Consider the following 57,219-nt stretch of genomic DNA (forward strand, 5'->3'; position numbering starts at 1 on the left):
TTGGCGCTTAACCCTGCAAAGGCGCTGCCGTTGTTGTTTGCGGCAGACGAAACGGCGTAAAGCACTTCGCTAAAGCCGTGAATGCCCGGGTTAAAGATGCCGCTGCGCCCGGCGTCGGTCATCAGCGCCAGCGCGGTACCGAGCAGCACAAGGGCGGGGGTGACCAGGATCGCCAGCGCGGTTAATTTCATTTCGCGGACGTCGATTTTTTTGCCGAGATATTCCGGCGTGCGGCCGATCATCAGCCCGGCGATAAACACGGCGAGCAGGACGAACAACAGCATGCCGTACAGCCCCGAACCGACCCCACCGAAAACTACCTCGCCAATCTGCATCAGCCACATCGGGATCATGCCGCCGAGCGCGGTGAAAGAGTCATGCATGGCGTTCACCGCCCCGCAGGAGGCCGCCGTGGTGACCACCGCATAGAGGCTGCTGGCAAGAATGCCGAAGCGGCTCTCTTTGCCTTCCAGGTTGATATTGCTGTTAGCCCCCAGCTGCATGAAGTGGCTGTTGCCGTTCCATTCGGCCCACATCACCAGTGCTACGCAGACCACGAAGATTAACGACATGGCCCACAGCAGCGTACGGCCCTGGCGGCGATCGTTAACTACATCGCCAAAGGCGAAGCAGAGCGCGGTGGGGATCAGGAAGATCGTCAGCATCTGTACAAAATTGGTTAACGCCGTTGGGTTTTCAAACGGATGCGATGAATTGGCGTTGAAGAAGCCGCCCCCATTGGTGCCCAGCATCTTGATTGCTTCCTGCGACGCCACCGGCCCCATTGGCAGGAGTTCCCTGGCCCCTTCAAGCGAGGTGAAAGGGGTATAAGGCAGCAGGTTTTGCAGAGTGCCTTGCTGAATAAAGAACAGGGCAATAATCAGCGCAACAGGCACCAGGATCCAAAGGGTGATGCGTGTGACATCAACCCAGGCGTTGCCGAGAGTGCTGACATTCTGACGGGCAAACGCGCGCGTCAGGGCGAAGATCACCGCGATACCGCTGGCCGCAGAAAGAAAGTTCTGCACGGTTAACCCGGCCATCTGGCTGAAGTAGCTGAGCGTGGTTTCACCGGCGTAAGACTGCCAGTTGGTGTTGGTGACAAAGCTGACCGCCGTGTTCAGTGCCAGATGCCAGGATAACCCCGGTAAATGCTGCGGGTTCAACGGCAGACTGCCCTGGAGTATTAGCAGCGTAAAGAGGGCAATAAGCCCCACGATATTCAGAAGCAGTATCGCCATCAGGTATTGGCGCCAGTTCATTTCCCGGTCGCTGATACCTGAAATGCGCCAGAGCACATTTTCAATATTTCGCGTGCCCGGCAATGGCACGTTGTTTATCAGCCGCGCCAGCGCTGTTCCCAGCGGCCTGGCGAACACAAACAGTACCAGTAAAAAGCTGGCAATAAGCAAAAACGCCTGAGCAGCCATCAGAATGCCTCCGCATTAATCAGGGCATAAATCAGATAACCCAATAACAGGAACACCAGCACGATGCCGGCAATCAGACCTGCACTCACACTCCACCTCCGGGTGACTTTTGTTGTTGTACAAACGGTAGGATTTGTGGCGCAAAGATTTCGCAAAAATCAGAAGGGCAGGTGTAAAAAAAGTATAAAAAAGCGAAAAGCCACAATTTAACTATTGGTAAGTAAATCGTTAACTTTTTTGTAACTTAATTACAGGCATGAATGTAAATATTCACGAAATGGATGAAAATAAGTGGTCGGATGAGTAGTAAAATTACAAACAAAGCGGTATTATTTTAACCAGGTCACAGATTTCACATTTTCCGGAGACGGTTTCCGGCCAACTACAGGGGAGAAAAATATGGATCTTTATAAAGAGTTTCCGGCTCATATCATTTTCATGCGTCGCACTTTCGCCGTTGTGGCTGGCGTGCTGGCCCTGCCGGTGATGTTGTTCTGGAAAGATCGCGCACGTTTCTACAGTTACCTGCATCGCGTCTGGGCGAAAACCAGCGAGAAGCCGGTGTGGATGGATCAGGCCGAGAAAGCAACCTGCGATTTCTACTGATACGGTGTGACATCGTAGCCATAAAAAAACCGCCTACAGCAAAGTGGCGGTTTTTTTGTCCCTCGGGATTCGCGGTCCGTTGGGTAATCTTGCAGCCCCTACCCGGGATTTTTATCATACCCTTCTTTAAAAAGTTCGCAATCCACTTCACCTTTATAAATTCCTAATTTTACTGAAATAACTTACTTTTGGCGTTGGTGTTAATTATGATGCCACGTCCCTTTCCGCCATCTCGCAAATGGGCATCGGTCCTGGGAAAGGTGTATCCATAGCCGTAAAGCAGCCCACCTACCCGGGCTTGTGTCCACCGATTTATCACCGGTGGTGATAGGTGGAGCGGTTAGCAGCAGGGACCGCATAGTGAAACGCTATTTATGCATTGCGTTCACTGTCGCCAGCGCACTCGTTGTAAAGAGTGATAAACCGGATGTGTTTATTGCCTTTACCCCGATAGTGCAGGACAAGTAGCGTTAAGGCCGCCTCGGGCGGCCTTTTTTATTTCATCCCGTCTACACTTCATGGCAAAGTAGTTCAATGCATGCCTTTTTCCTTTTACGGCATGCCCTTACGGACATAATGGACAATTGCCAGGAGTTTTATGCCCACCCATCTGGTTTGGTTTCGCGCGGATTTACGCATTCACGACAACTTCGCTCTCGCGGCGGCCTGCCGCGCTAAAGACGCGAATGTGCTGGCCCTGTTTATCGCCACGCCTGAACAGTGGCGGCAGCATGACATGGCGCCCCGGCAAGCGGCACTGCTCAGCGCGTATCTGAATGACCTGCAACATTCACTGGCCGAAAAAGGCATTCCGCTGATCTATAAAGAGGCCCATGATTTTGCCGCTCAGCGTCAGACGGTGCAGGCAATCTGCCAGCAGTACGCAGTAACGCATCTTTATTACAACTATCAGTATGAATTCAACGAGCAGCAGCGGGATCGTCAGCTGGAGAAATCCCTCGCGGGCGTGGTCTGTGAAGGCTTTGATGACAGCGTGATGCTCGCGCCTGGCAGCGTAATGACCGGCAGTCACGAGATGTATAAAGTTTTCACGCCGTTTAAAAATGCCTTTATCAAACGCCTGAAAGAGGGACTACCTGAGTGCGTTACCGCCCCGTCCGTGAGAGGGGAAACGATAACGGATCTGCCGGCGATCAGGCTGAATTATCCCCAGCAGTCGTTCGATGAAACAGTGTTCCCCGCCAGCGAGAAAGCGGCTATCGCCCGGTTGCGTCAGTTCTGCGCGCAGGGGGCGGTTGAGTACGAGGCGCGTCGGGATTTTCCAGCGATTGAAGGCACCAGCCGCTTGTCGGCCTGTCTAGCGCTGGGCGCGCTCTCTCCGCGCCAGTGTTTACATCGCCTGCTGGCGGAACAGCCTCAGGCGTTAGACGGGGGGGCGGGCGCAGTGTGGCTGAACGAACTGATCTGGCGTGAGTTCTATCGCCATCTGATGACGTATCATCCTGATTTGTGTAAACATCGGCCCTTTATTCGTTGGACCGAACAGGTACAGTGGCAGTCGAATGAGAATCTGCTTAAGGCATGGCAGCATGGGCTTACCGGCTTTCCGATTGTTGATGCGGCTATGCGGCAGCTCAATGAAACCGGGTGGATGCATAACCGTCTGCGTATGATTACCGCCAGCTTCCTGGTGAAGGATCTGCTTATCGACTGGCGAACCGGAGAGCGTTATTTTATCTCTCAGCTGATCGATGGCGATCTGGCGGCGAATAACGGCGGCTGGCAGTGGGCGGCCTCCACCGGAACGGATGCGGCTCCCTATTTTCGGATCTTCAATCCGACCACGCAGGGACAACGATTTGACGCCGACGGCGAGTTTATCCGCCGCTGGCTGCCTGAGCTTAAGGATGTCCCGGCCAAAGCCATTCATGAACCCTGGGTATGGGCGGATAAACAGCGTGTTACCCTGAACTATCCCCGTCCCATTGTCGACCATAAACAGGCGCGCGTCGCCACGCTGGCGGCGTACGAAGCCGCCCGAAAAGTTTGAGAGAATGATGATGAAAAACAGTGAACTGGAACGCCTGATTAACGAAAAACTCAACACGGCTTCGTTTAGCGACTACGGCCCGAATGGCTTGCAGGTGGAGGGGCGCGAGACGGTGCAAAAAATCATCACCGGCGTGACGGCAAGCCAGGCGCTGCTGGATGAGGCGGTGCGTCAGGAAGCCGATGCGGTGATTGTCCACCACGGTTATTTCTGGAAAAACGAATCACCGATTATTCGCGGCATGAAGCGCAACCGACTCAAAACGCTGCTGGCGAATGACATCAACCTGTACGGCTATCACCTGCCGCTCGATGCGCATCCTGAGCTGGGGAACAACGTTCAGCTTGCGCAACTGCTGGGGATTACCGTGATGGGTGAAATTGAACCCCTGGTGCCGTGGGGCGAACTGTCGATGCCAGTTCCGGGTCTGGAGCTGGCTTCGTGGATCGAAGCGCGCCTGGGGCGTCGTCCGCTGTGGTGCGGCGACACCGGGCCGGATACCGTGAAGCGCGTGGCATGGTGCACCGGCGGCGGCCAGGGCTTTATTGACAGCGCGGCGCGTTTTGGTGTCGACGCCTTCATTACCGGCGAAGTCTCCGAGCAGACTATCCACTCAGCCCGTGAACAAGGCCTGCATTTTTACGCGGCGGGCCATCACGCCACCGAGCGTGGCGGCATCCGCGCCCTCAGCGAGTGGCTGACGGAAAATACCGATCTGGATGTGACGTTTATTGATATCCCTAATCCGGCCTGATGAGAGGTAGTTAAGTGCAGCGAGCGCGTTGTTATCTTCTGGGTGAAACCGCAGTGGTTCTGGAACTTGAGCCTCCGGTGACGCTTGCTACGCAAAAGCGTATCTGGCGTCTGGCTCAGCGACTGCCCGAGCTACCCGGCGTGGTTGAAGCTATTCCGGGTATGAATAATATCACCGTGGTGCTGCGTGATCCGCACACGGGGGCGCTGGATGCCATTGAGCGTCTGCAACGCTGGTGGGAGGAGAGCGAGGCGCTGGAGCCGGAATCGCGGACGATTGAGATCCCGGTTGTCTATGGCGGCAAGGGAGGCCCCGACCTTGGCGTGGTGGCCGAGCACTGTGGATTAACGGAGAAGCAGGTTGTGGAACTGCATAGCTCAGTCGACTATGTTGTCTGGTTTTTGGGATTTCAGCCGGGTTTCCCCTATCTGGGCGGGTTATCGCCCCAGCTGCATACGCCGCGCCGGGCTGAGCCGCGCCTGAGCGTACCGGCGGGCAGCGTGGCGATTGGTGGCGAGCAAACTGGAATTTATCCGCTCGCTTCACCGGGAGGCTGGCAGCTGATTGGGCACACGTCCACGCCGTTATTTGAACCAAGCCAGGACGCGCCCATACTCCTGCGGCCGGGGGATACGCTGCGCTTTATCCCACAGAAGGAGGGAGTATGTTAACGCTTATTCGCGCAGGGCTTTACACCTCGGTACAGGATGCCGGGCGTTTTGGGCTGCGTCAGTCGGGCGTGAGCTACTGCGGTGCGCTCGATCGCCCTTCGCTGGAGATTGCCAACCTGCTGGTAGGTAACGCAGGCAGCACGGCGGCGTTAGAAATTACGCTGGGTCAGTGCGTGATTGAGTTTGGTCAGGAAACCTGGTTTGCCTTAACCGGCGCGGGCTGTGACGCGACGCTGGACGGCAAAGCGGTGTGGACCGGCTGGCGCCTGCGGGCGAAGGCCGGGCAGCGTCTGACGCTCAAGCGTCCTCTGCACGGCGTGCGTAGCTATCTTGCGGTAGCGGGGGGGATCGACGTGCCGGAGGTGCTGGGCTCATCCAGCACCGACCAGAAAGCGGGAATGGGCGGCCATGAAGGACGGCTGCTGCGTGACGGCGATCGTCTGCGGATAAAGACCTCAACGCGCCATTTCACCACCACGCAGGGCGTGAAACAGCTGCTGTGGAGGAACGTGATCCGCGCCTTACCAGGACCGGAATACCAGGAGTTTGATGAAGCCGCGAAAGAGTCTTTCTGGCGCTCGCCGTGGAAGATCAGCCCGCATAGTAACCGCATGGGTTACCGGCTTCAGGGACAGCCGCTGACCCGCACAACTGACCGGGAGCTGCTTTCCCATGGTCTGTTGCCGGGGGTCATTCAGGTGCCAGGCAACGGACAGCCCATTGTACTGATGAACGATGCGCAAACCACGGGAGGATATCCGCGTATTGCCTGCATTATCGAAGCCGATCGCTACCATCTGGCGCAAATTCCTCTCGGTCAGCCAATTCATTTTGTGCAGTGTTCGCTGGAGGAGGCACTGAAAGCCCGGCAGGATCAGCAGCGTTATCTCGAACAGCTGGCGTGGAGGCTCGATGGTAAAGATTGATTTAAACGCCGATCTGGGGGAGGGCAGCAACGCCGATGCGGCGCTGATGACGCTGGTCTCCTCGGTGAATATCGCCTGCGGGTTTCATGCCGGCGATGCGCAGACCATGCTGGCGAGCGTGCGCAATGCCATGAAAAACGGCGTGGCGATTGGCGCTCACCCCAGCTTTCCCGACCGGGAAAACTTTGGTCGCACAGCGATGGATCTGCCGCCTGAGACGGTTTACGCGCAAATGCTCTACCAGATCGGCGCGCTGGAGGCGATAGTGCGCGCTGAGAATGGCGTGTTGCGCCACGTCAAGCCGCACGGCATGCTCTATAACCAGGCGGCGAAAGATCCGGTGTTGGCGGATGCCATTGCCCGTGCGGTGCGGGACTGTAATCCGCAACTGATTCTGGTAGGCCTGGCGGGCAGCGAGCTTATTCGTGCCGGAGAACGGCTGGGGCTGACTACGCGGCAGGAAATGTTTGCCGATCGGGGATACCTGCCGGACGGTAGCCTTGTTCCGCGTACGCAGGCCGGTGCGCTGATCACCGACGAAGGTAAAGCACTGGCGCAGACGCTGGAGATGGTGCGCTTCGGGCGAGTAACCTCAACGGAGGGGACAACGGCAAACGTTCAGGCTGATACGGTGTGCTTACACGGTGACGGCGAGCATGCGCTCCAGTTTGCGCGACGCCTGCGGGCGGCGTTCTCGGAAGAGGGCATTGTTGTCAGCGCAGAATAATCATGAAAGGACAATAACATGCCAGAAGGTCCGGAGATCCGCCGCGCGGCGGATAGCCTGGAGGCGGCGATAAAGGGCAAACCTCTGACACACGTCTGGTTGGCCTTTCCTCAACTCAAACCGTTTGAAGCGCAGCTGGTGGGACAGACGGTGACCCACATTGAAACGCGCGGCAAAGCGTTACTCACCCACTTTTCCCATAACCTGACGTTATATAGCCATAATCAGCTTTACGGTGTCTGGCGGGTGGTGGAGGCGGACGAGCAGCCGCAAACGACCCGCGTGCTGCGAGTGCGGCTACAAACGGCGGATAAGGCGATCCTGCTCTACAGCGCCTCTGATATCGAAATGTTAACGCCGGAGCAGTTGCTCACGCACCCGTTCTTACAGCGGGTTGGGCCGGACGTGCTGGATATGCGCCTGACGGCGAGCGATGTGAAGGCCCGGCTGCTATCGCCCACATTTCGCAACCGGCAGTTTTCCGGCCTGTTCCTTGACCAGGCCTTTCTCGCCGGGCTTGGCAACTACCTGCGGGTGGAGATCCTCTGGGAAGTCGGGCTGGCACCGCAGCACAAAGCGTCGCAGCTAAGCGATGAAAAGCTGGAGGCGCTGTCCCACGCGCTGCTGGACATCCCGCGGCTGTCGTACAACACGCGTGGCATCGTAGATGAAAACAAGCACCACGGGGCGCTGTTCCGGTTCAAGGTGTTTCATCGGGCGGGGAAGAAGTGCGAGCGGTGCGGCGGGATTATCGACAGGATTATGCTCTCTTCGAGACCCTTTTACTGGTGTCCACATTGTCAAAAATAAAAAAGCCGGGTGGCGGCTACGCCTTACCCGGCCTACGTTTCGCATTTGTAGGCCCGGTAAGCGGTAGCGCCACCGGGCTTAACTTTTAGCGCTTCAGGTCAGACTTAAAATCACGCTGCTCGTAGCCGGTATACAGCTGACGAGGACGGGCGATTTTCATGCCTTCGCTGTGCATTTCGTTCCAGTGCGCAATCCAGCCCACGGTACGCGCCATGGCGAAGATCACGGTGAACATGGAAGACGGAATGCCCATCGCTTTCAGAATAATGCCAGAGTAGAAATCGACGTTCGGGTAGAGTTTCTTCTCGATGAAGTACGGGTCGTTCAGCGCGATGTGTTCCAGCTCCATCGCCACTTCCAGCAGATCATCTTTGGTGCCCAGCTCTTTCAGCACTTCGTGGCAGGTCTCACGCATGACGGTCGCGCGAGGGTCGTAGTTTTTGTAAACACGATGACCGAAGCCCATCAGACGGAAGGAGTCATTCTTGTCTTTCGCGCGGCGAACGAACTCAGGAATATGCTCAACGGAGCTGATCTCTTCCAACATCTTCAGTGCTGCTTCGTTCGCGCCGCCGTGCGCCGGTCCCCACAGGGAGGCGATACCCGCAGCGATACAGGCGAACGGGTTCGCGCCGGAAGAGCCTGCGGTACGGACGGTAGAGGTCGAGGCGTTCTGTTCGTGGTCAGCGTGCAGGATCAGAATACGGTCCATCGCGCGTTCCAGCACCGGGTTCACTTCATACTCTTCGCACGGCGTGGAGAACATCATGCGCAGGAAGTTACCCGCGTAGGAGAGGTCGTTGCGTGGATACACAAACGGCTGACCGATAGAGTATTTGTAACACATCGCCGCCATGGTAGGCATTTTGGAGAGCAGACGGAACGCCGCGATATCACGGTGACGTGGGTTATTCACGTCCAGAGAATCGTGGTAGAACGCCGCCAGCGCACCGGTAATACCGCACATAACCGCCATCGGATGAGAGTCACGACGGAACGCATGGAACAGACGGGTAATCTGCTCATGGATCATGGTGTGACGGGTCACGGTGGTTTTAAATTCATCGTATTGAGCCTGCGTCGGTTTTTCGCCGTTCAGCAGGATGTAGCACACTTCCAGATAGTTGGATTCGGTGGCTAACTGATCGATGGGGAAGCCGCGATGGAGCAGGATACCTTCGTCACCGTCAATGTAGGTGATTTTGGATTCGCAAGATGCGGTGGAGGTGAATCCAGGGTCAAAGGTGAATACCCCTTTGGAACCCAGCGTACGGATATCAATAACATCCTGACCGAGCGTGCCTTTTAGCACATCCAGTTCAATAGCATCATCACCATTTAGGGTGAGTTTTGCCTTTGTATCAGCCATTTACGGTCTCCTTAGCGCCTTATGCTTAAGACTGCGCTTTACCGGATTTGCTTTCAGCTGTTAATCATCGTTACCAGATTGTTATTTGGCTTACCGCTCAGCTCACGAGGAGAAACCAGGGTACAGAGCTATGGCGCCTTGCAGGTAAACGAATGAAATATCAGTGAAACAACAGCAAATCAGCGTTTTTGCAGTCCGAATTATTCAAACCTGTATATCACTAATAACTGTCCTGATAACTTCGGTCAATACCATCACACTGTTACATAACTATTTGTCAGGTGAAAGAGAGACCTCATAACTTTTGCGCATTATATGCCTTTTCTGATGACGTTTGTAACAATATTGTTTAACATTTGTCAAATCAGATGATTAAAATTTAAAAAGATGTTGTTATCGTGACCCCGATCACTGTTCCAGAGAAAACCCAACAAACTGTATGTAGGTTAATTGTAATGATTTTGTGAACGGCCTATACTGCCGCCAGGTCTCCGGAACACCCTGCAATCCCGAGCCACCCAGCGTTGTAACGTGTCGTTTTAGCATTTGGAAGCAATGTTTTGCATGACGCGCAGTTATAGAAAAGGAACGCTGTCTGACCCGCATCGCAGTCCGGAGGAAGGAAACAATAAGAACAGCATGTGGGCGTTATTCATGATAAGAAATGTGAAAAAACAAAGACCTGTCAATCTGGATCTCAAAACGATCCGATTCCCTGTAACAGCAATAGCGTCCATTCTGCACCGTGTTTCTGGTGTGATTACGTTTGTGGCGGTCGGTATCTTGCTGTGGTTACTGGGAACCAGCCTCTCATCCCCTGAAGGATTCCTCCAGGCCTCAGCCATCATGAACAGCTTCTTCGTGAAATTTATCATGTGGGGCATTCTGACCGCGCTGGCCTATCACGTGGTTGGTGGCGTTCGCCATATGCTGATGGACTTTGGCTACCTGGAAGAGACGTTCGAGGCCGGTAAACGTACCGCTAACATTTCATTTGTGATCACTGTCGTGCTTTCACTTCTCGCAGGAGTTCTCGTATGGTAAGCAACGCCTCCGCATTAGGACGCAACGGCGTACATGACTTCATCCTGGTCCGTGCTACCGCCATCGTTCTCACCCTTTACATCATCTATATGATCGGTTTCTTCGCGACCAGCGGGACGCTGACGTGGGAAATCTGGAGTGGTTTCTTCGGATCGGCCTTCACCAAAGTGTTCACCCTGCTGGCCCTGTTCTCCATCCTTATTCATGCCTGGATTGGCATGTGGCAGGTGTTGACCGATTACGTTAAACCGCTGGCGATTCGCCTTCCGCTGCAACTGATTATTGTTGTTGCTCTGCTGGTTTACGTCATTTATGGATTTGTTGTGGTGTGGGGTGTGTAATGAAACTGCCAGTCAGAGAATTTGATGCTGTTGTGATTGGTGCGGGTGGCGCAGGTATGCGCGCCGCACTGCAAATTTCCCAGAGCGGCCAGACCTGTGCGCTGCTCTCTAAAGTATTCCCGACCCGTTCCCACACAGTGTCTGCGCAGGGCGGTATCACCGTTGCGCTGGGTAATTCCCATGAAGATAACTGGGAATGGCACATGTACGATACGGTAAAAGGTTCCGATTACATCGGTGACCAGGATGCCATCGAATATATGTGTAAAACCGGCCCGGAAGCGATTCTGGAGCTGGACCACATGGGTCTGCCGTTCTCCCGTCTGGAAAATGGCACCATCTATCAGCGTCCGTTTGGCGGCCAGTCGAAAAACTTCGGCGGCGAGCAGGCGGCACGTACCGCAGCGGCGGCTGACCGTACCGGCCACGCGCTGCTGCACACGTTATATCAGCAGAACCTGAAAAACCACACCACCATCTTCTCCGAGTGGTATGCGCTGGATCTGGTGAAAAACGCCGATGGCGCCGTGGTGGGTTGTACCGCCCTGTGCATCGAAACTGGTGAAGTGGTCTACTTCAAAGCCCGCGCTACGGTGCTGGCGACCGGCGGTGCAGGCCGTATTTACCAGTCCACCACCAACGCCCACATCAACACCGGTGATGGTGTCGGTATGGCTATCCGCGCGGGCGTGCCGGTCCAGGACATGGAGATGTGGCAGTTCCACCCAACCGGTATCGCCGGGGCGGGCGTACTGGTGACAGAAGGCTGCCGTGGTGAAGGTGGCTACCTGCTGAACAAACATGGCGAGCGCTTCATGGAGCGTTATGCGCCAAACGCGAAAGACCTGGCGGGCCGTGACGTGGTGGCGCGTTCCATCATGATCGAAATTCGTGAAGGCCGCGGCTGTGACGGCCCTTGGGGTCCACACGCGAAGCTGAAACTCGACCATCTGGGTAAAGAAGTGCTGGAATCCCGTCTGCCGGGCATTCTGGAGCTGTCCCGCACCTTCGCGCACGTCGACCCGGTGAAAGAGCCAATTCCGGTTATCCCAACCTGTCACTACATGATGGGCGGTATTCCGACCAAAGTGACCGGTCAGGCGCTGACCGTGAACGAGCAGGGCGAAGACGTGGTCATTCCTGGCCTGTTCGCGGTGGGCGAAATTGCCTGCGTATCCGTACACGGCGCAAACCGTCTGGGCGGCAACTCCCTGCTGGACCTGGTGGTGTTTGGTCGTGCAGTGGGTCTGCATCTGCAGGAATCCATTGCCGAGCAGGGCGCGCTGCGTGACGCGACCGACGACGAAATTGATGCCTCTCTTGAGCGTCTCAACCGCTGGAACGGCAACCGTAACGGCGAAGATCCGGTGGAAATCCGTAAAGCGCTGCAGGAATGCATGCAGCACAACTTCTCGGTATTCCGTGAAGGCGACGCGATGGCCAAAGGTCTTGAGCAGCTGAAAGCGATCCGCGAGCGTCTGAAAAATGCCCGTCTGGACGACACCTCCAGCGAGTTCAACACCCAGCGCGTTGAGTGCCTTGAGCTGGATAACCTGATGGAAACCGCGTTCGCGACCGCGATGTCGGCAAACTTCCGTACCGAAAGCCGTGGCGCGCATAGCCGCTTCGACTTCCCGGAACGTGATGACGAAAACTGGCTGTGCCATTCCCTGTATCTGCCAGAGTCGGAAACCATGACGCGTCGTAGCGTCAACATGGAACCGAAACTGCGTCCGGCGTTCCCGCCGAAGATTCGTACTTACTAATGCGGAGACAGGATAATGAAACTCGAATTCTCAGTTTATCGTTATAACCCGGATGTAGACGATGCTCCGCGTATGCAGGATTACACCCTCGAAGCGGAAGAAGGTCGCGACATGATGCTGCTGGATGCCTTAATCCAGCTGAAAGAGAAAGATCCTACGCTGTCGTTCCGCCGCTCCTGCCGTGAAGGGGTGTGTGGTTCTGACGGTGTGAACATGAACGGCAAAAATGGCCTGGCCTGCATCACGCCAATTTCTGCGCTAAACCGCCCTGGCCAGAAAATTGTTATCCGTCCTCTGCCTGGCCTGCCGGTCGTGCGTGATTTGGTGGTGGACATGGGGCAATTCTATGCACAATATGAGAAGATTAAGCCTTACTTATTGAATAATGGGCAAAATCCACCCGCTCGCGAGCACTTACAGTCTCCTGAGCAGCGTGAAAAACTCGATGGGTTGTACGAGTGTATTCTCTGTGCATGCTGTTCAACGTCATGCCCGTCGTTCTGGTGGAATCCGGATAAATTTATCGGCCCTGCGGGTCTGCTGGCTGCCTATCGCTTCCTGATCGACAGCCGCGATACCGAAACCGAGAATCGTCTGGAAGGGCTAAGTGACGCTTTCAGCGTATTCCGCTGCCATAGCATCATGAACTGCGTCAGTGTGTGTCCTAAGGGGCTGAACCCAACGCGCGCCATCGGCCATATTAAGTCGATGTTGTTGCAGCGCAGTGCGTAAGTAGTGAGAGGGGAGCGCTGTTCCCCTCACCCTAACCCTCTCCCAAAGGGAGAGGGGACAGATTGCAGAAACCTTTAAAAACTGCCCTGAAGTTTAGACAGTTTCTAAAGGTTCCTTCGCGGGCCAAATGAAAAGAGCTCGCAGGTGAACCCCGGCACGTACACGTGGTGTGCGTGGTAGTTTCTACGGCGAAAGTAAGCATAAAAATGCTTAAGGGATCACGATGCAGAACGGCGCAATGAAAGCCTGGCTGGACTCTTCTTACCTCTCTGGTTCAAACCAGAGCTGGATAGAACAGCTCTATGAAGACTTCTTAACCGATCCTGACTCAGTGGACGCAAACTGGCGTTCCATGTTCCAGCAGTTGCCTGGTACAGGGGTCAAACCGGATCAATTCCATTCAAAAACACGTGATTATTTCCGTCGTCTGGCGAAGGATGCCTCACGTTACTCTTCTGCGATTTCCGACCCTGACACCAATGCGAAGCAGGTAAAAGTCCTGCAACTTATCAACGCTTATCGCTTCCGTGGTCACCAGCATGCGAATCTCGATCCGCTGGGACTGTGGCAGCAGGAACGTGTAGCGGATCTCGATCCGGCTTATCACGATCTGACCGAGGCCGATTTCCAGGAAAGCTTTAACGTAGGTTCTTTTGCCATCGGCAAAGACACGATGAAGCTGGGCGATCTGATTGACGCGCTCAAGCAAACCTACTGCGGCTCCATCGGCGCGGAATATATGCACATTACCTCCACCGAAGAGAAACGCTGGATCCAGCAGCGTATCGAATCCGTGGCAGGCCACGCGAATTTCTCAGCAGAAGAGAAAAAACGTTTCCTCAGCGAACTGACCGCAGCGGAAGGCCTTGAGCGCTATCTGGGCGCGAAATTCCCTGGCGCAAAACGCTTCTCACTGGAGGGCGGCGATGCGTTAGTCCCGATGCTGAAAGAGCTGATTCGTCATGCCGGTAAGAGCGGTACGCGCGAAGTGGTGCTGGGCATGGCGCACCGTGGACGCCTTAACGTGCTGGTTAACGTGCTGGGTAAAAAGCCGCAGGATCTGTTCGACGAATTTGCGGGTAAACATAAAGAGCACCTCGGCACCGGTGACGTGAAGTACCACATGGGCTTCTCGTCTGATATCGAAACCGAGGGCGGTCAGGTTCACCTGGCGCTGGCATTTAACCCGTCGCACCTGGAAATCGTTAGCCCGGTGGTTATCGGTTCCGTGCGTGCGCGTCTGGATCGTCTGGACGAGCCGAGCAGCAATAAAGTGCTGCCAATCACCATTCACGGTGATGCGGCGGTCACAGGGCAGGGCGTGGTTCAGGAAACCCTGAACATGTCGAAAGCGCGTGGTTATGAAGTGGGCGGTACCGTTCGCATCGTAATCAACAACCAGGTGGGCTTCACCACCTCTAACCCGCTGGATGCGCGTTCCACCCCGTACTGCACCGACATCGGTAAAATGGTTCAGGCGCCAATTTTCCACGTTAACGCGGATGACCCTGAAGCCGTTGCTTTCGTTACCCGTCTGGCGCTGGACTTCCGTAACACCTTCAAGCGCGACGTATTCATTGACCTCTTCTGCTACCGCCGTCACGGCCACAACGAAGCGGATGAGCCAAGTGCAACCCAGCCGCTGATGTACCAGAAAATCAAAAAACATCCGACGCCGCGTAAAATCTATGCTGACAAGCTGGAAAGCGAAAAAGTGGCGACGCTGGAAGATGCGACCGAGATGGTCAACCTCTACCGCGACGCGCTGGACGCGGGTGAATGCGTAGTGAAAGAGCTGCGCCCAATGAACATGCACTCCTTTACCTGGTCGCCGTACCTCAACCACGAGTGGGACGAGAGCTACCCGAACAAGGTTGAGATGAAGCGTTTGCAGGAGCTGGCTAAACGCATCAGCACCGTGCCGGAAGCGATCGAGATGCAGTCCCGCGTGGCCAAGATCTATGGCGACCGCCAGGCAATGGCGGCGGGTGAGAAGCTGTTCGACTGGGGCGGGGCGGAAACGCTGGCCTATGCGACGCTGGTTGACGAAGGTATTCCGGTTCGTCTGTCCGGTGAAGATGCGGGTCGTGGCACCTTCTTCCACCGTCATGCGGTTGTACACAACCAGTCTAATGGTTCAACGTATACTCCGCTTCAGCACGTGCATAACGGTCAGGGTCAGTTCAAGGTCTGGGACTCCGTGCTGTCAGAAGAAGCGGTTCTGGCCTTCGAGTACGGCTATGCCACCGCAGAACCCCGCACCCTGACTATCTGGGAAGCGCAGTTCGGTGACTTCGCCAACGGTGCGCAGGTGGTTATCGACCAGTTCATCTCCTCCGGCGAACAGAAATGGGGCCGTATGTGCGGTCTGGTGATGCTGCTGCCGCACGGCTATGAAGGACAAGGGCCGGAGCACTCCTCCGCGCGTCTGGAGCGTTATCTGCAACTCTGCGCCGAGCAGAACATGCAGGTTTGCGTGCCGTCCACTCCGGCTCAGGTTTACCACATGCTGCGTCGTCAGGCGCTGCGCGGTATGCGCCGTCCGCTGGTAGTCATGTCGCCAAAATCCCTGCTGCGCCATCCACTGGCGGTCTCCAGCCTGGAAGAGCTGGCAAACGGCACCTTCCTGCCGGCCATCGGTGAAATTGACGAGCTGGATCCGCAGGCCGTTAAGCGTGTCGTAATGTGTTCTGGTAAGGTTTATTACGACCTGCTGGAACAGCGCCGTAAGAACGATCAGAAAGATGTCGCCATCGTGCGTATCGAGCAGCTTTATCCGTTCCCGCATCAGGCGATGCAGGAAGTGCTGAAACAGTACGCTCACGTTCATGATTTTGTCTGGTGCCAGGAAGAGCCGCTCAACCAGGGCGCATGGTATTGCAGCCAGCATCATTTCCGTGAAGTGATTCCATTTGGGTCTGCCCTGCGTTATGCAGGTCGCCCGGCCTCCGCCTCTCCGGCGGTAGGGTATATGTCCGTTCACCAGAAGCAGCAACAAGATCTGGTCAATGACGCGCTGAACGTCGATTAATTAAAGGATACATAATGAGTAGCGTAGATATTCTTGTTCCCGACCTGCCTGAGTCCGTAGCAGATGCAACCGTCGCCACCTGGCACAAAAAACCAGGCGACGCGGTAACCCGTGACGAAGTGCTGGTAGAAATCGAAACTGACAAAGTGGTACTGGAAGTACCGGCTTCAGCGGATGGCATTCTGGATGCAGTCCTGGAAGATGAAGGTACGACCGTCACTTCTCGCCAGATCCTGGGTCGCCTGCGTGAAGGTAACAGCACGGGCAAAGAGTCCAGCGCCAAATCTGAAGAAAAAGCGTCTACCCCGGCCCAGCGCCAGCAGGCGTCTCTGTCCGATCAGACCAACGACGCGCTCAGCCCGGCGATCCGTCGCCTGCTGGCTGAGCACAGCCTCGATCCGGCAGCCATCAAAGGCACCGGCGTGGGTGGCCGTCTGACGCGTGAAGACATCGACAAGCATCTGGCAAAAGCGCCTTCTGAGGCGAAAGCGGAAGCGAAAGCCCCTGCGGCAGCACCAGCGGCACAGCCCGCTCTGGGCGCACGTAGCGAAAAACGCGTGCCAATGACCCGCCTGCGTAAGCGCGTGGCCGAGCGTCTGCTGGAAGCGAAAAATTCCACCGCGATGCTGACTACCTTCAACGAAGTCAACATGAAACCAATCATGGACCTGCGCAAGCAGTACGGTGACGCGTTTGAAAAACGTCACGGTATCCGTCTGGGCTTCATGTCCTTCTACGTGAAAGCGGTAGTTGAAGCGCTGAAACGCTACCCGGAAGTGAACGCGTCTATCGATGGCGATGACGTGGTTTACCACAACTACTTCGATGTCAGCATGGCGGTTTCTACTCCACGCGGCCTGGTGACCCCGGTTCTGCGTGACGTAGATACCCTGGGTATGGCTGACATTGAGAAGAAAATCAAAGAGCTGGCCGTGAAAGGCCGCGACGGCAAGCTGACCGTTGAGGACCTGACCGGCGGTAACTTCACCATTACCAACGGCGGCGTGTTCGGCTCGCTGATGTCTACCCCGATCATCAACCCGCCGCAGAGCGCGATCCTGGGTATGCACGCCATTAAAGATCGTCCAATGGCGGTAGACGGTAAAGTGGAGATCCTTCCGATGATGTACCTGGCGCTCTCTTACGATCACCGCCTGATCGACGGCCGCGAGTCCGTAGGCTTCCTGGTTGCCATTAAAGAGCTGCTGGAAGATCCAACGCGTCTGCTGCTGGACGTCTAGTTTTTGCAGTCTTGCCCGGCGGCGCGTTGCTTGCCGGGCCTACAAAAGCACTACCTAACGATTACCTGAAGGATGGATAGAACACATGAACTTACATGAATATCAGGCCAAACAGCTGTTTGCCCGGTATGGCTTACCGGCTCCGGTGGGTTATGCCTGTACTACCCCGCGTGAAGCAGAAGAAGCCGCGTCTAAAATCGGTGCCGGCCCGTGGGTAGTTAAATGTCAGGTTCACGCTGGTGGCCGTGGTAAAGCGGGCGGTGTGAAGGTTGTTAATAGCAAAGAAGAGATCCGTGCGTTTGCTGAACATTGGCTCGGCAAGCGTCTGGTAACCTACCAGACAGATGCGAACGGCCAGCCGGTTAACCAGATCCTGGTTGAAGCGGCGACCGACATCGCGAAAGAACTGTACCTCGGCGCAGTCGTAGACCGTAGCTCCCGTCGCGTGGTGTTCATGGCGTCTACCGAAGGCGGTGTGGAAATCGAAAAAGTGGCGGAAGAGACCCCGCACCTGATCCACAAAGTGGCTATCGATCCGCTGGCGGGCCCAATGCCTTACCAGGGTCGTGAGCTGGCGTTCAAACTGGGTCTGGAAGGCAAGCTGGTTCAGCAGTTCACCAAGATCTTCATGGGTCTGGCGACCATCTTCCTGGAGCGCGATCTGGCGCTGATCGAGATCAACCCGCTGGTGATCACCACCCAGGGCGACCTGATCTGCCTCGACGGCAAGCTGGGCGCTGACGGCAACGCGCTGTTCCGCCAGTCCGATCTGCGCGAAATGCGTGACCAGTCTCAGGAAGATCCGCGTGAAGCGCAGGCTGCACAGTGGGAACTGAACTACGTGGCGCTGGATGGCAACATCGGCTGCATGGTTAACGGTGCGGGCCTGGCAATGGGCACCATGGACATCGTTAAGCTGCACGGCGGTGAGCCAGCGAACTTCCTCGACGTGGGCGGTGGCGCAACCAAAGAGCGCGTAACCGAAGCGTTCAAAATCATTCTCTCTGACAGCAACGTGAAAGCGGTTCTGGTGAACATCTTCGGCGGTATCGTACGTTGCGACCTGATCGCCGACGGTATCATCGGCGCGGTAGAAGAAGTGGGCGTTAACGTTCCGGTTGTTGTACGTCTGGAAGGGAACAACGCTGAACTCGGCGCGAAAAAACTGGCTGACAGCGGCCTGAATATTATTGCAGCGAAAAGTCTGACGGATGCAGCTCAGCAGGTTGTTGCCGCAGTGGAGGGGAAATAATGTCCGTTTTAATTAATAAAGATACCAAGGTTATCTGCCAGGGCTTCACCGGTAGCCAGGGGACTTTCCACTCCGAACAGGCAATTGCCTACGGTACGCAGATGGTAGGCGGCGTAACGCCAGGTAAAGGCGGCACCACGCACCTGGGCCTGCCGGTGTTCAACACCGTGCGTGAAGCGGTAGAAGCGACGGGCGCAACCGCGACCGTGATCTACGTTCCGGCGCCGTTCTGCAAAGACTCTATTCTGGAAGCGATCGACGCAGGCATTAAGCTGATCATCACCATCACCGAAGGTATCCCGACGCTGGATATGCTGACCGTGAAGGTGAAGCTGGACGAAGCAGGCGTGCGCATGATCGGCCCGAACTGCCCAGGCGTTATCACCCCGGGCGAATGCAAAATCGGCATCATGCCGGGCCACATTCATCGCCCAGGCAAAGTGGGCATTGTGTCCCGTTCCGGTACCCTGACCTATGAAGCGGTTAAGCAGACCACCGACTACGGTTTCGGCCAGTCCACCTGCGTGGGCATCGGCGGTGACCCGATCCCGGGCTCTAACTTCATCGACATCCTGAAGCTGTTCCAGGAAGATCCACAGACCGAAGCGATCGTGATGATCGGTGAGATCGGTGGTAGCGCGGAAGAAGAAGCGGCTGCTTACATCAAAGATCATGTGACCAAGCCGGTGGTGGGTTACATCGCGGGTGTGACCGCGCCGAAAGGCAAACGTATGGGTCACGCGGGCGCGATTATCGCAGGCGGTAAAGGTACGGCTGATGAGAAATTCGCAGCACTGGAAGCCGCAGGCGTGAAAACCGTTCGCAGCCTGGCGGATATCGGTGAAGCACTGAAATCCATCATTAAGTAAGTCCTCTCTGCTCCCCGTATGGGGCGCGTTGAAGTATAAAAAAATGTCCGTTTCGACATGGTTGGCCGCTGTAAAGCGGCCTTTTTTTATTGTCTGCGTTTAGCCACCAGAGTGAATTTATAGTCGTCGGAGTTAAACACGTTGCGACTGTATTCAAATATCCGGCCGTCTTTCAGAAAGCCACGGGAGACTTTTTCCAGAATCGGTTTTGCCGGATCGAGCGCCAGGGCGGCAATCGCCTCGTCCGATGGCATGACTGGCACCAGCTCCTGCTCGCTGCGATCGATAACCATCTTTTTGATCTGCTCAATGTAATGGTATTTCGACTGTTCCATCACTTCCCAGGTGAGGTCGGGGAACATCGCCAGCGGCATCCATGTCTCTTCCAGATTCACCGGCTTTTCCCTGATGAAGCGTACGCGCTTGACGTGCCAGACCTTATCATCCGGATTGAGCGCAAGTTTTGCCGCGAGCCGCTCATCGGCTTTCACCACTTCGAAGACGCTGACGTCGCTGTGCGTATCGACGTTGCGATCCGCTAACTTTTCGTAAAAGCCGGTGAGCTGATAAATATCGTAATTCACCCGCTCCTCTTTTACATACGAGCCGCTGCCCTGAATACTTTCGATGATCTGCTCGTCGGCGAGCAGCTTCAACGCCTGCCGCACGGTGACACGGCTGACGCTAAACGCCTCCTGAAGGCTGGATTCTGTCGGCAGCGCATCGCCAGGTTTTAACTCACCGGCATTAATTTTCTCGCGGAACGCATCGGCGATCTGCCGGTACATCGGTTTATTGCCCATTGGGTCACGCCTATTTAATACCTTTTCAGGGAATTATGCCTTCAGTGTTGGATTTGTAAATAATACAAATAAGATACAAATTTTGATGTTAGTGAAAATGATCACATAAATGTCTTATTGGCTCTGCCACAATCCTCCCCAGACAAAAACTTTGGATAGGTGAGGATCTTTATGAACCTGACGACTCTGACCGACCCCCGTGCTGTCTGCGTGCAGGCGCAGTTTACCAGCCGTGATGAGGCAATCCGCCAGCTTGCGACGCGGCTGGTGGCGTTGGGCAAAATAGCCGACGCCGATACGTTTCTGGCAGAGGTTTTCCATCGCGAATCGCTTGGCCCGACGGCGCTGGGCGAGGGACTGGCCGTACCCCATGGTAAATCAGCGGCAGTAAAGGAAGCGGCTTTTGCCGTGGCCACACTGCGCGAGCCGCTGGCCTGGGAAGGCGTGGACGGACCGGAGGAGGTCGAGCTGATTTTTCTGCTCGCCATTCCTCCCGCACAAGCGGGGTCAACGCATATTCAGGTCCTGACGGAACTGACGTCTCGCCTGGCGGATGACGATCTCAGGGCGCGCGTGATGACGGCGACCAGCGCGGAAGCGGTGCTTGCAGCGCTGGAAACGGCGCCTGAGGCGCAAGAAACCGCCGTCGCAGAGAATGCCCCGACGATCGTCTGCGTTACCGCCTGTCCGGCCGGGATCGCCCATACATACATGGCAGCGGAATATCTCGAAAAAGCGGGACGTAAGCTCGGCGTCAATGTAGTGGTCGAAAAGCAGGGGGCAAACGGTATTGAGGGGCGCATCACCGCGCAGCAGTTGCAGGAGGCAAAAGCGTGTATCTTCGCGGCGGAAGTGGCGATTAAAGAGCGCGAGCGTTTTCAGGGGATCCCTGCCATTTCCGTGCCCGTCGCGGAACCCTTGCGCCATGCGGAAGCGCTCATTGAGCGTGCGCTGGCGCTACAGCCTGTATCCGATGCGCGTCCTGCGCACGTCGACACGGACGCGAAAAAGTGCGTTAAAACCGAACTCAAGCAGGCGCTGCTCAGCGGTATCTCCTTTGCGGTGCCGCTGATTGTCGCTGGCGGCACGGTGCTGGCCGTGTCGGTACTGCTGGCGCAAATCCTGGGCTTGCAGCATCTGTTCGATCAGGAAAATTCGTGGCTGTGGATGTACCGCAAACTGGGCGGCGGGATGCTCGGTATTCTGATGGTGCCTGTTCTGGCGGCCTACACCGCTTACTCGCTGGCGGATAAACCTGCGCTAACGCCAGGCTTTGCGGCGGGTCTTGCCGCCAATATGATCGGCTCCGGCTTTCTGGGGGCCATCGTCGGCGGGCTGATTGCGGGCTACCTGATGCGCTGGGTGAAAAACCACATCCGGCTGAGTAGCCGCTACAACGGCTTTCTGACCTTTTATCTTTATCCGGTGATTGGCGTGCTGGGCGCAGGCAGCCTGATGCTGTTTGTGATCGGCGAACCGGTGGCCTGGATCAATAACGCCCTCACCGCCTGGCTTAACGGTCTGTCCGGCGCGAACGCGCTGCTGCTGGGGGCGATCCTGGGCTTTATGTGCTCGTTCGATCTGGGCGGTCCGGTCAACAAAGCCTCTTACGCGTTCTGTCTGGGGGCGATGGCCAATGGCGTATACGGGCCTTATGCGATTTTTGCCTCCGTCAAAATGGTATCGGCCTTTACCGTGACGGCATCAACGATGCTGGCTCCGAACCTGTTCAAACAGTTCGAAATTGAAACCGGCAAGTCCACCTGGCTGCTGGGGCTGGCGGGCATCACCGAAGGAGCAATTCCGATGGCTATCGAGGATCCGTTGCGGGTCATCGGCTCATTTGTTCTGGGGTCAATGGCGACCGGAGCGATTGTCGGGGCGATGGGGATTGGGCTATCCACCCCGGGCGCGGGCATTTTCTCTCTCTTCTTACTGCATGATGCCGGGCTGGGCGGCGTGCTGGCCGCTGCCGGCTGGTTTGGCGCCGCGCTGATTGGCGCCGCAATCTCTACGCTCATTTTACTCCTCTGGCGACGCCAGGCCGTGAAGAGCGGCACCTACGTGACTGAAGACATAACATCCTAAACACGCACTGACAGGAAACGAAGATGAAAGCTGTATCTCGCGTTCATATCACGCCACATATGCACTGGGACCGGGAGTGGTACTTCACCACCGAAGCGTCACGTATTCTTCTGGTCAATAATATGGAAGAGATCCTTACCCGTCTTGAGCAGGACGCAGAGTATAAATACTACGTTCTCGACGGCCAGACGGCGGTGCTGGAAGATTATTTTGCCGTGAAACCGGAAAACAGGCCACGCGTGAAGGCGCTGGTGGCGGCCGGGAAGCTGATTATCGGGCCGTGGTATACCCAGACGGACACCACCCTTGTCTCCGGCGAGTCGATTGTCCGAAATCTGATGTACGGCATGCGCGACTGTCTGGCCTTTGGCGAGCCGATGAAAATTGGCTATCTGCCGGACTCCTTCGGCATGTCTTCCCAGCTGCCACACATTTACAACGGTTTTGGCATCACGCGCACCATGTTCTGGCGTGGGTGTTCCGAGCGGCATGGTACCGATAAAACCGAATTTCTCTGGCAAAGTCAGGACGGCAGTGAAGTGACGGCACAGGTGCTACCGCTGGGCTACGCGATTGGTAAGTACTTACCGGAGGATGAGGCCGGGCTGCGCAAACGGCTCGACACGTACTTCGAGGTGCTGGAAAAAGCCTCCGTGACGAAAGAAATTTTGCTGCCTAACGGCCATGATCAGATGCCGCTCCAGCAGAACATCTTTGCGGTGATGGATAAGCTGCGCGAAATCTATCCGCAGCGTCAGTTTGTGATGAGCCGCTTCGAGGAGGTGTTTGACCACATTGACGCGCACCGCGATGAACTGGCGACGCTGAAAGGGGAGTTTATTGACGGTAAATATATGCGGGTGCACCGGACAATAGGCTCCACGCGAATGGACATCAAAATCGCCCACGCCCGGATAGAGCATAAAATCGTCAATGTCCTTGAGCCGCTGGCCACGCTTGCCTGGACGTTGGGCTTTGAGTATCACCACGGCTTGCTGGAAAAAATGTGGAAAGAGATCCTCAAGAATCACGCCCATGACAGTATCGGCTGCTGCTGTAGTGACAAAGTGCATCGTGAGGTGATGTCACGCTTCGAGCTGGCGGAAGACATGGCCGATAACCTGACATGCTTCTATATGCGCAAGATTGTCGACAACATGCCGCAGTGCGAGGAAGACAAACTGGTGATGTTTAACCTCACGCCCTGGCCGCGTGAGGAAGTGATTAACACTACGATACGCCTGCGCGCCAGCCAGTTCCGCCTGCTGGACGATAGGGGGAATGAAATCCCTTACTGCCTGCGCAGCGCGCGTGAAATCGACCCCGGCTTAATAGACCGGCAGATTGTGCATTACGGCAACTACGATCCCTTTATGGAGTTTGATATCCAGCTCAACCAGATCCTGCCATCAATGGGTTACCGCACGCTCTATATCGAGCCGCACGTGGCTGGCAAGCTGCTGGCGCCAGAAACAACGTCGGAGGCATTACTGGAAAATGCTTTCTGGGAAATAACGTTAAACGACGACGGCACCCTGCGTCTGCTCGATAAAGCGTCCGGGCTTATCTATGACCGCGCGCTGGAAATAGAAGAGAGCTCGGATGATGGCGATGAGTACGACTACTCGCCTTCACGGGAAGAGTGGAGACTCACTTCCGCGCAGGGCGAGCATGAGGTTAAGGTGATCCACGAGGCCTGGCAGAGCAGGGCGGTGATCCGCCACCGCATGGCGGTGCCGGCGGATCTCGCTGAACGTTCTGCGCGTCAGCAGACGGGAACGCTTGAGGCAGAGCTCACGGTCACGCTCAGCCATAACAGCCGACGTATCGACATTGAGGCGCGTCTCGGAAATCACGCGGATGACCACCGTGTTCGGGTGTTGATCCCGACGCCCTTCACCGCAGACACGGTGTTAGCTGATACCCAGTTCGGTTCGCTGACGCGACCTGTACAGGATGAAGCGATGGCGAACTGGCAGGAGGAGGGCTGGAAGGAAGCGCCGCTGCCGGTGTGGAATCTGCTTAACTACGCGGTGCTCCAGGAACGGCGTAACGGGATGGCGCTGTTTACCGAAGGGTTACGCGAATTTGAAGTGACTGGCGAGCGTCAAAAAACGTTTGCCCTGACGTTGCTTCGCGGCGTGGGGGTACTTGGGAAGGAAGATTTACTGCTGCGCCCCGGCAGACCGTCCGGGATCAAAATGCCGGTGCCTGATTCGCAGATGCGGGGCCAGTTAACCTGTCGCTTTAGCCTGTTCAGTTTTAATGGTACGCCCGTCAGTGCTGGCGTTGCGCAGCAGGCGAAGTCGTGGTTAACGCCAGTGCACTGTTATAACAAAATTCCGTGGGATGCGATGAAGCTTAACCGCGCCTCTTTCACCACCCCCTGTAGCTATAGTCTGCTAACGCTGGCGCCTAACGGATGCGTACTCAGTGCGCTGAAAAAAGCGGAGGATCGTGACGAGATGATTCTTCGTCTGTACAACCCTTCGGAGACCCGCTCCTGTGACGTGGCTTTGTCTGTGAACCGTGAGGTCCAGGCCTGCTGCGAAACGGACATGAATGAGGTGTACAAGGCGCACGGGGAAGAGGGCTCAGCCATTACGGGGTCTTTCCGGCCAGGCCAGTCACGTACCTTCAGCATAAAAATTGAAAGGTAATCCTCAAAATAAAATAAAGGCCGCATTCCTGCGGCCTTTATTTCATCAAATAGTCACGAAAGGGTGTTAATTTTAAGATTATTAAAAGTGAATAAAATGTAATCGTTTCGGCAGGTAGCAAAGCGAAAGAAAAATACTGTGAAGCAGATAACATTATATGTTTATCTTCCGGCAAAATGCGTTTTTTCACGCGCGTTAATAAAAATCACAACTGTTTATATTATCCTCTGGCTTTTATAACCATCAACGCCTTTAAATGTACATATCATTAACAAGGTTTTTACTATCCGCACCACAAAGAAACATCATTAACAGCTCTGGCCGTTTTTGATTTAAATCAATGTTTAATCCTTGGAAAAAGGCTCCAAAAGGCGTTAAATTGTTCCCGATCAAAATGGCCGAAAAGTGGTAATTTTGCTATAAATTGATCGCCGTCGAAAAACGTAAATCTGTTCGAATAAAAATCTGTTTATTGTAAGGGTTTTGCAGCGTATTATATTTACGGGATCAATTTGGTTTTTTCTTAACGTATTTGTAACCTTTCATCATTGCTTTTTCCTCTTGTAGAGAATAAGCAACGAAGAAGGGAAGCAGATAACTTTGTATTGGGGCATGCGTGTGGATCCTTATCTAACGGGGTTCACTCTCGGAGTCTTCATGCGATGAGCAAGGAGTCATAATGTTAGACGTAGTCGAACTGTCGCGCTTACAGTTTGCCTTGACCGCGATGTACCACTTCCTGTTTGTGCCGCTGACGCTCGGTATGGCGTTCCTGCTGGCCATCATGGAAACGGTTTACGTCCTCTCCGGCAAACAGATTTATAAAGATATGACCAAGTTCTGGGGCAAGTTGTTTGGTATCAACTTTGCGCTGGGCGTGGCAACCGGTCTGACCATGGAGTTCCAGTTCGGGACAAACTGGTCTTACTATTCCCACTATGTGGGGGATATTTTCGGTGCGCCGCTGGCCATTGAAGGTCTGATGGCCTTCTTCCTCGAATCCACCTTTGTAGGTCTGTTCTTCTTCGGTTGGGACCGTCTGGGTAAAGTCCAGCATATGGCGGTAACCTGGCTGGTGGCATTAGGCTCCAACTTGTCCGCACTGTGGATCCTGGTGGCGAACGGCTGGATGCAAAACCCAATCGCATCTGATTTCAACTTCGAAACCATGCGTATGGAGATGGTCAGCTTCGCTGAGCTGGTCCTGAACCCGGTTGCCCAGGTTAAATTCGTTCACACCGTGGCGTCTGGCTATGTGTGCGGCGCGATGTTCGTGCTGGGCATCAGCTCCTACTATATGCTGCGCGGCCGTGACTTCGCGTTCGCCAAGCGTTCTTTTGCTATTGCAGCAAGCTTCGGTATGGCCGCGATTCTGTCCGTTATTGTTCTGGGTGATGAATCCGGTTACGAAATGGGCGACGTGCAGAAAACCAAACTCGCCGCAATTGAAGCTGAATGGGAAACCCAGCCGGCACCGGCAGCGTTTACCCTGTTCGGCGTGCCTGACCAGGAAGCGCAGGAAAACCGCTTCGCCATTCAAATTCCTTACGCTCTGGGTATTATCGCCACGCGCTCCGTCGACAAACAGGTGACTGGCCTGAAAGATCTGATGGTGCAGCATGAAGAGCGTATCCGTAACGGGATGAAAGCTTACTCGCTGCTGGAACAGCTGCGCGCCGGCTCTACCGACCAGGCCGTTCGCGATCAATTTAACGACGTGAAGAAAGACCTCGGTTACGGTCTGCTGCTGAAACGCTATACCCCGAACGTCTCTGACGCGACGGAAGCGCAGATTCAGATGGCAACCAAAGACTCTATTCCACGCGTTGCGCCGCTGTACTTCGCGTTCCGCATCATGGTGGGTTGCGGCATTATCATGCTGCTGATCATCGCGGCCTCGTTCTGGTCAGTCATTCGTAACCGTATCGGTGAGAAAAAATGGCTGCTGCGCACCGCGCTTTACGGTATCCCACTGCCATGGATTGCTATCGAGTCCGGCTGGTTTGTTGCGGAATATGGCCGTCAGCCGTGGGCGATCGGTGAGGTGCTGCCAACAGCGGTAGCGAACTCCTCCCTGACCGCAGGCGACCTGATCTTCTCCATGCTGCTCATTTGCGGTCTGTACACCCTGTTCCTGGTGGCTGAACTGTTCCTGATGTTCAAGTTCGCGCGCCTTGGCCCAAGCAGCCTGAAAACCGGTCGCTATCACTACGAGCAGTCTGTTGCGACTACTCAGCCGGCACGCTAAGACAGGAGTCATCAAATGATCGATTATGAAGTATTGCGTTTTATCTGGTGGCTGCTGATCGGTGTTCTGCTGATTGGTTTCGCGGTCACCGATGGTTTCGACATGGGCGTGGGCATGCTCACCCGTTTCCTCGGTCGTAATGACACCGAGCGTCGAATCATGATCAACTCCATCGCCCCGCACTGGGACGGTAACCAGGTGTGGCTGATCACCGCAGGCGGCGCGCTGTTCGCTGCCTGGCCGATGGTCTACGCGGCTGCGTTCTCCGGCTTCTATGTGGCGATGATTCTGGTGCTGGCCTCTTTATTCTTCCGTCCGGTGGGTTTCGACTACCGTTCCAAGATTGAAGACACCCGCTGGCGTAACATGTGGGACTGGGGCATCTTCATCGGTAGCTTCGTTCCACCGCTGGTCATTGGTGTGGCGTTCGGTAACCTGTTGCAGGGCGTACCGTTCCACGTCGACGAATATATGCGTCTGTTCTACACCGGTAACTTCTTCCAGTTGCTGAATCCGTTTGGTCTGCTGGCGGGCGTGGTGAGCGTGGCGATGATCATCACCCAGGGCGCAACCTATCTCCAGATGCGTACCGTAGGTGAACTGCACCTGCGTTCCCGCGCTACCGCTCAGGTGGCGGCGCTGGTGACGCTGGTCTGCTTCGCGCTGGCTGGCGTGTGGGTGGTGTACGGTATTGATGGTTACGTGGTGACCTCCGCGATCAACCATACTGCACCGTCTAACCCGCTGACCAAAGAAGTGGCGCGTCAGGCCGGTGCATGGCTGGTGAACTTCAACAATACTCCTGCGCTGTGGGCTATCCCGGCTCTGGGTGTGCTGCTGCCGCTGCTGACCGTGCTGACGTCTCGTCTGGAGAAAGGCGCTCTGGCGTTCGTATTCTCTTCACTGACGCTGGCGTGCATCATCCTGACGGCGGGGATTGCGATGTTCCCGTTCGTAATGCCATCCAGCACCATGATGAATGCCAGCCTGACCATGTGGGATGCAACGTCCAGTCAGTTGACGCTGAACTTAATGACCTATGTTGCTTGCGTGTTCGTACCGATTATCCTGCTCTACACCACCTGGTGTTACTGGAAAATGTTCGGTCGCATCACTAAAGAACATATCGAAAGCAACACCCACTCTATGTACTAAGTAAGGAGCTGAATATGTGGTATTTCGCATGGATTTTAGGGACGCTTCTTGCCTGTGCGTTTGGTGTCATCACTGCCCTGGCGCTTGAGCATGTAGAAGCGACCAAAGCAGGTGAAGAAAAGCACTAATGAATATTATCGCAACCTTATATGCGGTAATGGATAAGCGCCCCCTGAGGGCGCTTTCCCTCATTATGGCATTACTGCTGGCAGGCTGTATCTTCTGGGACCCGTCGCGCTTCGCGGCGAAAACCAGCGAGCTTGAAATCTGGCACGGCTTCCTGATTATGTGGGCGGTGTGCGCAGGCGTGATTCACGGTGTCGGCTTTCGTCCGAAAGCGCTACACTGGCAGGGCATCTTCTGCCCACTGATTGCCGATCTGGTTCTCCTCGCCGGTTTGATTTTCTTCTTCTTCTGAATAAGAAATGTCCGTTAACGTTATGGGCTTACCATGGCCCATAAAAATTTACTCTCCGTTTACTTTCCCCCATTCCAAACCATCATTCCCGCGCGTATAGTAGCGAAGTTTGAAAGCTCCAACTTTTCTTGTATTACCGGGATGTAAAGTGAATACAACGCTGTTTCGATGGCCGGTACGTGTCTATTACGAAGATACCGATGCCGGTGGTGTGGTCTACCACGCCAGCTACGTTGCTTTTTATGAACGGGCACGCACAGAGATGCTGCGCCATCATCACTTTAGTCAACAGGTGCTGTTGGCTGAGCGAGTTGCCTTCGTGGTACGCAAGATGACGCTTGAGTATTTTGCGCCTGCCAGACTCGACGATATGCTCGAAGTTCAAACAGAAATTACATCAATGCGCGGAACTTCACTGGTTTTCACGCAGCGGATAGTCAATGCAGAGAACACGGTACTGAACTCAGCTGAAGTCCTGATTGTCTGTGTTGATCCAACCATAATGAAGCCTCGTGCGCTTCCTAAGTCTATTGTCGCGGAGTTTAAGCAGTGACTGACATGAATATCCTTGATTTGTTCCTGAAGGCAAGCCTTCTGGTTAAACTTATCATGTTGATTTTGATTGGTTTTTCAATCGCATCCTGGGCCATCATCATCCAGAGAACGCGTATCCTTAATGCCGCTGGCCGCGAAGCCGAAGCGTTTGAAGATAAGTTCTGGTCGGGAATTGAGCTTTCTCGTCTGTACCAGGAAAGCCAGGGACGCCGTGATAACCTTTCAGGCTCCGAACAAATTTTCTACAGCGGTTTCAAAGAGTTCGCTCGCTTACATCGCGCTAACAGCCATGCGCCGGAAGCCGTGGTAGAAGGGGCGTCGCGTGCGATGCGCATCTCCATGAACCGCGAACTGGAAAATCTTGAAACGCATATTCCTTTCCTCGGAACCGTTGGCTCCATCAGCCCGTATATCGGCCTGTTTGGTACGGTGTGGGGGATCATGCACGCCTTTATCGCCCTGGGGGCGGTGAAGCAGGCAACGTTGCAGATGGTTGCACCGGGTATCGCAGAAGCACTGATCGCGACCGCAATCGGTCTGTTCGCCGCAATTCCGGCGGTAATGGCGTACAACCGTCTGAACCAGCGCGTGAACAAACTGGAACTGAACTACGACAACTTTATGGAAGAGTTCACCGCGATTCTGCATCGTCAGGCGTTTACCAGCACCGAGAGCAACAAGGGGTAAACCATGGCCAGATCGCGTGGACGAGGTCGTCGCGAGCTCAAGTCCGAAATCAATATCGTTCCGTTACTGGACGTGCTGCTGGTGCTGCTGCTGATCTTTATGGCGACAGCGCCCATCATCACCCAGAGCGTGGAAGTTGATCTGCCGGATGCGACAGAATCACAGGCGGTAAGCACCAATGACGATCCTCCGGTCATCATTGAGGTTTCCGGCGTAGGGCAGTACAGCGTGGTGGTAGAGAAAGATCGTATGGATCAGCTTCCGCCAGAGCAGGTTATTGCTGAAGCGCAACGACGTCTGGAGTCAAATCCGAAGACGGTCTTCTTAATCGGTGGTGCGAAAGACGTACCATATGATGAAATTATCAAAGCGCTGAACTTGCTACATAGCGCGGGCGTTAAGTCAGTTGGCTTAATGACTCAGCCTATTTGATCATCTGCGTAGTTTTTGGGAACCGATAGTGTCAAAGGCAACCGAACAAAACGACAAGCTTAAGCGAGCGATAATCGTCTCCGCAGTGCTGCACGTATTTCTTTTTGCAGCGCTGATCTGGAGTTCGTTCGATGAGCACCTTGATGCATCAGGCGGCGATGGGGGCTCGTCCATCGACGCCGTCATGGTGGATCCCGGTGCGGTAGTGCAGAACTATAATCGCCAGCAACAGCAGCAGGCGAGCGCAAAACGCGCGGAAGAACAGCGTGAAAAACAGGCGCAACAGCAGGCGGAAGAGCTGCGTGAAAAGCAGGCCGCCGAGCAGGAACGTCTGAAGCAGCTTGAGAAAGAGCGTTTGCAGGCGCAGGAAGCCGCTAAAGAGCAGGCGGAGCAGCAGAAACAGGCTGAAGCCGCAGCGAAGAAAGCTCAGGAACAGCAGAAGCAGGCGGAAGAGGCGGCAGCCAAAGCCGCGGCAGACGCGAAGGCGCAGGCAGATGCTCAGGCTAAGTTAGCCGCAGAAGCCGCGAAGAAAGCGGCTGCTGATGCGCAGAAGAAAGCGGAAGCCGAAGCTGCGAAGAAAGCCGCTGCTGATGCGAAGAAGAAAGCAGAAGCCGAAGCGGCGAAAAAAGCGGCCGCTGACGCACAGAAGAAAGCCGAAGCGGAAGCCGCCAAAAAAGCTGCGCAGGAAGCAGAGAAGAAAGCGGCTGCCGATGCTGCGAAAAAAGCGGCCGCCGCCGAGAAAGCTGCGGCAGAAAAAACCGCCGCTGCGGAAAAAAAAGCGGCAGCTGAGAAAGCCGCTGCTGATAAGAAAGCTGCTGCTGAAAAAGCCGCAGCTAAGAAGGCCGCTGCTGCGGAAAAAGCCGCTGCCGCAGGGGTTGACGATCTGCTGGGCGATCTGAGCTCCGGTAAGAATGCACCGAAAACGGGCGGAGGGGCGAAAGGAAGTAACGCAGCACCGGCAGGAAGTGGTAACACTAAGAACAACGGTGCTTCTGGCGCTGAGATCAACGACTATAAGAATCAGATTGCCGCGGCTATTGCCAGCAGACTTAACGATAAATCGCTCTATACCGGGAAAACGTGCCGACTGCATATTAAACTGGCTACGGATGGTATGGTGCTGAGCGTTGAGTCAGAAGGGGGAGATGAAGCGTTATGCCAGGCTGCACTTGTGGCAGTGAATCAGGCAAAACTGCCAAAACCTCCATCACAGGCTGTCTATGAAGTGTTCAAAGACGCTTCGCTGAACTTTAAGCCATAAGCAGAGCTGCTGTTATCGGGTTCTGATAGTTTTGTGTATTTGAGTTTGTTAACCTTCTGCTAAATTATCCAGGACTTATTGTTCGGATAAGGGAGATATGATGAAGCAGGCATTACGATTAGCTTTTGGTTTTTTAGTACTGTTGACGTCAGCAGTGCATGCCACAGTAAGCATCGACATTACCGACTGGAACGACTCAGCGCGTCCAATCGGTGTCGTTCCGTTCCAGTGGGCAGGCCCGGGCGCTGCGCCTGAAGATATTGGCGGCATTGTTGCAGCTGACCTGCGTAACAGCGGTAAATTTAACCCCCTGGATCGTTCTCGTCTGCCGCAGCAGCCGGGTACAGCTCAGGAAGTTCAACCTGCTGCATGGTCTGCACTGGGTATTGATGCCGTGGTTGTCGGACAGGTTACTCCTGCGCCAGACGGCGGCTATAACGTCGCTTATCAGCTGGTGGATACTGGCGGTGCGCCGGGTACCGTTCTGGCTCAAAACACGTATAAGGTGAACAAGCAGTGGCTGCGTTACGCAGGCCACACTGCGAGTGACGAAGTGTTTGAGAAGCTGACCGGTATTAAAGGTGCGTTCCGTACCCGTATCGCGTACGTAGTACAGACCAACGGCGGCCAGTTCCCTTATGAGCTGCGCGTCTCTGACTACGATGGTTACAACCAGTTCACCGTACACCGTTCACCACAGCCGCTGATGTCTCCGGCATGGTCTCCGGATGGCTCTAAGCTGGCGTACGTGACCTTCGAAAGCGGCCGTTCCGCGCTGGTTATCCAGACACTGTCTAACGGTGCTGTGCGTCAGGTTGCGTCATTCCCGCGTCACAACGGTGCGCCTGCGTTCTCTCCGGACGGTACCAAACTGGCGTTTGCCCTTTCTAAAACCGGTAGCCTGAACCTGTACGTGATGGATATTGGTTCTGGTCAGATCCGTCAGGTCACGGATGGTCGTAGCAACAACACTGAGCCAACCTGGTTCCCGGACAGCCAGAATCTGGCATTTACGTCTGACCAGGCAGGTCGTCCACAAGTTTATAAAGTGAATATCAACGGCGGAGCAGCGCAGCGTATTACCTGGGAAGGTTCTCAGAACCAGGATGCTGACGTCAGTGCCGATGGTAAAACAATGGTAATGGTCAGTACTGCGGGTGGTCAGCAGCACATTGCCAAACAAGATCTGGTAACGGGGGGCGTACAAGTACTGTCGTCAACGTTCCTGGATGAAACGCCAAGTCTGGCACCTAACGGCACCATGGTAATCTACAGCTCTTCTCAGGGGATGGGATCCGTGCTGAATCTGGTTTCTACAGATGGGCGTTTCAAAGCGCGTCTTCCGGCAACTGATGGACAGGTAAAATCACCTGCCTGGTCGCCGTATCTGTAATAATAATTAATTGATTACTAAAGGAATCTTAGAAATGCAACTGAACAAAGTGCTGAAGGGGCTGATGATCGCTCTGCCTGTTATGGCAATCGCAGCGTGTTCTTCTAACAAGAACGCAAGCAATGACCAGAGCGGCGAAGGCATGATGGGTGCCGGCACCGGTATGGACGCTAACGGCAATGGCAATATGTCTTCTGAAGAGCAAGCGCGTCTTCAGATGCAGCAGTTACAGCAGAACAACATCGTTTACTTCGATCTGGATAAATACGACATTCGTTCTGACTTCGCTGCAATGCTGGATGCGCACGCAAACTTCCTGCGTAGCAACCCGTCTTACAAAGTCACCGTAGAAGGTCATGCGGACGAACGTGGTACTCCGGAGTACAACATCTCCCTGGGTGAACGTCGTGCAAACGCTGTTAAAATGTACCTCCAGGGTAAAGGCGTTTCTGCTGACCAGATCTCCATCGTTTCTTACGGTAAAGAAAAACCAGCAGTACTGGGTCACGACGAAGCGGCTTACTCCAAAAACCGTCGTGCCGTACTCGTTTACTAAGAGAATTGCATGAGCAGTAACTTCAGACATCATCTGATGAGTCTGTCGTTACTGGTTGGAATAGCGGCCCCCTGGGCCGCTTTTGCTCAGGCACCAATCAGTAGTGTCGGCTCAGGCTCGGTAGAAGATCGAGTCACTCAACTCGAGCGTATTTCTAACGCTCACAGCCAGCTTTTAACTCAACTCCAGCAGCAGCTTTCCGATAACCAGAATGATATTGATTCCCTTCGTGGTCAGATCCAGGAGAGTCAGTATCAGCTTAATCAGGTTGTGGAGCGCCAGAAGCAAATTTTGTTGCAGATGGATAGCCTGAACAGCGGCGGAGCAGCAGCACAGCCAGCAGCAGGCGATCAAAGCGGTGCGGCGACGCCTGCACCTGCGGCAGATGCCTCCGCGTCGTCTGGTGCGCCTGTACAGAGCGGTGACGCGAATACGGACTACAACGCGGCCATTGCCCTGGTGCAGGACAAATCGCGCCAGGACGATGCTATCGTTGCGTTTCAGAACTTCGTTAAGAAGTACCCTGATTCCACTTACCAGCCAAATGCGAACTACTGGCTGGGTCAGTTGAATTACAACAAGGGTAAAAAGGATGATGCGGCGTTTTATTTTGCCTCTGTGGTGAAAAATTACCCGAAATCACCGAAAGCGCCTGATGCGATGTATAAAGTCGGCGTGATCATGCAGGACAAAGGCGACACTGCAAAAGCCAAAGCGGTTTATCAGCAGGTGGTTGCGAAATTCCCGGGTACAGACGGCGCCAAACAGGCACAAAAACGTTTGAGTTCGATGGGTTGATTATCGCACGACCAGAAATCGCGTTATTTCTGGTCGTGCAGCATGATTCCTAAGCAGTTAAGTGATCTTCATCGAAATTTTTGTTGCGCAGAATTCTTAAATCAGTAATATATGCCGCCGTTGCCACGGGATATCAAACAACGTGAAAGCAGCGCAAAAGTGGGTCGTTAGCTCAGTTGGTAGAGCAGTTGACTTTTAATCAATTGGTCGCAGGTTCGAATCCTGCACGACCCACCACTTAAAGCAGTTCCGGCAGCACAGAGTGGGTGATTAGCTCAGTTGGTAGAGCATCTCCTTTACACGGAGGGGGTCGGCGGTTCGAGCCCGTCATCACCCACCACTCGGGTCGTTAGCTCAGTTGGTAGAGCAGTTGACTTTTAATCAATTGGTCGCAGGTTCGAATCCTGCACGACCCACCAATTTTATTGGTACCGAGTGATAATTCAGGCAACACCCGAATGGGTCGTTAGCTCAGTTGGTAGAGCAGTTGACTTTTAATCAATTGGTCGCAGGTTCGAATCCTGCACGACCCACCAGCCTGAATAGATTTGAAGTACATCCCGTAAGGGGTCGTTAGCTCAGTTGGTAGAGCAGTTGACTTTTAATCAATTGGTCGCAGGTTCGAATCCTGCACGACCCACCAATGTAAAAAGGCGCCCTAAAGGCGCCTTTTTGCTATCTGTCGTTCCCCAGTGCTTTGTAGGTCGGGTAAGGCGAAGCCGCCACCCGACAAATGCTGCCGGCACCAATTCCCGATGACATTCCACCTAATATTCGCTATCTTGTTTAGTATATAAAACACCATTGCCGTCATTTTTGCTATCTACCGCAAAACAAAGGCAATATTGTTAAGCCAGTAAAACGAGAAGCCATAATGAGTGTGATGTTTGATCCCGAAACCGCAATCTATCCCTTCCCGCCGAAGCCAGCGCCGCTAAGCCGGGATGAGAAGCAGTTCTATCGTGAGAAAATTAAGCGCCTTCTTAAAGAGCGTGATGCGGTGATGGTGGCGCATTACTACACTGACCCGGAAATTCAGCAGCTGGCAGAGGAGACGGGCGGCTGTATCTCAGACTCGCTGGAGATGGCGCGTTTCGGCGCTAAACATCCTGCCTCCACGCTGCTGGTTGCAGGTGTGCGCTTCATGGGCGAAACGGCAAAAATTCTCAGCCCGGAAAAAACCATACTGATGCCGACGCTGAATGCCGACTGCTCCCTTGACCTCGGTTGCCCGATTGATGAGTTCACCGCCTTCTGTGATGCCCACCCTGACCGTACCGTGGTGGTCTATGCCAACACGTCTGCGGCGGTGAAAGCCCGGGCGGACTGGGTAGTGACGTCCAGTATCGCCGTTGAGCTGATTGAACATCTGGACAGCCTGGGGGAGAAAATCATCTGGGCGCCCGATCGTCACCTGGGAAACTACGTACAAAAACAGACCGGTGCGGATGTGCTGTGCTGGCAGGGGGCCTGTATCGTCCACGATGAGTTCAAGACCCAGGCGCTGACCCGGATGAAAGGCTTATACCCGCAGGCCGCGATACTGGTGCACCCGGAATCTCCGCAGTCGATCGTCGACATGGCGGACGCCGTCGGCTCAACCAGCCAGTTAATTAACGCGGCAAAAACGCTGCCACACAAGCAGCTCATCGTGGCGACCGATCGCGGTATCTTCTACAAAATGCAACAGGCCGTGCCGGAAAAAGAGCTGCTTGAAGCGCCAACCGCCGGAGAAGGGGCGAGCTGCCGAAGCTGCGCGCATTGCCCGTGGATGGCGATGAATGGGCTCAAAGCGATTTCGGAGGCGCTTGAGAACGGTGGCGCAGCGCATGAGATCCACGTGGATGCCGCTCTGCGTGAAGGCGCGTTAATTCCACTTAACCGTATGCTGGATTTTGCGGCTACACTACGTACTTAACTTATTACGCCCCGGAGAAAAAATGGATTTTTTTAGCACACAGAACATCCTGGTTCATATCCCGATTGGTGCGGGCGGCTATGACCTGTCGTGGATTGAAGCGGTGGGTACGCTGGCCGGTTTACTCTGTATCTGGCTGGCCAGCCTTGAGAAGATCAGCAACTATGCGTTCGGGCTGATAAACGTCACGCTGTTTGCGATCATCTTCTTCCAGATCCAGCTCTACGCCAGCCTGCTTCTACAGCTGTTCTTCTTCGCGGCCAATATCTATGGCTGGTACGCCTGGTCTCGGCAAAACAGCCAGCAGGAGGCGGAGTTGCAAATCCGCTGGCTGCCGTTGCCTAAAGCCATCGCCTGGTTCGCGGCCTGCGTGGTGGCTATCGGCTTTATGACCGTCTTTATTGATCCGGTATTTGCCTTCCTGACGCGCGTGGCGGTCTCGGTGATGTCGGGACTGGGATTGAACGTGACGATGCCTGAGCTTCAGCCGGATGCCTTCCCGTTCTGGGATTCCTGCATGATGGTGCTGTCGATTGCCGCAATGATCCTGATGACCCGTAAATACGTTGAGAACTGGCTGTTGTGGGTGGTGATTAACGTGATTAGCGTGGTGATTTTTGCCCTTCAGGGCGTTTATGCCATGTCGCTGGAGTATATGCTCCTGACCTTCATTGCTCTCAACGGCAGCCGCATGTGGATTAACAGCGCGCGTGAGCGTGGCTCTCGCGCGCTTTCCCGTTAATGATGATGTGCGTGTGAGTGGCCGGACTGCGCCTCGTTAAGGTGGCAGTCTGGCCCGCTGCAAGGCTGGTACTCCATCTGGATAGTGGAGTGCGCAATCTCATAGTGATGCTCGAGGAAATGCCGAATACGTTCAAGCAACGCATCGTGATCGTGGGGCGGAATAACCTGAACGTGCAGCGTCATCAGCGGTTTCTCACCCACCAGCCAGACGTGAACGTGGTGAACGTTACGGACTTCAGGAATGGAACGACTCAGGTTGCGCTTCAGTTCGCCAATATCCAGTGATGTGGGCGCGCCTTCCAGTAGCTCATTTACGCTCTCCTTCAGTAGCCGCCAGGCGCTGCGCAATACCAGGCACGATACCAGCACGGAAAGAATCGGGTCGATAGGGGTCCAGCCCGTGCCCATAATGATCAGCGCGGCCACAATCGCACCAACAGAACCCAGCAGATCGCCCAGCACATGAAGCGCCGCGGCCCGTACGTTCAGATTTTTTTCACTGCTGCCGCGGTGCAATATCCAGAACGCCAGAATATTGGCGACCAACCCGGCAATGGCGATAACCATCATTGTCGTCCCGGCTATCGGTTGTGGATGCCGAAAGCGCTGAAAAGCCTCCCAGACGATAAGAATAGTAATGACCACCAGTGCAATCGCATTCACAAAGGCGGCAAGCGTGGTCAGTCTGAGCCAGCCAAAGGTGTGGCGGGTATTGGGAGGGCGACGGGCAAACTGCACGGCCAGCAGAGCAAACAGGAGCGCGGCAGCGTCGGTCAGCATATGCCCGGCATCGGCCAGCAGCGCCAGCGATCCGGATATCAGCCCGCCTGTGACCTCAATAATCATAAAGGTGGCAGTGACGCCAAAAGCCAGCAAAAGCCGTTTGGCATTTTCATCGCCAGTGGAGTGGGAATGGGAGTGGGAGTGCGCCATGGTATCGTTCCTGATTTATTATTATTTTTAGTGTAGCGTTTTTAAGAGCTTAAATAAAAAAGGAGAGCATTCGCTCTCCCTGTTTTACCTTATGGAAGGTTACTGGGTAGTACCGTCCGTTTTGGTATTGGCATCGCTGCCCACTTTGTCATTCGGGTCCGGGCATTTCCCGTCTTTACAGACTGAGTTTTTATGCACCTCGTCGGTAGTCATACCCTCATGGTTCATCGTGCCTGTGTTCGTCCCGCCAGTATTGGTATTGCCCGTGTTGATATTACTGTTATCAACATTGTTTGGCGCGATATTCTGTTTTGCATCCGGCGCAACCTGGCCTGCTTCGGCAGCGGCATTCGCGTCGCCGTTGCTGCCGGATGAGCCTGCATCAGCAGCCAGTACGCTACCGCTTGCCAGGGTAAGGGTTGCCGTCAGGAAAAGCGTAGTCAGTTTCGTCATTTTCATCATGGTGCTCCTGTTCTTATCGTTACGCTGGATAACATTCTCCAACAGTGCATCTTGTTCAGTGGCGAAAGATTCCGGACTCCTGAATTATGTCAGGATGGAATCGCGTATAAATATTTAAAAACAGTCGTTACAAGTAAAAAGCTTAGGCCAGATCTCATTTTTCGCTATTTTGTTGCGTATTTTAGGCGAATTCCAGGAATTATCTGCGCGAAGTGTAAAAGCCCGTTTACACTTCGTGGCCGACAAGTTAGATTGAAAGGATTGCTTTCATTACTAAAGATATGGCAGAGCCGGAAAGAAGATGAATTATCAGAACGACGATTTACGCATTAAAGAGATCAATGAGTTATTACCTCCCGTAGCGCTCCTTGAAAAATTCCCCGCCACCGAAAATGCCGCCAACACGGTGTCTCATGCCCGCAAGGCGATCCACAAGATCCTGAAAGGTAGCGACGATCGTCTTCTGGTAGTGATCGGGCCATGCTCCATTCACGATCCTGCTGCGGCCAAAGAGTATGCGTCGCGTCTGCTCGCCCTGCGTGAAGAGCTGAAAGGCGAACTGGAAATCGTGATGCGCGTTTATTTCGAAAAACCGCGTACCACCGTGGGCTGGAAAGGGTTAATCAACGATCCGCATATGGACAACAGTTTCCAGATTAACGACGGCCTGCGCATTGCGCGTAAGCTGCTGCTGGAGATCAACGACAGCGGGCTGCCTGCTGCCGGAGAATTCCTCGATATGATCACCCCGCAGTATCTGGCTGACCTGATGAGCTGGGGCGCTATTGGTGCGCGTACGACTGAATCTCAGGTTCACCGCGAGCTGGCGTCTGGCCTGTCATGCCCGGTGGGTTTCAAAAATGGCACTGATGGCACCATCAAGGTCGCCATTGACGCCATTAATGCGGCGGGCGCGCCGCACTGCTTCCTGTCGGTGACCAAGTGGGGCCACTCGGCTATCGTGAATACCAGCGGTAATGGCGATTGCCATATCATACTGCGCGGCGGTAAAGAGCCTAACTATAGCGCTAAACACGTAGCGGAGGTAAAAGCAGGGCTGGAGAAAGCAGGTCTGGCACCGCAGGTGATGATCGATTTCAGCCATGCCAACTCCAGCAAACAGTTCAAAAAGCAGATGGAAGTCGGCGCAGATGTGTGTCAGCAAATCGCCAGCGGTGAACGCGCAGTGATTGGGGTGATGATTGAGAGCCATCTGGTTGAAGGCAACCAGAACCTGGAGGGCAGCGAGCCGCTGGTCTACGGTAAGAGCGTGACGGATGCCTGCATTGGCTGGGACGATACCGATGCGATCCTGCGTCAGTTGGCGGATGCGGTAAAAGCGCGTCGCGGCTAAGTTTGTTGCGGGTAATAAAAAAGCGTGGATTTCTCCACGCTTTTTTTATGTCCGGCGAATATTACTTCGCTTTACCCTGGTTCGCCACGGCCGCCGCTTTTGCAGCGATTTCGTCGGCGTTACCCAGGTAGTAATGTTTAACTGGCTTGAAGTTTTCGTCGAACTCGTACACCAGCGGCACGCCGGTAGGGATGTTCAGCTCGAGGATTTCATCTTCACCCATGTTGTCCAGGTATTTCACCAGCGCACGCAGGGAGTTACCGTGAGCAGCGATAATGACGCGCTCGCCGCTTTTCAGGCGTGGCAGAATGGTTTCGTTCCAGTAAGGCACAACGCGGTCGATGGTCAGCGCCAGGCTTTCGGTCTGCGGCAGTTCAGCCTCAGTCAGCTTCGCGTAACGCGGATCGTGGCCCGGGTAGCGCTCGTCATCTTTGCTCAGCTCTGGAGGCGTGACCGCAAAACCACGACGCCACTGCTTAACCTGCTCGTCACCGTATTTTTCTGCGGTTTCCGCTTTGTTCAGACCTTGCAGCGCACCGTAGTGACGCTCGTTAAGTTTCCAGGATTTCTCAACCGGCAGCCAGGCCTGATCCAGCTCGTCCAGAATGTTCCACAGGGTGTGGATGGCACGTTTCAGCACAGAGGTGTAAGCAAAGTCAAAGGTGAAGCCTTCTTCTTTCAGCAGTTTACCTGCCGCTTTTGCTTCGCTCACGCCTTTCTCGGACAGATCAACGTCATACCAACCGGTGAAGCGGTTTTCGTTGTTCCACTGGCTTTCGCCGTGGCGCACCAGGACAAGCTTAGTATTAGCCATTTCTTACTCCTCAAGCATTTTGAATGATAACAATTCTCATTATATTGCCGTGACTGTGCCAGCAGCAACGCTTAACCCTAACCATAGCGAAAATAGTTCGAGAGTGTAAGATGCATGTGAATCCAGGGTTATGATTTTGTCTGCGATCGCCGCTATTTTCAGCAAGGCGGAGATAAAAAAGCCCTCGCGGTGAGGGCCAGGCTTTTTTGCCGGATGGCGCTTCGCTTATCAGGCCTACATTTGTAGGCCCGTGCGCCGCCGGACATTAAGCGCGCGGAATGAAATGATACTCGGTGACGCTTACGTACTCTTCACCCGGACGTAGCACGCAGTCCGGCTGCGGCCATTCAGGATGGTTAGGCGTGTCCGGCAGGAACTCGCTCTCCAGCGCCAGTCCTTGCCAGGCGCCGTAGGCGTCATGTTCGCGCGCCGTGGTACCCTCCAGATAGTTACCGGAATAGAACTGTAGGGCGGGGGCGGTGGTGTAGACCGTCATCTGTAACTTCTCATCAGCAGACCAGACCTGTGCGGCAGGTTGAGAAAGATCGCCTTTCGCCTGCAACAGGAAAGCATGGTCGTAGCCTTTCACCTTGCGCTGATCGTCATCACTCAGGAAATCCTGGGCGATGCTTTTCGGCTGACGAAAATCAAAGCTATTACCGCTTACCGGTTTCAGCCCCTGATAAGGGATACCCATCTCATCGACCGGCAGATACTCGTCCGACAGGATCTGGAGTTTGTGGCTGCGGACATCGGTCTGATTACCGTCAAGGTTGAAATAGGCGTGGTTAGTCAGGTTGACCGGGCACGGCTTATCGACGGTCGCGCGGTACTCAATGGCGATGCGATTATCTTCGGTCAGGGTGAAGCGCGCCGTTGCGGTGAGATTGCCCGGGAAGCCCTGGTCTCCATCGAGGGAGTCCAGAGAGAACCAGACCTCACCGTCATTTTGCTGCACAATCTTCCAGCGACGTTTATCAAACCCTTCCGGGCCGCCGTGCAGCTGATTTTCGCCCTGGCTGGCAAGCAGGGAATACGTTACGCCGTCCAGCGTAAACCGGCTTCTGGCGATGCGGTTAGCGTAGCGGCCTATGGATGCGCCCAGAAAAGCGGTCTGCTCGATATACTGCTCCGGCGATGCGCAGCCGAGCAGGGTTTCGCGCACGCTGCCGTCAGGCATCGGTACGCGGGCAGAAAGTAACGTTGCGCCCCAGTCCATCAGCGTAACCACCATCCCGGCGCTGTTGCGCAGGGTTAACAGGCGATACGGCAGACCATCCGGTGCGAGTGTTGGTGTTTCGTTTAGCACTGTCCGGCTCCTTGTGATGCTTTGCAGACATAGAAAGTTTCTTTGATGCCCGTTTTGGCTTCGTACTGTTTAGCCACCGCGTCCTGAATGGCAGGGACCAGCTCTTCCGGCACGAGGGCGACGACGCACCCGCCAAATCCGCCGCCGGTCATACGCACGCCGCCTTTGTCGCCAATCGTGGCTTTCACAATTTCAACCAGGGTGTCGATTTGCGGCACGGTGATTTCGAAATCGTCACGCATGGAGGCATGCGATTCGGCCATCAGCTCGCCCATCCGTTTCAGGTCACCTTTCGCCAGCGCGGAGGCGGCTTCTACGGTACGGGCATTTTCGGTCAGTATATGGCGCACGCGCTTCGTGACAACCGGGTCCAGCTCGTGGGCGACCTTGTTAAATTCATCAAGTGAGACATCACGCAGGGCTGGCTGCTGGAAGAAGCGCGCGCCGGTTTCGCACTGTTCGCGACGGGTGTTGTACTCGCTGCCCACCAGGGTGCGTTTGAAGTTGCTGTTGATGATCACCACAGCCGCACCTTTAGGCAGCGGAACCGCTTTGGTCCCGAGGGAGCGACAGTCAATCAGCAAAGCGTGTTCTTTCTTGCCCAGCGCGGAAATCAGCTGATCCATAATGCCGCAGTTGCAGCCCACGAACTGGTTTTCCGCTTCCTGACCGTTCAGGGCGATCTGCGCCCCGTCCAGCGGCAGATGATAAAGCTGCTGGAACACGGTGCCGACCGCCACTTCCAGAGATGCGGAAGAGCTTAATCCCGCCCCCTGCGGCACGTTGCCGCTGATCACCAGATCGGCCCCGCCGAAATTCTTGTTACGCTTTTGCAGGTGCTTCACCACGCCGCGAACATAGTTCGACCACTGCTGGCTGTCGTGGGTCACGATCGGCGCATCGAGGGAAAATTCGTCAATTTCGTTGCCGTAATCCGCGGCGATTACTCGCACATGACGATCGTCGCGTTTCGCACAGCTGATCACCGTCTGGTAGTCGATGGCACACGGCAGGACAAAACCGTCGTTATAGTCGGTGTGCTCGCCGATCAGATTAACGCGGCCTGGCGCCTGGATAACATGGGTGGCAGGGTAGCCAAATTTTTCAGCAAACAGGGATTGTGTTTTATCTTTCAGACTCATTTTTAGACTCCTGATTCGCGGTAATGGACGTCGCTAACGGCACGCAGACGTTCTGCCGCCTGTTCCGCCGTCAGGTCGCGCTGGGTTTCCGCCAGCATTTCATAGCCCACCATGAATTTACGTACCGTTGCTGAGCGCAGCAGCGGCGGGTAGAAGTGTGCATGTAACTGCCAGTGTTGATTCTCTTCGCCGTTAAACGGCGCGCCGTGCCAGCCCATGGAGTAGGGGAAGGAGCACTGGAAGAGGTTGTCGTAGCGGCTGGTCAGTTTTTTCAGCGCCAGCGCCAGGTCGTCACGCTGGGCGTCGCTGAGTTCGGTAATGCGCTGAACATGGGCTTTCGGCAGCAGCAGCGTCTCAAATGGCCACGCCGCCCAGTAAGGGACTACCGCAAGCCAGTGTTCGGTTTCCACCACGGTACGGCTGCCATCCGCCAGCTCACGCTGGGTGTAATCCACCAGCATAGGCGAACCGTTCTGGGTGAAATACGCTTTTTGCAGTCGGTCCTCACGCTCGGCTTCGTTCGGCAGGAAGCTGTTCGCCCAGATCTGACCGTGCGGATGTGGGTTGGAGCAGCCCATCGCCGCGCCTTTATTTTCAAACACCTGCACCCACGGATAGCTCTGGCCCAGCTCCGCGGTTTGCACCTGCCAGGTGCTGACCACCTCTTTCAGGGCATCCACGCTCAGCTCCGGCAACGTTTTGCTGTGATCGGGCGAGAAGCAGATCACGCGGCTGGTGCCGCGGGCGCTTTCGCAGCGCATCAGCGGGTCATGGCTTTCCGGCGCGTCCGGCGTATCGGTCATCAGCGCGGCAAAGTCGTTAGTAAACACGAAGGTGCCTTTGTAGTCCGGGTTTTTATCGCCCGTCACGCGGGTATTGCCCGGGCAGAGGAAACAGTCCGGATCATGCTGCGGCAGCGTCTGTTTGGCAGGCGTCTCTTGCGCCCCCTGCCAGGGGCGCTTGGCGCGATGCGGTGAAACTAAAATCCATTGCCCGCTGAGCGGGTTAAAACGACGATGCGGGTGATCGACGGGATTGAATTGCGTCATGACAAATCCTTAGTCCGGATAGCCCTGCGGATGGCGTGATTGCCAGTGCCAGGTATCCTGTGCCATTTCATCGAGCGTGCGGGTGACACGCCAGTTGAGCTCTTTATCCGCTTTGGTGGCATCGGCCCAGTAAGCCGGGAGGTCGCCATCACGGCGGGGAGCGAAGTGATACTTCACCGGCTTGCCGCAGGCTTTACTGAAAGCATTCACCACATCCAGCACGCTGCTGCCAATCCCGGCGCCGAGGTTGTAAATATGCACGCCCGGTTTGTCCGCCAGTTGCTGCATCGCCGCCACGTGGCCGTCGGCCAGATCCATGACGTGAATGTAATCGCGCACGCCGGTGCCATCTTCGGTGGGATAATCGTTACCAAAAATCGCCAGGGAATCGCGACGCCCTACGGCAACCTGCGCGATATACGGCATCAGGTTGTTAGGAATGCCCTGCGGATCTTCGCCCATATCACCTGAAGGATGCGCGCCGACCGGGTTGAAGTAGCGCAGCAACGCGATGCTCCACTCAGGCTGGGCTTTTTGCAGGTCGGTCAGGATCTGCTCTACCATCAGCTTGCTTTTGCCATACGGGCTTTGCGGCGTACCGGTCGGGAAGCTTTCAACGTAAGGAATTTTTGGCTGATCGCCGTAGACGGTTGCGGAAGAGCTGAAGATAAAGTTTTTAACGTTGGCCGCACGCATGGCGGAGATCAGACGCAGGGTACCGTTGACGTTGTTGTCATAGTACTCAAGCGGTTTTGCCACCGATTCGCCAACCGCTTTCAGGCCCGCGAAGTGGATAACGGTTTCAATCGCGTGATCGTGAAGGATTTCAGTCATCAATGCTTCATTGCGGATATCGCCTTCCACGAAAGTCGGCTGTTTACCCGAAAGGCGTTCAATGATCGGCAGCACGCTGCGCTTACTGTTGCACAGGTTATCAAGAATGACAACATCGTGGCCGCTTTGCAGCAGTTGCACACAGGTATGACTTCCTATGTAACCGCTACCACCTGTTACCAGAACTCGCATATTTCGCTCCATTAGGCTTATGGTATGAATTAACCATAGCATATCAGAGACGCGAAAAGTGTGACATGGGATAAAATAGTGGTATCGTTTACACTGGTTTTCACACGCGCTTTTTCTCAGACTGAGTGCATTGTAGATCAAAGAGATAGAGATGTATTGTTGCAGGTTGTCTGAAAAGCGGAGGGCAGCGCCCTCCGAGCGTTAATCGATTTTGCTCAGCAGGTAGCGGTATTGCTCGCCGTCAGGGACAAATTCCAGCCGATGGGTGATGCAGGACGGGGCATCCTCAGCATGGTGGGACACAAACAGCAGCTGGGTTTCACCTTCGCTAATCAGGACATCCACAAAGCGGCGGATCAGCTGACGGTTGAGCGGATCCAGCCCCTGCAACGGTTCATCCAGAATCAGCAGCGTAGGGTGCTTGACCAGCGCGCGGACGATCAATGCCAGCCGCTGCTGCCCCCACGACAGGCTGTGGAAGGGTGCATCGGCGACCCGGTTATCCATACCCAGAATATCCAGCCACTGCTGCGCCAGCTTGTGCTGCTTGTCGGATACCGCCTGATAAATACCAATGGAGTCGAAGAAGCCAGAGAGGATCACGTTTCGCACCGTGGTGCTCACCCGGTAGTCCAGATGCAGGCTGCTGCTGACATAGCCGATGTGCTTTTTGATATCCCAGATGGTTTCCCCGCTGCCGCGGCGACGGCCGAACAGGGTGAGATCGTTGCTGTATCCCTGCGGGTGATCCCCGGTGATCAGGCTCAGCAGCGTGGATTTACCCGCCCCGTTGGGGCCGACGATCTGCCAGTGCTCACCAGGATTAACCGTCCAGCTGAGGTGATTAAGAATAGGGCGATCGTCGTAAGCAACCACCCCATCGCGCAGCACAATGCGCGGCTGGTCAGGATCCAGCCCGTGGCGCGCCGAAGGCGCATCCGGCTCCGGCAGGGCAATACCGTCCAGTTTCTCGCTGTGGGCCAGCTGCGCAATCAGCGCCTGCCGAAGCAGTACGGCTTTCTCGCCGGTTTCGGTCAGGCTACAGTCCGCCAGCACGCCTGCATAATGTACGAAATCCGGGATCTCATCAAAGCGGTTCAGGACCAGTACAAGGGTGTATCCCTGCTGGTTAAGCGACGCCAGCAACGCTGCCAGCTGCGCGCGGGACTGTACATCCAGTCCGTCAAACGGTTCATCCAGGATCAAGAGTTCCGGCTCGCTCATCAGCGCCTGACACAGCAGCGTTTTGCGCGTCTCACCGGTAGAAAGATATTTGAAACGGCGGTTAAGCAGGGCGGTAATGCCAAATTGCTCCGCCAGCTGCTGACAGCGGGCAGGATCTTTTATCTCATCCTGGATAATTTCCGCCGTCGTGCGGCCGGTATCTTCTTCGCCGGGGCTGAGCAAATCGGTATTGTTACGCTGCCACTCATCGCTGACCAGCTTTTGCAGCTGTTCGAAGGAAAGGCGCGTCAGCCGGGTAAAGGTGCACCGACGTTCACCCTTCAGTTGGGTTAATTCGCCTGCCAAAGCGCGGGCCAGCGCGGATTTTCCGCTGCCATTAGAGCCCACAAACGCCCAGCTTTCTCCGGCGCGAAGGGTTAACTCTGGCAGCGATAAGGTACGGGTATCGCTAAGACGAAACGTGCCTTGCGAAATATGCAATGATGACATGTGTTATCCCATTTTTTGCAGCAACAGATGTCAGGGATACTCAGTGTAAGCAGGGTTGTCAATGTGCTTAGCACAATGTGGCGATAATTATCCTGTCTGCATTGAAATATGCGGTCACCACAGCACCTTCGTCTAATTCGGTCGCGTCGTTCACCGGAACGGTGGCGCAGAGCAACTGTCCATCCGGCAGGGTCATCAGCACTTCACACTGTTCTGCGCCGCGCTCGATGTGGCTGATGCGTCCCCGCAGCTGGTTGTCGGCCTCTGCGGCCTGCTCAGGGTTAAGCGTGATGCTGATCCAGGGGGCTTTGAGTAATACCAGCACCTCCTGACCTTCGTTCAGCCCAAGGCGTTGACCACTTTGCGCGGTGATGGCGGCTTTCAGGCGCGTCGTGCCGTCCGCGAGCAGGATCTCAATATGCTCCTGCACCTGCGAATGATCGCGCCCCGTCACCGTACCAAACCACTGGTTACGGGCGCTGGTCTGCAAAGAGAAACGGGAGATGGCGCCCAGCAGGCTGTCCAGCGGCAGGTTGTCGTCATCGCTCAGCACATCAAATGCTTTTTGCTGGATCTGCGCCAGTAAATCGTAGAGCTGGATCAGACGTTGCCCGTAACGCGTCAACACGGCGCCGCCGCCGCCTTTCCCGCCGGTGGCGCGCTCAACCAGCGTGTGTTCACTCAGGGTGTTCATGTCGTTAATCGCATCCCAGGCGCTTTTATAGCTGATGCCGGCGTTTTTTGCTCCCTGGCTAATCGAGCCAGTTTGTTCTATTTGTTTTAACAGGGCGATACGTCGCGGATCGGCGAAAAGCTTCTGCTGAAGTCGTAGGGTGAGGAGAATTTCGGCCTGCATAACAGTGTCCCGGCAAAAAGGCTATTGTGACCCAAATGCCCGGGGGCGGAAAGCGCACCGCACAAAAGGGGATGTTTTTCTTACTTTTCAGGGTAGAATAAGCCGTTCACAAGATCTGGAGAAAACCATGTTAGAGTTGTTGAAAAGTCTGGTATTCGCGGTAATCATGGTGCCAGTAGTGATGGCTATCATCCTCGGTGCCATCTACGGCCTGGGTGAAGTGTTCAACGTCTTTTCGAACATTGGTCATCGTCGTGACCAGCCTAAAAAGCAGCAATGATTTCCTCCAAAACGCCCGGCCAGCCCGGGCGTTTTGCTCTCAAGTTTATTCCTCTCCCGCCGATATCTTTTACAACGTTCCTTGAGTTTACGCATTAATGGGTACGATTTAGCGCTAGGAACGCCTGCGATATATCGTTATATTTATTTGTATATAACGATACGCACAGGAGCTTCAAATGGCACGTTCATGGGTACGCCTTTTCGCAGGGGCAACGCTGACTCTCTCACTCACCGGCCACGCGCTGGCGGATGAAGGAAAAATCACGGTCTTTGCGGCGGCGTCGCTGACTAACGCGATGCAGGATATTGCTGCGGTATACAAAAAAGAGAAAAACGTCGAGGTGGTCTCGTCGTTTGCCTCCTCGTCCACGCTGGCCCGCCAGATTGAAGCGGGGGCGCCCGCGGATCTGTTCATCTCTGCCGATCAGAAATGGATGGATTACGCGGTGGAGAAAAAATCTGTTGATACGGCTACCCGCGAAACGCTGCTGGGAAATAGCCTGGTGGTGGTTGCACCCGCAAACAGCAAGCAGGGCGACATCGCCATCAACAAACAGACGGACTGGACCCGTCTGCTCAACGGTGGTCGTCTGGCGGTGGGCGATCCGGAGCATGTTCCTGCCGGGATTTATGCGAAAGAAGCGCTGCAAAAACTTGGCGCATGGGAAACCTTATCGCCGAAGCTGGCTCCCGCAGAAGATGTGCGTGGCGCGCTGGCGCTGGTGGAGCGTAACGAAGCGCCACTCGGGATCGTTTACGGCTCCGATGCCGTCGCCAGTAAAGGCGTGAAGGTAGTGGGTACCTTCCCGGAAGACTCGCATAAGAAAGTGGAATATCCTGTTGCGATAGTTGATGGGCATAAAAATGCGAGCGTGACGGCCTTCGTTGACTACCTGAAGGGGCCGGAAGCGTCCGCTATCTTTAAACGTTACGGATTTACGACTCACGAATGATATTGACCGAACCTGAATGGCAGGCCGTGCTGCTGAGCCTGAAAGTCTCTTCCCTGGCGGTTGCGCTGAGTTTGCCCTTTGGGGTGTTCTTTGCCTGGTTACTGGTTCGCGTGAAGTTTCCAGGCAAAGCCCTGCTCGACAGTGTTCTTCATCTTCCGCTCGTCTTGCCGCCTGTGGTGGTCGGCTATCTGCTGCTGATCTCCATGGGGCGACGCGGCGTTATTGGCGAGTGGCTGTACGACTGGTTCGGACTGACCTTTGCTTTCAGCTGGCGCGGCGCGGTTCTGGCCGCGGCAGTAATGTCCTTCCCGCTGATGGTGCGCGCTATCCGCCTGGCGCTGGAAGGGGTGGATATCCGGTTAGAACAGGCCGCCCGCACGCTGGGCGCAGGCCGCTGGCGGGTATTCCTGACCATTACGATTCCGCTTACGTTACCGGGCATTATCGTCGGTACGGTGTTAGCCTTCGCCCGCTCGTTGGGTGAGTTTGGCGCGACCATCACCTTTGTGTCGAACATTCCCGGCGAGACGCGGACCATCCCGTCGGCCATGTATACCCTGATTCAGACCCCGGGCGGCGAAGGTGCGGCGGCCCGGCTGTGTATTATTTCGATTGTGCTCGCTCTGGTCTCGCTGCTGGTGTCTGAGTGGCTGGCGCGCCTCAGCCGTGAACGGATGGGGAAATCGTGATGCTGGAACTCAACTTTACGCAAACCCTGGGCAGTCACACCCTGACGCTGAACGAAACGCTGCCTGCCAGCGGTATCACCGCCATTTTTGGCGTGTCCGGGGCGGGGAAAACGTCTCTGATTAATGCGATTAGCGGCCTGACGCGTCCCCAGTCTGGCCGTATTGTGCTAAATAACCGCGTCTTAAATGACGCGGAGAAGAAGGTCTGCCTGTCACCGGACAAACGCCGTATCGGCTATGTGTTTCAGGATGCGCGCCTGTTTCCGCACTACAGCGTTCGCGGGAACCTGCGTTACGGCATGGCAAAAAGCATGGCCGGACAGTTCAATAAGCTGGTGGCGCTGCTGGGCATCGAACCGCTGCTGGATCGTCTGCCGTCGTCGCTGTCGGGTGGTGAAAAACAGCGTGTGGCGATTGGCCGCGCCCTGTTAACCGCGCCGGAACTGCTGCTGCTGGATGAGCCGCTGGCCTCGCTGGATATTCCGCGCAAGCGCGAGCTGCTGCCGTATCTGCAACGTCTGGCGCGGGAAATCAATGTGCCAATGCTCTACGTCAGCCATTCGCTGGATGAGATTTTACATCTGGCCGACAAAGTGCTGGTGCTCGAAGCGGGCAGGGTGAAGGCATTCGGCAATCTGGAGGAGGTGTGGGGCAGCAGCGTTATGCATCCATGGCTGCCAAAGGAGCAGCAGAGCAGCATTCTGAAGGTGAGCGTGCTGGAGCACCATCCGCACTACGCGATGACCGCGCTGGCGCTGGGCGATCAGCATTTGTGGGTGAATAAAATCGATACGCCGATTCAGTCCACGTTACGGATCCGCATTCAGGCGTCGGATGTCTCATTGGTCCTGCAACCGCCGCTGCAAACCAGTATCCGCAATATTTTGCGCGCAAAAGTGGCGCAGTGTTTTGATGATAACGGCCAGGTGGAAGTGCAGCTGGAAGTGGGCAGCAGAACGCTGTGGGCGCGCATCAGCCCGTGGGCCAGGGATGAGCTGGGTATCAAGCCTGGCCTGTGGCTTTACGCGCAAATCAAGAGCGTTTCCATAACCGCCTGATCACAGCAGGTGGGTATAGATATACTGCGCGATGCTGTCGGTGGTGTTATCACCAATCACCACGTCAGCGCGCGCTTTCACCGCGTCATCGGCATTACCCATCGCCACGCCCGTTCCGGCCGCTTCCAGCATGCTGATGTCGTTATAGTTATCGCCGAAAGCAATTACGTCCTGCATTGATCCGCCCTGCGATTCAACGAACTGGGTCAGACGCCTTCCTTTGCTGTTGCCTTTGCGGGCGATATCCACCTGATCGTGCCAGGACCATTCACATTCCAGACCCAGCGTATGCTCGACAAGTTTTGCGAAGGTATTCAGTTTGGCGGTGTCTTCATCGGTCAGGGCAAATTTCCAGATTGCTTCGACGTCTTCCGCCGCCTGGCGCAGGGAGGAAACCTGAGTAAACACCGGACGCTGCGCTTCCGGCAGAGACAGAGCCCAGTTGCTGGTGCGGATCACATGGCCGGTAGGGCGTTCATACACCATGGCGTTATCCACATACATCAGGCCGTGAATGGCGTGCTCATCCAGTAAATCAATCAATTGCAGCGCCTGCGTAACGGGAAGCGGATCGGAGGCTAAAACCTTTTTTGCCTGATAATCATACAAATAGGTGCCATTACAACAAATTGCAGGTGTATCTAAGCCCAGTGCCTGATAAAAAGGATGAATGGCTACGTGATGTCGACCCGTTACGATGAGAAGTTGATACCCCGCTTCCTGGGCTCGTTTGAGGGCCTCAAGAGAAGAGGGGAGCAGGGTTTTCTGAGGGGTAAGCAGTGTTCCGTCTAAATCCAGGGCAATCACTCGCGAGGTCATTTTTTCTTCCGGGTTAATGTTGAATTTAAGGTCTGTCGGGATGGTACACCGAGAGCGGAACCCTGCAAAATCCCGGACTACAATTCAGCATTCACCGTTAAAAATAATCAGGAGTATTCATGAAACAAACCGTTTATACCGCCAGTCCTGAAAGTCAGCAGATCCATGTCTGGCGTTTGAATACAGAAGGTTCGCTTACGCTGGTTCAGGTTGTTGATGTGCCAGGCCAGGTGCAGCCGATGGTCGTCAGCCCGGATAAACGTTTTCTTTATGTCGGCGTACGCCCCGAATTCCGCGTACTGGCATACCGCATCTCCCCGGATGACGGCGCGCTGACCTATACCGCAGAAGCCCCGCTGCCGGGCAGCCCGACCCATATTTCCACTGACCATAAAGGCAACTTTATCTTCAGCGGCTCCTACAATGCAGGCTCCGTGAGCGTCACCCGCCTGGAAGACGGTATTCCCGTTGAAACCGTCGACGTGGTAGAAGGGCTCGAAGGTTGCCACTCAGCCAACATTTCGCCGGATAACCGCACGCTGTGGGTGCCAGCGCTTAAGCAGGACCGCATCTGCCTGTTTACCCTGAGCGATGACGGCCATCTGGTCGCGCAGAGCCCGGCGGAAGTCACCACCGTTGAAGGCGCAGGCCCGCGCCACATGGTCTTCCATCCGAATCAGCAGTATGCCTATGTCGTTAACGAGCTGAACAGCTCGGTAGACGTGTGGGAGCTGAACGATCCTAACGGGCAGATCGAGTGCGTACAGACGCTGGACATGATGCCATCTGATTTCTCTGACACACGCTGGGCGGCAGACATTCACATCACGCCGGATGGCCGTCACCTGTATGCCTGTGACCGTACCTCCAGTCTGATCACCGTCTTCAGCGTCTCTGAAGACGGCAGCGTTCTGGCAGTTGAAGGCTTCCAGCCAACTGAAACCCAGCCGCGCGGCTTTAATGTCGACCACAGCGGCAAGTACCTGATTGCGGCGGGGCAGAAATCCCACCACATTGCGCTCTATGAAATCCAGGGCGTGCAGGGTCTACTGGAAGAGAAAGGACGCTATGCGGTCGGACAAGGGCCGATGTGGGTTGTGATTAACGCTCATTGATCCGTAGACGAAAAAAAACCTCGCAAATGCGAGGTTTTTTATGCGCGGTTAATGCATGTGGCAGGCCGGGTAAGGCGCAGCCGCCACCCGGCAGCAGGCATTTTACTGCTTCGGCTCAGCAACCACTTTGCTACCCAGACCGCGGTTGTTGTATTCCCACATGCGGTTGAAGTTAGCGTCGTTCAGGTTACGCTGCACGTTGTCTTTATCATCCACCGTGCCGGTGTTGCCGGAGAAAGGACGTTTCGAGATCGCCGCATCCGCCCACGGTTTCGCCATGTTAAAGCCTTCGTTAATCACGCTGTCGCGGATCACTACCTGGCCGTTAGTGGCGGAGTCCACGTCCAGAGAGCGACCAAGCTGCGCCACGCCATCGCCAGCAGCAGTAAAGCGACTATTCACGGCCAGGAAGCCATAGAACAGGTTAGACTGCGTGGCCGGTGCAAAGACGTAACCTTCCTGCTGCGTACGTGAATTCACCACGCGGAAGTCGGTGTTATCAAATACCACCGCGCCGCGGCCAGAGACCATATCCACGTCGCCTTCAATGTAGCTGTTGGTGACCAGAGTACGCGTCAGACGGTTGTTCTGAAGGGTATTCTGCACGCCGCTGTTGGTCACGAAGAAGGTGTTCTGGCGGCCCAGGATATTGACGTTGTTAATCTGTACCTTGTCGCCATCGCTACGCAGCGCCACGGCCTGATGATTACCTGCGTCAACGCTGTCGCCCAGGGTGTTCTGAATGGTCAGGTTTTGCAATTGCAGGCCATTGTTTTGTGACCAGAATACCGCCGAACACATCACGCCAATGGTGGCGGCACGCTTGCGCTGGCAGTTATCAAACATATACCACGCCGGTTTACCTGGCATGTATTTACCGGCCGGGTTTACCAGATGGCGCCAGGTGGTGCTGTCGATCTCTGAATCAATCGCCAGGCCAATCTTTACGTCGACCGCTTTTTCGCCCAGGCCGTAAAGTGTAATGCTTCCCGGTGCCGCCGGAACATAAACGGTTCCTTCGTATTCACCCGGCAGGATGGCAATGTACTGACGAGATGCGCTGTGTTTGGTGATTGCGGCATCAACGGCTGCCTGAATAGAGGTGTGTGTAACGCCCTGCGCCCCGGCCGGGCCGACAACGAAGTCTGGCTGTTTCGGCAGGTTAATAGAAGAAGGCGTCCACGGGGCTGCATTGGGATCCATCGCCGAGAAATAGTGCGCACGGGTGAAGTTCTTCGCTTCAGCCGCTGACAGGATCGGACGGGAAGCGGTGCCCGGAGCAACCTGCTCAGAAGGTTGCTGATCCGGTGGTGTTGAACTGCAAGCGGATAAAGTCACGCCAAAGGCGAGTGCCAACGCCAGACGGGAAATCCTGGAAATATTCAAGGTAATGCTCCTGGGTATGCAAGTCTTATCTGGATAGACGAAATAGCCTGCTTTTTTATACTAAGTTGAGCGAAACGGGAAGATAAAAACCGGAAAAGTTGCATTTTTGCCCGCAGGCGACGGGAAAGTCATCACAAATAAATAACATTTTCCCCCAATGCGGTTGACAGCAGGCGGCAGATGAAAATAAATGTCTATACAACCCATGACAAGTGGAAGGCACATGCAGCAGCTTAATCCCGATGATGTTATATGGCGAAATGCGCGACTGGCAACCCTGGCGACAGGCGAGGCGGAACCCTACGGCCTGAGAGAACAACATGCCCTCGTTGTGCGCGGCCAGACGATTCTGGCCATTATTCCTGAATCCGAGATCCCCTCCGGGCATTGTCAGTGTGTCGATCTCGACGGGCGTCTGGTTACTCCCGGCCTGATCGATTGCCACACCCACCTGGTGTTTGGCGGCGATCGTGCAGCGGAATGGGAGCAACGGCTTAACGGCGTGTCATATCAGACCATTAGCGCGCAGGGCGGCGGAATTAACGCCACGGTCACGGCCACCCGCAACAGTTCGCCGGAAACGCTCCTGACGGTGGCGCAGCAGCGACTCCAGCGGCTGATGAATGAAGGCGTAACGACCGTTGAAATAAAATCAGGATACGGTCTGAATGCCGAAGCCGAAGAGAAAATGCTGCTGGTTGCCCGCCAGCTCAGCCTGAATAATCTGGTCGATATCAGCCCGACGTTGCTGGCCGCGCATGCCGTTCCTGCCGAGTACCGACAAGATCCGGATGCCTATCTGGCGCTGGTCTGTGAGCAGATCATGCCCACGCTGTGGCAAAAAGAGTTATTTGAAGCGGTGGACGTGTTTTGTGAAAACGTCGGCTTTACCCCGGCGCAAACCGAGCGCCTGTTCCGGGCCGCCGCCGCGCTCGGGATCCCGGTAAAAGGGCATGTAGAACAACTGTCGAATCTTGGCGGCGCGGCGCTGGTCAGCCAGTATAAAGGGCTGTCGGCCGATCATATTGAGTATCTCGATGATGCAGGTATTCAGGCGATGGCGCAAAGCGGCACGGTGGCGGTATTGCTCCCCGGCGCGTTCTATTTTCTTCAGGAGCGCCAGCGTCCACCGGTGGCGCAGCTCAGAGAGCAGGGTGTGCCGATGGCGGTGGCTACCGACTACAACCCGGGCACCAGTCCGTTTGCCAGCCTGCATCTGGCAATGAACATGGCCTGCGTCCAGTTTGGCCTCACGCCGGAAGAGGCCTGGGCTGGCGTGACGCGGCATGCGGCGCAGGCGCTAGGACGTGCTGCGACGCACGGGCAGTTAAAGCCCGGTTATGTGGCTGATTTCGTCGTCTGGGAGGCGAATCATCCGGTTGAGATGGTTTACGAGCCGGGGCGGAATCCTTTGTATCAACGCGTGTTTCGGGGGCAGGTAGCATGAAACTGTGGCATCCCGTCTCCCCGCAGGTCTGGCAGGGGCGTGACGACAGCGCCGAGTCCAGCACCGCGAAACGTCTCTTCCAGACCATACAGCAGCGCGAACACTTTTCTCCCGTGCCGTCAGGCATTGCCCTGCTGGGCTTTGAATGTGATGAAGGGGTTAAGCGTAACCAGGGCAGGCCCGGTGCTGCACAGGCGCCCGATGTGTTGCGCGGCGCGCTGGCGAATATGGCGAGCCATCAGGGGCATGCGCGCCTCGTGGATATGGGTTCTGTTTATGTTGAAGGACACGCGCTGGAGGCGGCACAGCAGGCGCTGAGCGAGGCCATAACCGCGTGCCAGCAATCCGGGATGCGTACTCTGGTTTTCGGCGGTGGACATGAAACCGCCTGGGCGCACGGGCGCGGCGTGCTGGACGCCTTTCCGAACGATCGCATTGCGGTGATCAACCTGGATGCGCACCTCGATTTACGCAAGGCTGAACGGGCAACGTCCGGCACGCCGTTCCGCCAGCTGGCGCACTACTGCGCGTCTCAGTCTCGGGTGTTTCACTACGCCTGCCTGGGGGTAAGCCGTGCGGCGAATACTCAGGCGCTGTGGGAGGAAGCTGAGCGGTTGAACGTGACGCTGGTTGAAGATCTCGATTTTCGCCGGGATGCGCTATCCGCGCTGGATAGCGTGCTTACGCAGGCAGACCGGGTTTATCTCACCGTTGACCTCGATGTGCTGCCTGCCGCAGAAATGCCCGCCGTGTCCGCCCCTGCGGCGTTGGGGATCCCGGCGCTGGATCTGTTCCCGGTGATTGAGCGTATCTGCCGAAGCGGTAAACTACAGGCGGCGGATCTGGTGGAATTTAATCCGCACTACGATCGGGACGGTCAGGGCGCTAAGCTCGCCGCCCGACTGGCCTGGCAAATTGCTCACTGGTGGGCATAACCACATTCAAGGAGTCATGATGTTTTCACGCTCGCCCCTGCCGCAGCCGAGCCCTCCCGCGCCTTTTTACGAAAAGGTGAAGCAGGCGATCAGCGAAAAAATCGCAGCCGGCGTCTGGCGCCCGCATGACCGCATTCCGTCCGAGGCCGAGCTGGTGGCGCAGTTTGGCTTTAGCCGAATGACCATCAACCGCGCACTGCGTGAACTGACCGATGAAGGGTTGCTGGTGCGCCTGCAAGGGGTGGGGACATTTGTGGCGGAGCCAAAAGGACAGTCGGCGCTGTTTGAAATCCGCAGCATTGCCGATGAAATTGCCGCCCGCAACCATCAGCACCACTGCGAGGTGCTGGTGCTTGAAGAGACGCAGGCCAGCGCCGAACAGGCCATCGAGCTGAACGTTACCGAGGGCACCCGGATTTTCCATTCGGTGATGGTGCACTATGAGAACGACATTCCGGTCCAGATTGAAGATCGCTGCGTCAACGCGGAGCGGATACCGGACTATCTGAATCAGGATTACACCCAAACCACACCGCATGCGTATCTCTCGCTCGTCGCCCCGCTGACGGAAGGGGAGCATATCGTGGAAGCCGTGCGCGCCACGCCGCAGGAATGCGAGC

Annotated in this window: 54 protein-coding genes and 5 tRNA genes (2 of these 59 only partly in view); 44 read left to right on the forward strand and 15 right to left on the reverse strand. The window is 55.4% G+C overall.

Annotated features, from left to right (window positions below):
* Nucleotides 1-1,430: the 5' portion of a potassium-transporting ATPase subunit KdpA gene (gene kdpA, locus O1724_RS07030; RefSeq protein ID WP_063401314.1), read on the reverse strand. The gene continues 250 nt to the left of window position 1, outside the view; the window shows 1,430 of its 1,680 coding nt (coding positions 1-1,430); it begins with the start codon at nt 1,428-1,430; the stop codon falls past the left edge of the window.
* Nucleotides 1,430-1,519 carry a K(+)-transporting ATPase subunit F gene (gene kdpF / locus O1724_RS07035; protein WP_003858638.1) on the reverse strand — a complete coding sequence of 30 codons (90 nt, stop codon included), beginning with the start codon at nt 1,517-1,519 and terminating at the stop codon, nt 1,430-1,432. Before kdpF ends, kdpA begins: the two co-directional genes overlap by 1 nt.
* Nucleotides 1,520-1,829: 310 nt before the next feature.
* On the opposite strand from kdpF, the gene O1724_RS07040 reads away from it, so the two are divergent.
* The 7 genes from O1724_RS07040 to nei all read left to right on the forward strand — a co-directional run bounded on the left by O1724_RS07040 (nt 1,830) and on the right by nei (nt 7,935).
* The gene (locus O1724_RS07040; protein ID WP_003858637.1) at nt 1,830-2,036 is read left to right on the forward strand and encodes a YbfA family protein; all 207 of its coding nucleotides are present in this window, start codon (nt 1,830-1,832) and stop codon (nt 2,034-2,036) included.
* A 598-nt stretch (nt 2,037-2,634) separates the two neighbouring features.
* On the forward strand, nt 2,635-4,047 hold the full coding sequence (gene phrB / locus O1724_RS07045; RefSeq protein WP_058656617.1) for a deoxyribodipyrimidine photo-lyase: 1,413 nt from the start codon (nt 2,635-2,637) through the stop codon (nt 4,045-4,047).
* Nucleotides 4,048-4,057: 10 nt separating this feature from the next.
* Nucleotides 4,058-4,801, forward strand: a complete 744-nt coding sequence (locus O1724_RS07050) for a type 2 GTP cyclohydrolase I (RefSeq protein WP_003858635.1) — start codon at nt 4,058-4,060, stop codon at nt 4,799-4,801.
* A 14-nt stretch (nt 4,802-4,815) separates the two neighbouring features.
* Nucleotides 4,816-5,472, forward strand: a complete 657-nt coding sequence (gene pxpB, locus O1724_RS07055; protein WP_414539666.1) for a 5-oxoprolinase subunit PxpB — start codon at nt 4,816-4,818, stop codon at nt 5,470-5,472.
* On the forward strand, nt 5,466-6,398 hold the full coding sequence (pxpC, locus tag O1724_RS07060) for a 5-oxoprolinase subunit PxpC (protein ID WP_126296960.1): 933 nt from the start codon (nt 5,466-5,468) through the stop codon (nt 6,396-6,398). The genes pxpB and pxpC overlap by 7 nt, the downstream gene beginning before the upstream one ends.
* On the forward strand, nt 6,385-7,125 hold the full coding sequence (gene pxpA, locus O1724_RS07065) for a 5-oxoprolinase subunit PxpA (RefSeq protein WP_126296959.1): 741 nt from the start codon (nt 6,385-6,387) through the stop codon (nt 7,123-7,125). The genes pxpC and pxpA overlap by 14 nt, the downstream gene beginning before the upstream one ends.
* Before the next feature lie 18 nt (nt 7,126-7,143).
* Nucleotides 7,144-7,935, forward strand: a complete 792-nt coding sequence (nei, locus tag O1724_RS07070; RefSeq protein WP_126296958.1) for an endonuclease VIII — start codon at nt 7,144-7,146, stop codon at nt 7,933-7,935.
* Nucleotides 7,936-8,020: 85 nt separating this feature from the next.
* Here the strand turns inward: nei and O1724_RS07075 are convergent, their stop codons facing one another.
* On the reverse strand, nt 8,021-9,304 hold the full coding sequence (locus tag O1724_RS07075; protein WP_003858624.1) for a citrate synthase: 1,284 nt from the start codon (nt 9,302-9,304) through the stop codon (nt 8,021-8,023).
* A 639-nt stretch (nt 9,305-9,943) separates the two neighbouring features.
* Between O1724_RS07075 and sdhC the strand changes: the two genes are divergently transcribed.
* The 8 genes from sdhC to sucD all read left to right on the forward strand — a co-directional run bounded on the left by sdhC (nt 9,944) and on the right by sucD (nt 19,580).
* Nucleotides 9,944-10,348, forward strand: coding sequence for a succinate dehydrogenase cytochrome b556 subunit (gene sdhC / locus O1724_RS07080; RefSeq protein ID WP_026080740.1), 405 nt, complete (start codon nt 9,944-9,946; stop codon nt 10,346-10,348).
* On the forward strand, nt 10,342-10,689 hold the full coding sequence (sdhD, locus tag O1724_RS07085; RefSeq protein ID WP_003858621.1) for a succinate dehydrogenase membrane anchor subunit: 348 nt from the start codon (nt 10,342-10,344) through the stop codon (nt 10,687-10,689). The genes sdhC and sdhD overlap by 7 nt, the downstream gene beginning before the upstream one ends.
* Entirely contained in the window at nt 10,689-12,455 is a 1,767-nt protein-coding gene (gene sdhA, locus O1724_RS07090) for a succinate dehydrogenase flavoprotein subunit (protein ID WP_022650618.1), read from the forward strand. The genes sdhD and sdhA overlap by 1 nt, the downstream gene beginning before the upstream one ends.
* A gap of 15 nt (nt 12,456-12,470) precedes the next feature.
* Nucleotides 12,471-13,187: a succinate dehydrogenase iron-sulfur subunit SdhB gene (gene sdhB / locus O1724_RS07095; RefSeq protein ID WP_003858617.1), complete on the forward strand. Its 717-nt coding sequence runs from the start codon at nt 12,471-12,473 to the stop codon at nt 13,185-13,187.
* Nucleotides 13,188-13,410: 223 nt separating this feature from the next.
* Nucleotides 13,411-16,218, forward strand: a complete 2,808-nt coding sequence (sucA, locus tag O1724_RS07100) for a 2-oxoglutarate dehydrogenase E1 component (protein WP_003858615.1) — start codon at nt 13,411-13,413, stop codon at nt 16,216-16,218.
* 14 nt (nt 16,219-16,232) lie between these two features.
* Nucleotides 16,233-17,459: a 2-oxoglutarate dehydrogenase complex dihydrolipoyllysine-residue succinyltransferase gene (gene odhB, locus O1724_RS07105; protein WP_126296957.1), complete on the forward strand. Its 1,227-nt coding sequence runs from the start codon at nt 16,233-16,235 to the stop codon at nt 17,457-17,459.
* Between the two features lie 85 nt (nt 17,460-17,544).
* Nucleotides 17,545-18,711 (forward strand): ADP-forming succinate--CoA ligase subunit beta, encoded by a 1,167-nt coding sequence (gene sucC / locus O1724_RS07110; protein ID WP_126296956.1) that lies wholly within the window; start codon nt 17,545-17,547, stop codon nt 18,709-18,711.
* Complete coding sequence (gene sucD / locus O1724_RS07115; protein ID WP_003858609.1) at nt 18,711-19,580, forward strand: succinate--CoA ligase subunit alpha; 870 nt, start codon at nt 18,711-18,713, stop codon at nt 19,578-19,580. The genes sucC and sucD overlap by 1 nt, the downstream gene beginning before the upstream one ends.
* An 86-nt stretch (nt 19,581-19,666) precedes the next feature.
* On the opposite strand, the gene O1724_RS07120 is transcribed toward sucD, so the two are convergent.
* On the reverse strand, nt 19,667-20,383 hold the full coding sequence (locus O1724_RS07120; RefSeq protein ID WP_023315649.1) for a GntR family transcriptional regulator: 717 nt from the start codon (nt 20,381-20,383) through the stop codon (nt 19,667-19,669).
* Nucleotides 20,384-20,554: 171 nt separating this feature from the next.
* Between O1724_RS07120 and mngA the strand changes: the two genes are divergently transcribed.
* From mngA to pnuC, 20 genes are all read left to right on the forward strand, one after another.
* Nucleotides 20,555-22,471 carry a PTS 2-O-a-mannosyl-D-glycerate transporter subunit IIABC gene (gene mngA, locus O1724_RS07125; RefSeq protein ID WP_126296955.1) on the forward strand — a complete coding sequence of 639 codons (1,917 nt, stop codon included), beginning with the start codon at nt 20,555-20,557 and terminating at the stop codon, nt 22,469-22,471.
* A gap of 23 nt (nt 22,472-22,494) precedes the next feature.
* Nucleotides 22,495-25,131 carry a mannosylglycerate hydrolase gene (gene mngB / locus O1724_RS07130; RefSeq protein ID WP_126296954.1) on the forward strand — a complete coding sequence of 879 codons (2,637 nt, stop codon included), beginning with the start codon at nt 22,495-22,497 and terminating at the stop codon, nt 25,129-25,131.
* A gap of 679 nt (nt 25,132-25,810) precedes the next feature.
* Nucleotides 25,811-27,379, forward strand: coding sequence for a cytochrome ubiquinol oxidase subunit I (gene cydA / locus O1724_RS07135; RefSeq protein ID WP_003858601.1), 1,569 nt, complete (start codon nt 25,811-25,813; stop codon nt 27,377-27,379).
* Nucleotides 27,380-27,394: 15 nt separating this feature from the next.
* Nucleotides 27,395-28,534 (forward strand): cytochrome d ubiquinol oxidase subunit II, encoded by a 1,140-nt coding sequence (cydB, locus tag O1724_RS07140; protein WP_003858599.1) that lies wholly within the window; start codon nt 27,395-27,397, stop codon nt 28,532-28,534.
* Between the two features lie 14 nt (nt 28,535-28,548).
* A complete protein-coding gene (gene cydX / locus O1724_RS07145; protein WP_003858598.1) occupies nt 28,549-28,662 on the forward strand; it encodes a cytochrome bd-I oxidase subunit CydX in 114 nt (37 codons plus the stop codon).
* Complete coding sequence (ybgE, locus tag O1724_RS07150; RefSeq protein ID WP_003858596.1) at nt 28,662-28,952, forward strand: cyd operon protein YbgE; 291 nt, start codon at nt 28,662-28,664, stop codon at nt 28,950-28,952. The genes cydX and ybgE overlap by 1 nt, the downstream gene beginning before the upstream one ends.
* Before the next feature lie 148 nt (nt 28,953-29,100).
* Nucleotides 29,101-29,505, forward strand: coding sequence for a tol-pal system-associated acyl-CoA thioesterase (gene ybgC / locus O1724_RS07155; RefSeq protein WP_003858593.1), 405 nt, complete (start codon nt 29,101-29,103; stop codon nt 29,503-29,505).
* Complete coding sequence (tolQ, locus tag O1724_RS07160; protein ID WP_003858590.1) at nt 29,502-30,194, forward strand: Tol-Pal system protein TolQ; 693 nt, start codon at nt 29,502-29,504, stop codon at nt 30,192-30,194. The genes ybgC and tolQ overlap by 4 nt, the downstream gene beginning before the upstream one ends.
* Before the next feature lie 3 nt (nt 30,195-30,197).
* Nucleotides 30,198-30,626, forward strand: coding sequence for a colicin uptake protein TolR (tolR, locus tag O1724_RS07165; protein ID WP_003858589.1), 429 nt, complete (start codon nt 30,198-30,200; stop codon nt 30,624-30,626).
* Nucleotides 30,627-30,654: 28 nt separating this feature from the next.
* Complete coding sequence (gene tolA / locus O1724_RS07170) at nt 30,655-31,887, forward strand: cell envelope integrity protein TolA (RefSeq protein ID WP_126296953.1); 1,233 nt, start codon at nt 30,655-30,657, stop codon at nt 31,885-31,887.
* Nucleotides 31,888-31,987: 100 nt separating this feature from the next.
* Nucleotides 31,988-33,280: a Tol-Pal system beta propeller repeat protein TolB gene (gene tolB, locus O1724_RS07175; protein WP_017384962.1), complete on the forward strand. Its 1,293-nt coding sequence runs from the start codon at nt 31,988-31,990 to the stop codon at nt 33,278-33,280.
* A gap of 34 nt (nt 33,281-33,314) precedes the next feature.
* Complete coding sequence (gene pal, locus O1724_RS07180) at nt 33,315-33,836, forward strand: peptidoglycan-associated lipoprotein Pal (protein WP_003858578.1); 522 nt, start codon at nt 33,315-33,317, stop codon at nt 33,834-33,836.
* A 9-nt stretch (nt 33,837-33,845) separates the two neighbouring features.
* Entirely contained in the window at nt 33,846-34,634 is a 789-nt protein-coding gene (cpoB, locus tag O1724_RS07185) for a cell division protein CpoB (RefSeq protein ID WP_003858574.1), read from the forward strand.
* Nucleotides 34,635-34,795: 161 nt separating this feature from the next.
* A tRNA-Lys gene (locus O1724_RS07190) sits at nt 34,796-34,871 on the forward strand.
* A 27-nt stretch (nt 34,872-34,898) separates the two neighbouring features.
* Nucleotides 34,899-34,974, forward strand: a tRNA-Val gene (locus O1724_RS07195).
* 3 nt (nt 34,975-34,977) lie between these two features.
* Nucleotides 34,978-35,053 (forward strand) — tRNA-Lys (locus O1724_RS07200).
* A 41-nt stretch (nt 35,054-35,094) separates the two neighbouring features.
* A tRNA-Lys gene (locus O1724_RS07205) sits at nt 35,095-35,170 on the forward strand.
* A 31-nt stretch (nt 35,171-35,201) separates the two neighbouring features.
* Nucleotides 35,202-35,277, forward strand: a tRNA-Lys gene (locus O1724_RS07210).
* Nucleotides 35,278-35,508: 231 nt separating this feature from the next.
* Nucleotides 35,509-36,552: a quinolinate synthase NadA gene (nadA, locus tag O1724_RS07215; protein WP_023315653.1), complete on the forward strand. Its 1,044-nt coding sequence runs from the start codon at nt 35,509-35,511 to the stop codon at nt 36,550-36,552.
* Nucleotides 36,553-36,574: 22 nt separating this feature from the next.
* Nucleotides 36,575-37,294: a nicotinamide riboside transporter PnuC gene (gene pnuC / locus O1724_RS07220; RefSeq protein ID WP_023315654.1), complete on the forward strand. Its 720-nt coding sequence runs from the start codon at nt 36,575-36,577 to the stop codon at nt 37,292-37,294.
* Here pnuC and zitB read toward each other — a convergent pair.
* Nucleotides 37,291-38,229: a CDF family zinc transporter ZitB gene (zitB, locus tag O1724_RS07225; RefSeq protein ID WP_022650624.1), complete on the reverse strand. Its 939-nt coding sequence runs from the start codon at nt 38,227-38,229 to the stop codon at nt 37,291-37,293. The two genes, pnuC and zitB, sit on opposite strands and share 4 nt — an antisense overlap.
* 99 nt (nt 38,230-38,328) lie before the next feature.
* Nucleotides 38,329-38,688, reverse strand: coding sequence for a protein YbgS (locus O1724_RS07230; RefSeq protein ID WP_003858566.1), 360 nt, complete (start codon nt 38,686-38,688; stop codon nt 38,329-38,331).
* Between the two features lie 304 nt (nt 38,689-38,992).
* Here O1724_RS07230 and aroG point away from each other — a divergent pair, with 304 nt between their 5' ends.
* Nucleotides 38,993-40,045, forward strand: coding sequence for a 3-deoxy-7-phosphoheptulonate synthase AroG (gene aroG, locus O1724_RS07235; protein WP_003858564.1), 1,053 nt, complete (start codon nt 38,993-38,995; stop codon nt 40,043-40,045).
* 61 nt (nt 40,046-40,106) lie between these two features.
* Here the strand turns inward: aroG and gpmA are convergent, their stop codons facing one another.
* The 7 genes from gpmA to modE form a co-directional block, all read right to left on the reverse strand.
* Nucleotides 40,107-40,859, reverse strand: a complete 753-nt coding sequence (gene gpmA, locus O1724_RS07240) for a 2,3-diphosphoglycerate-dependent phosphoglycerate mutase (RefSeq protein WP_003858562.1) — start codon at nt 40,857-40,859, stop codon at nt 40,107-40,109.
* A gap of 265 nt (nt 40,860-41,124) precedes the next feature.
* A complete protein-coding gene (gene galM, locus O1724_RS07245) occupies nt 41,125-42,168 on the reverse strand; it encodes a galactose-1-epimerase (RefSeq protein WP_126296952.1) in 1,044 nt (347 codons plus the stop codon).
* Entirely contained in the window at nt 42,162-43,310 is a 1,149-nt protein-coding gene (gene galK, locus O1724_RS07250; protein WP_023324336.1) for a galactokinase, read from the reverse strand. The genes galM and galK overlap by 7 nt, the downstream gene beginning before the upstream one ends.
* A gap of 2 nt (nt 43,311-43,312) precedes the next feature.
* Nucleotides 43,313-44,359 (reverse strand): galactose-1-phosphate uridylyltransferase, encoded by a 1,047-nt coding sequence (galT, locus tag O1724_RS07255; protein ID WP_022650627.1) that lies wholly within the window; start codon nt 44,357-44,359, stop codon nt 43,313-43,315.
* Between the two features lie 9 nt (nt 44,360-44,368).
* Nucleotides 44,369-45,385, reverse strand: a complete 1,017-nt coding sequence (galE, locus tag O1724_RS07260) for a UDP-glucose 4-epimerase GalE (protein WP_096205566.1) — start codon at nt 45,383-45,385, stop codon at nt 44,369-44,371.
* A gap of 201 nt (nt 45,386-45,586) precedes the next feature.
* The gene (gene modF / locus O1724_RS07265; RefSeq protein WP_045894957.1) at nt 45,587-47,059 is read right to left on the reverse strand and encodes a molybdate ABC transporter ATP-binding protein ModF; all 1,473 of its coding nucleotides are present in this window, start codon (nt 47,057-47,059) and stop codon (nt 45,587-45,589) included.
* Nucleotides 47,060-47,126: 67 nt separating this feature from the next.
* The gene (gene modE / locus O1724_RS07270; protein ID WP_003858550.1) at nt 47,127-47,915 is read right to left on the reverse strand and encodes a molybdenum-dependent transcriptional regulator; all 789 of its coding nucleotides are present in this window, start codon (nt 47,913-47,915) and stop codon (nt 47,127-47,129) included.
* A gap of 127 nt (nt 47,916-48,042) precedes the next feature.
* On the opposite strand from modE, the gene O1724_RS07275 reads away from it, so the two are divergent.
* From O1724_RS07275 to modC, 4 genes are all read left to right on the forward strand, one after another.
* Nucleotides 48,043-48,195 (forward strand): AcrZ family multidrug efflux pump-associated protein, encoded by a 153-nt coding sequence (locus O1724_RS07275; protein ID WP_003858549.1) that lies wholly within the window; start codon nt 48,043-48,045, stop codon nt 48,193-48,195.
* 178 nt (nt 48,196-48,373) lie between these two features.
* Nucleotides 48,374-49,150: a molybdate ABC transporter substrate-binding protein gene (gene modA, locus O1724_RS07280; RefSeq protein WP_022650631.1), complete on the forward strand. Its 777-nt coding sequence runs from the start codon at nt 48,374-48,376 to the stop codon at nt 49,148-49,150.
* Entirely contained in the window at nt 49,147-49,839 is a 693-nt protein-coding gene (gene modB / locus O1724_RS07285) for a molybdate ABC transporter permease subunit (RefSeq protein WP_479983949.1), read from the forward strand. Before modA ends, modB begins: the two co-directional genes overlap by 4 nt.
* Entirely contained in the window at nt 49,839-50,897 is a 1,059-nt protein-coding gene (gene modC / locus O1724_RS07290; RefSeq protein ID WP_003858541.1) for a molybdenum ABC transporter ATP-binding protein ModC, read from the forward strand. The genes modB and modC overlap by 1 nt, the downstream gene beginning before the upstream one ends.
* Here modC and O1724_RS07295 read toward each other — a convergent pair whose 3' ends face one another.
* Nucleotides 50,898-51,716 (reverse strand): pyridoxal phosphatase, encoded by an 819-nt coding sequence (locus tag O1724_RS07295; protein ID WP_023324340.1) that lies wholly within the window; start codon nt 51,714-51,716, stop codon nt 50,898-50,900.
* A 119-nt stretch (nt 51,717-51,835) separates the two neighbouring features.
* Between O1724_RS07295 and pgl the strand changes: the two genes are divergently transcribed.
* A complete protein-coding gene (pgl, locus tag O1724_RS07300; protein WP_022650634.1) occupies nt 51,836-52,831 on the forward strand; it encodes a 6-phosphogluconolactonase in 996 nt (331 codons plus the stop codon).
* Between the two features lie 102 nt (nt 52,832-52,933).
* On the opposite strand, the gene O1724_RS07305 is transcribed toward pgl, so the two are convergent.
* A complete protein-coding gene (locus O1724_RS07305) occupies nt 52,934-54,217 on the reverse strand; it encodes a putative acyl-CoA thioester hydrolase (RefSeq protein WP_003858537.1) in 1,284 nt (427 codons plus the stop codon).
* A gap of 223 nt (nt 54,218-54,440) precedes the next feature.
* On the opposite strand from O1724_RS07305, the gene hutI reads away from it, so the two are divergent.
* The 3 genes in view from hutI to O1724_RS07320 are tightly spaced (at most 19 nt apart) and all read left to right on the forward strand, a layout consistent with a single transcriptional unit that may run on beyond the window.
* Nucleotides 54,441-55,664, forward strand: a complete 1,224-nt coding sequence (gene hutI, locus O1724_RS07310) for an imidazolonepropionase (protein WP_003858536.1) — start codon at nt 54,441-54,443, stop codon at nt 55,662-55,664.
* The gene (hutG, locus tag O1724_RS07315) at nt 55,661-56,599 is read left to right on the forward strand and encodes a formimidoylglutamase (RefSeq protein WP_003858535.1); all 939 of its coding nucleotides are present in this window, start codon (nt 55,661-55,663) and stop codon (nt 56,597-56,599) included. The genes hutI and hutG overlap by 4 nt, the downstream gene beginning before the upstream one ends.
* A 19-nt stretch (nt 56,600-56,618) precedes the next feature.
* Nucleotides 56,619-57,219, forward strand: partial view of a histidine utilization repressor gene (locus tag O1724_RS07320; RefSeq protein ID WP_003858534.1) — the 5' portion only. The gene runs 134 nt beyond the window's last position; 601 of the gene's 735 nt are visible here — the first part of the coding sequence; it begins with the start codon at nt 56,619-56,621; its stop codon lies off the right edge, out of view.

This window comes from Enterobacter cloacae complex sp. HYC074_NIDB (assembly GCF_056673345.1).

Coding starts and splice junctions, on each gene's coding strand:
- cpoB (WP_003858574.1), top strand. CDS start 33,846: ATGAGCAGTAACTTCAGACATCATCTGATGAGTCTGTCGTTACTGGTT.
- pnuC (WP_023315654.1), top strand. CDS start 36,575: ATGGATTTTTTTAGCACACAGAACATCCTGGTTCATATCCCGATTGGT.
- pal (WP_003858578.1), top strand. CDS start 33,315: ATGCAACTGAACAAAGTGCTGAAGGGGCTGATGATCGCTCTGCCTGTT.
- sucC (WP_126296956.1), top strand. CDS start 17,545: ATGAACTTACATGAATATCAGGCCAAACAGCTGTTTGCCCGGTATGGC.
- modC (WP_003858541.1), top strand. CDS start 49,839: ATGCTGGAACTCAACTTTACGCAAACCCTGGGCAGTCACACCCTGACG.
- galT (WP_022650627.1), bottom strand. CDS start 44,359: ATGACGCAATTCAATCCCGTCGATCACCCGCATCGTCGTTTTAACCCG.
- hutG (WP_003858535.1), top strand. CDS start 55,661: ATGAAACTGTGGCATCCCGTCTCCCCGCAGGTCTGGCAGGGGCGTGAC.
- tolB (WP_017384962.1), top strand. CDS start 31,988: ATGAAGCAGGCATTACGATTAGCTTTTGGTTTTTTAGTACTGTTGACG.
- odhB (WP_126296957.1), top strand. CDS start 16,233: ATGAGTAGCGTAGATATTCTTGTTCCCGACCTGCCTGAGTCCGTAGCA.
- sucA (WP_003858615.1), top strand. CDS start 13,411: ATGCAGAACGGCGCAATGAAAGCCTGGCTGGACTCTTCTTACCTCTCT.
- nadA (WP_023315653.1), top strand. CDS start 35,509: ATGAGTGTGATGTTTGATCCCGAAACCGCAATCTATCCCTTCCCGCCG.
- sdhD (WP_003858621.1), top strand. CDS start 10,342: ATGGTAAGCAACGCCTCCGCATTAGGACGCAACGGCGTACATGACTTC.
- O1724_RS07050 (WP_003858635.1), top strand. CDS start 4,058: ATGAAAAACAGTGAACTGGAACGCCTGATTAACGAAAAACTCAACACG.
- modA (WP_022650631.1), top strand. CDS start 48,374: ATGGCACGTTCATGGGTACGCCTTTTCGCAGGGGCAACGCTGACTCTC.
- cydB (WP_003858599.1), top strand. CDS start 27,395: ATGATCGATTATGAAGTATTGCGTTTTATCTGGTGGCTGCTGATCGGT.
- galK (WP_023324336.1), bottom strand. CDS start 43,310: ATGAGTCTGAAAGATAAAACACAATCCCTGTTTGCTGAAAAATTTGGC.
- phrB (WP_058656617.1), top strand. CDS start 2,635: ATGCCCACCCATCTGGTTTGGTTTCGCGCGGATTTACGCATTCACGAC.
- modE (WP_003858550.1), bottom strand. CDS start 47,915: ATGCAGGCCGAAATTCTCCTCACCCTACGACTTCAGCAGAAGCTTTTC.
- hutI (WP_003858536.1), top strand. CDS start 54,441: ATGCAGCAGCTTAATCCCGATGATGTTATATGGCGAAATGCGCGACTG.
- zitB (WP_022650624.1), bottom strand. CDS start 38,229: ATGGCGCACTCCCACTCCCATTCCCACTCCACTGGCGATGAAAATGCC.
- O1724_RS07275 (WP_003858549.1), top strand. CDS start 48,043: ATGTTAGAGTTGTTGAAAAGTCTGGTATTCGCGGTAATCATGGTGCCA.
- gpmA (WP_003858562.1), bottom strand. CDS start 40,859: ATGGCTAATACTAAGCTTGTCCTGGTGCGCCACGGCGAAAGCCAGTGG.
- mngB (WP_126296954.1), top strand. CDS start 22,495: ATGAAAGCTGTATCTCGCGTTCATATCACGCCACATATGCACTGGGAC.
- sucD (WP_003858609.1), top strand. CDS start 18,711: ATGTCCGTTTTAATTAATAAAGATACCAAGGTTATCTGCCAGGGCTTC.
- nei (WP_126296958.1), top strand. CDS start 7,144: ATGCCAGAAGGTCCGGAGATCCGCCGCGCGGCGGATAGCCTGGAGGCG.
- O1724_RS07040 (WP_003858637.1), top strand. CDS start 1,830: ATGGATCTTTATAAAGAGTTTCCGGCTCATATCATTTTCATGCGTCGC.
- modF (WP_045894957.1), bottom strand. CDS start 47,059: ATGTCATCATTGCATATTTCGCAAGGCACGTTTCGTCTTAGCGATACC.
- pgl (WP_022650634.1), top strand. CDS start 51,836: ATGAAACAAACCGTTTATACCGCCAGTCCTGAAAGTCAGCAGATCCAT.
- modB (WP_479983949.1), top strand. CDS start 49,147: ATGATATTGACCGAACCTGAATGGCAGGCCGTGCTGCTGAGCCTGAAA.
- galE (WP_096205566.1), bottom strand. CDS start 45,385: ATGCGAGTTCTGGTAACAGGTGGTAGCGGTTACATAGGAAGTCATACC.
- O1724_RS07120 (WP_023315649.1), bottom strand. CDS start 20,383: ATGGGCAATAAACCGATGTACCGGCAGATCGCCGATGCGTTCCGCGAG.
- O1724_RS07075 (WP_003858624.1), bottom strand. CDS start 9,304: ATGGCTGATACAAAGGCAAAACTCACCCTAAATGGTGATGATGCTATT.
- pxpC (WP_126296960.1), top strand. CDS start 5,466: ATGTTAACGCTTATTCGCGCAGGGCTTTACACCTCGGTACAGGATGCC.
- mngA (WP_126296955.1), top strand. CDS start 20,555: ATGAACCTGACGACTCTGACCGACCCCCGTGCTGTCTGCGTGCAGGCG.
- sdhA (WP_022650618.1), top strand. CDS start 10,689: ATGAAACTGCCAGTCAGAGAATTTGATGCTGTTGTGATTGGTGCGGGT.
- aroG (WP_003858564.1), top strand. CDS start 38,993: ATGAATTATCAGAACGACGATTTACGCATTAAAGAGATCAATGAGTTA.
- ybgE (WP_003858596.1), top strand. CDS start 28,662: ATGAATATTATCGCAACCTTATATGCGGTAATGGATAAGCGCCCCCTG.
- tolR (WP_003858589.1), top strand. CDS start 30,198: ATGGCCAGATCGCGTGGACGAGGTCGTCGCGAGCTCAAGTCCGAAATC.
- O1724_RS07230 (WP_003858566.1), bottom strand. CDS start 38,688: ATGAAAATGACGAAACTGACTACGCTTTTCCTGACGGCAACCCTTACC.
- sdhB (WP_003858617.1), top strand. CDS start 12,471: ATGAAACTCGAATTCTCAGTTTATCGTTATAACCCGGATGTAGACGAT.
- pxpA (WP_126296959.1), top strand. CDS start 6,385: ATGGTAAAGATTGATTTAAACGCCGATCTGGGGGAGGGCAGCAACGCC.
- cydA (WP_003858601.1), top strand. CDS start 25,811: ATGTTAGACGTAGTCGAACTGTCGCGCTTACAGTTTGCCTTGACCGCG.
- sdhC (WP_026080740.1), top strand. CDS start 9,944: ATGTGGGCGTTATTCATGATAAGAAATGTGAAAAAACAAAGACCTGTC.
- cydX (WP_003858598.1), top strand. CDS start 28,549: ATGTGGTATTTCGCATGGATTTTAGGGACGCTTCTTGCCTGTGCGTTT.
- O1724_RS07295 (WP_023324340.1), bottom strand. CDS start 51,716: ATGACCTCGCGAGTGATTGCCCTGGATTTAGACGGAACACTGCTTACC.